Source organism: Gardnerella sp. c11Ua_71 (genome assembly GCF_055818025.1).
The window spans coordinates 57,672-115,342 of record NZ_JARFVR010000002.1 but is presented as its reverse complement, the minus strand read 5'-3'; the positions used below and the strand labels follow the sequence as shown (position 1 = coordinate 115,342).

The 57,671-nt window shown below is 43.2% G+C and carries 41 protein-coding genes, 3 tRNA genes and 1 pseudogene (2 of these 45 cut by a window edge); 7 read left to right on the top strand and 38 right to left on the bottom strand.

From position 1 onward, the window contains the following. From orn to P0106_RS01965, 11 genes are all read right to left on the bottom strand, one after another. Positions 1-147, bottom strand: partial view of an oligoribonuclease gene (gene orn, locus P0106_RS02015; RefSeq protein WP_075038870.1) — the start only. Its footprint begins 561 nt before the window's first position; the window shows 147 of its 708 coding nt (coding positions 1-147); its start codon is at positions 145-147; its stop codon lies off the left edge, out of view. A 71-nt stretch (positions 148-218) separates the two neighbouring features. After that, positions 219-470: a hypothetical protein gene (locus P0106_RS02010; RefSeq protein WP_004130611.1), complete on the bottom strand. Its 252-nt coding sequence runs from the start codon at positions 468-470 to the stop codon at positions 219-221. Between the two features lie 136 nt (positions 471-606). Beyond that, positions 607-846 carry a hypothetical protein gene (locus tag P0106_RS02005; RefSeq protein WP_004114892.1) on the bottom strand — a complete coding sequence of 80 codons (240 nt, stop codon included), beginning with the start codon at positions 844-846 and terminating at the stop codon, positions 607-609. 201 nt (positions 847-1,047) lie between these two features. Then, the gene (gene guaB, locus P0106_RS02000; RefSeq protein WP_004117683.1) at positions 1,048-2,592 is read right to left on the bottom strand and encodes an IMP dehydrogenase; all 1,545 of its coding nucleotides are present in this window, start codon (positions 2,590-2,592) and stop codon (positions 1,048-1,050) included. 81 nt (positions 2,593-2,673) lie between these two features. After that, positions 2,674-3,777 (bottom strand): MraY family glycosyltransferase, encoded by a 1,104-nt coding sequence (locus P0106_RS01995; protein WP_004117681.1) that lies wholly within the window; start codon positions 3,775-3,777, stop codon positions 2,674-2,676. After that, complete coding sequence (locus P0106_RS01990; protein WP_473730373.1) at positions 3,774-4,460, bottom strand: L-threonylcarbamoyladenylate synthase; 687 nt, start codon at positions 4,458-4,460, stop codon at positions 3,774-3,776. The genes P0106_RS01995 and P0106_RS01990 overlap by 4 nt, the downstream gene beginning before the upstream one ends. Further along, complete coding sequence (gene prmC, locus P0106_RS01985; protein WP_410314204.1) at positions 4,453-5,361, bottom strand: peptide chain release factor N(5)-glutamine methyltransferase; 909 nt, start codon at positions 5,359-5,361, stop codon at positions 4,453-4,455. The genes P0106_RS01990 and prmC overlap by 8 nt, the downstream gene beginning before the upstream one ends. 66 nt (positions 5,362-5,427) lie before the next feature. Further along, on the bottom strand, positions 5,428-6,525 hold the full coding sequence (gene prfA, locus P0106_RS01980) for a peptide chain release factor 1 (RefSeq protein ID WP_004114886.1): 1,098 nt from the start codon (positions 6,523-6,525) through the stop codon (positions 5,428-5,430). A gap of 142 nt (positions 6,526-6,667) precedes the next feature. Then, positions 6,668-6,880: a 50S ribosomal protein L31 gene (gene rpmE / locus P0106_RS01975; protein ID WP_004114884.1), complete on the bottom strand. Its 213-nt coding sequence runs from the start codon at positions 6,878-6,880 to the stop codon at positions 6,668-6,670. 102 nt (positions 6,881-6,982) lie between these two features. Beyond that, positions 6,983-16,663: an InlB B-repeat-containing protein gene (locus tag P0106_RS01970; protein WP_473730372.1), complete on the bottom strand. Its 9,681-nt coding sequence runs from the start codon at positions 16,661-16,663 to the stop codon at positions 6,983-6,985. A gap of 716 nt (positions 16,664-17,379) precedes the next feature. Then, positions 17,380-17,997: a 50S ribosomal protein L25/general stress protein Ctc gene (locus tag P0106_RS01965; RefSeq protein ID WP_473730371.1), complete on the bottom strand. Its 618-nt coding sequence runs from the start codon at positions 17,995-17,997 to the stop codon at positions 17,380-17,382. A gap of 389 nt (positions 17,998-18,386) precedes the next feature. Here P0106_RS01965 and P0106_RS01960 point away from each other — a divergent pair, with 389 nt between their 5' ends. After that, a complete protein-coding gene (locus P0106_RS01960; protein ID WP_004113092.1) occupies positions 18,387-20,453 on the top strand; it encodes an AMP-dependent synthetase/ligase in 2,067 nt (688 codons plus the stop codon). A gap of 361 nt (positions 20,454-20,814) precedes the next feature. On the opposite strand, the gene P0106_RS01955 is transcribed toward P0106_RS01960, so the two are convergent. Next, positions 20,815-22,101, bottom strand: a complete 1,287-nt coding sequence (locus P0106_RS01955) for a hypothetical protein (RefSeq protein ID WP_004113096.1) — start codon at positions 22,099-22,101, stop codon at positions 20,815-20,817. Between the two features lie 393 nt (positions 22,102-22,494). Here P0106_RS01955 and P0106_RS01950 point away from each other — a divergent pair, with 393 nt between their 5' ends. After that, a complete protein-coding gene (locus tag P0106_RS01950; protein ID WP_473730370.1) occupies positions 22,495-26,865 on the top strand; it encodes a Tat pathway signal sequence domain protein in 4,371 nt (1,456 codons plus the stop codon). Between the two features lie 343 nt (positions 26,866-27,208). On the opposite strand, the gene era is transcribed toward P0106_RS01950, so the two are convergent. From era to P0106_RS01920, 6 genes are all read right to left on the bottom strand, one after another. Then, positions 27,209-28,273 carry a GTPase Era gene (gene era / locus P0106_RS01945; RefSeq protein WP_473730369.1) on the bottom strand — a complete coding sequence of 355 codons (1,065 nt, stop codon included), beginning with the start codon at positions 28,271-28,273 and terminating at the stop codon, positions 27,209-27,211. A 9-nt stretch (positions 28,274-28,282) separates the two neighbouring features. Continuing rightward, the gene (locus P0106_RS01940; RefSeq protein ID WP_009994156.1) at positions 28,283-29,815 is read right to left on the bottom strand and encodes a hemolysin family protein; all 1,533 of its coding nucleotides are present in this window, start codon (positions 29,813-29,815) and stop codon (positions 28,283-28,285) included. Next, positions 29,805-30,332, bottom strand: a complete 528-nt coding sequence (ybeY, locus tag P0106_RS01935; protein ID WP_004114866.1) for an rRNA maturation RNase YbeY — start codon at positions 30,330-30,332, stop codon at positions 29,805-29,807. The genes P0106_RS01940 and ybeY overlap by 11 nt, the downstream gene beginning before the upstream one ends. A gap of 2 nt (positions 30,333-30,334) precedes the next feature. Next, positions 30,335-31,582, bottom strand: coding sequence for a PhoH family protein (locus P0106_RS01930; RefSeq protein WP_102720724.1), 1,248 nt, complete (start codon positions 31,580-31,582; stop codon positions 30,335-30,337). Between the two features lie 3 nt (positions 31,583-31,585). Beyond that, on the bottom strand, positions 31,586-31,954 hold the full coding sequence (locus tag P0106_RS01925) for a histidine triad nucleotide-binding protein (RefSeq protein ID WP_004114864.1): 369 nt from the start codon (positions 31,952-31,954) through the stop codon (positions 31,586-31,588). Between the two features lie 112 nt (positions 31,955-32,066). Next, complete coding sequence (locus P0106_RS01920) at positions 32,067-32,864, bottom strand: 16S rRNA (uracil(1498)-N(3))-methyltransferase (protein WP_004114863.1); 798 nt, start codon at positions 32,862-32,864, stop codon at positions 32,067-32,069. Positions 32,865-33,008: 144 nt separating this feature from the next. On the opposite strand from P0106_RS01920, the gene P0106_RS01915 reads away from it, so the two are divergent. Beyond that, on the top strand, positions 33,009-34,163 hold the full coding sequence (locus tag P0106_RS01915) for a succinate dehydrogenase/fumarate reductase iron-sulfur subunit (RefSeq protein ID WP_014554524.1): 1,155 nt from the start codon (positions 33,009-33,011) through the stop codon (positions 34,161-34,163). 6 nt (positions 34,164-34,169) lie between these two features. Here P0106_RS01915 and P0106_RS01910 read toward each other — a convergent pair whose 3' ends face one another. The 5 genes from P0106_RS01910 to P0106_RS01890 all read right to left on the bottom strand — a co-directional run bounded on the left by P0106_RS01910 (position 34,170) and on the right by P0106_RS01890 (position 38,974). Next, a complete protein-coding gene (locus P0106_RS01910) occupies positions 34,170-35,039 on the bottom strand; it encodes an LOG family protein (protein WP_014554523.1) in 870 nt (289 codons plus the stop codon). Between the two features lie 69 nt (positions 35,040-35,108). Next, positions 35,109-36,368, bottom strand: coding sequence for a Na+/H+ antiporter NhaA (locus P0106_RS01905; RefSeq protein ID WP_004114860.1), 1,260 nt, complete (start codon positions 36,366-36,368; stop codon positions 35,109-35,111). A gap of 222 nt (positions 36,369-36,590) precedes the next feature. Then, positions 36,591-36,663 (bottom strand) — tRNA-Ala (locus P0106_RS01900). 129 nt (positions 36,664-36,792) lie between these two features. Beyond that, positions 36,793-37,917 carry a hypothetical protein gene (locus P0106_RS01895; RefSeq protein ID WP_004117655.1) on the bottom strand — a complete coding sequence of 375 codons (1,125 nt, stop codon included), beginning with the start codon at positions 37,915-37,917 and terminating at the stop codon, positions 36,793-36,795. 61 nt (positions 37,918-37,978) lie between these two features. Continuing rightward, a complete protein-coding gene (locus P0106_RS01890) occupies positions 37,979-38,974 on the bottom strand; it encodes a DMT family transporter (protein WP_004138359.1) in 996 nt (331 codons plus the stop codon). An 873-nt stretch (positions 38,975-39,847) separates the two neighbouring features. On the opposite strand from P0106_RS01890, the gene P0106_RS01885 reads away from it, so the two are divergent. Next, entirely contained in the window at positions 39,848-40,252 is a 405-nt protein-coding gene (locus tag P0106_RS01885; protein ID WP_004113128.1) for a pyridoxamine 5'-phosphate oxidase family protein, read from the top strand. Between the two features lie 162 nt (positions 40,253-40,414). Here the strand turns inward: P0106_RS01885 and P0106_RS01880 are convergent, their stop codons facing one another. The 6 genes from P0106_RS01880 to P0106_RS01855 form a co-directional block, all read right to left on the bottom strand. Then, the gene (locus tag P0106_RS01880) at positions 40,415-40,864 is read right to left on the bottom strand and encodes a DUF3021 family protein (RefSeq protein ID WP_004114854.1); all 450 of its coding nucleotides are present in this window, start codon (positions 40,862-40,864) and stop codon (positions 40,415-40,417) included. Positions 40,865-40,941: 77 nt separating this feature from the next. Further along, positions 40,942-41,442, bottom strand: a complete 501-nt coding sequence (locus P0106_RS01875; RefSeq protein ID WP_004138033.1) for a LytTR family DNA-binding domain-containing protein — start codon at positions 41,440-41,442, stop codon at positions 40,942-40,944. Between the two features lie 194 nt (positions 41,443-41,636). Next, entirely contained in the window at positions 41,637-42,458 is an 822-nt protein-coding gene (locus tag P0106_RS01870; protein WP_004113134.1) for a histidine phosphatase family protein, read from the bottom strand. Positions 42,459-42,467: 9 nt separating this feature from the next. Beyond that, positions 42,468-42,905 carry a ribosome silencing factor gene (gene rsfS / locus P0106_RS01865; RefSeq protein WP_004137977.1) on the bottom strand — a complete coding sequence of 146 codons (438 nt, stop codon included), beginning with the start codon at positions 42,903-42,905 and terminating at the stop codon, positions 42,468-42,470. A 37-nt stretch (positions 42,906-42,942) separates the two neighbouring features. Further along, positions 42,943-44,358, bottom strand: a complete 1,416-nt coding sequence (gene glmU, locus P0106_RS01860) for a bifunctional UDP-N-acetylglucosamine diphosphorylase/glucosamine-1-phosphate N-acetyltransferase GlmU (protein ID WP_473730368.1) — start codon at positions 44,356-44,358, stop codon at positions 42,943-42,945. Positions 44,359-44,430: 72 nt separating this feature from the next. Continuing rightward, positions 44,431-44,503 (bottom strand) — tRNA-Arg (locus P0106_RS01855). A 238-nt stretch (positions 44,504-44,741) separates the two neighbouring features. Between P0106_RS01855 and P0106_RS01850 the strand changes: the two genes are divergently transcribed. Next, positions 44,742-44,815: transfer RNA gene (locus P0106_RS01850), tRNA-Leu, on the top strand. A gap of 275 nt (positions 44,816-45,090) precedes the next feature. Here P0106_RS01850 and pyk read toward each other — a convergent pair. The 8 genes and pseudogenes from pyk to P0106_RS01810 form a co-directional block, all read right to left on the bottom strand. Next, positions 45,091-46,530 carry a pyruvate kinase gene (gene pyk, locus P0106_RS01845; protein WP_004113139.1) on the bottom strand — a complete coding sequence of 480 codons (1,440 nt, stop codon included), beginning with the start codon at positions 46,528-46,530 and terminating at the stop codon, positions 45,091-45,093. Between the two features lie 486 nt (positions 46,531-47,016). Continuing rightward, the gene (gene uvrB, locus P0106_RS01840) at positions 47,017-49,131 is read right to left on the bottom strand and encodes an excinuclease ABC subunit UvrB (protein ID WP_473730367.1); all 2,115 of its coding nucleotides are present in this window, start codon (positions 49,129-49,131) and stop codon (positions 47,017-47,019) included. 80 nt (positions 49,132-49,211) lie between these two features. After that, the gene (gene coaE / locus P0106_RS01835) at positions 49,212-49,883 is read right to left on the bottom strand and encodes a dephospho-CoA kinase (RefSeq protein WP_473730366.1); all 672 of its coding nucleotides are present in this window, start codon (positions 49,881-49,883) and stop codon (positions 49,212-49,214) included. A gap of 69 nt (positions 49,884-49,952) precedes the next feature. Beyond that, entirely contained in the window at positions 49,953-50,540 is a 588-nt protein-coding gene (locus P0106_RS01830) for a TM2 domain-containing protein (RefSeq protein WP_162860839.1), read from the bottom strand. Between the two features lie 224 nt (positions 50,541-50,764). Continuing rightward, positions 50,765-50,881, bottom strand: a pseudogene (locus P0106_RS01825) (dephospho-CoA kinase); the annotation flags it as partial. A 70-nt stretch (positions 50,882-50,951) separates the two neighbouring features. After that, positions 50,952-51,281, bottom strand: a complete 330-nt coding sequence (locus tag P0106_RS01820; RefSeq protein WP_004117621.1) for a TM2 domain-containing protein — start codon at positions 51,279-51,281, stop codon at positions 50,952-50,954. 220 nt (positions 51,282-51,501) lie between these two features. After that, complete coding sequence (gene rpsA / locus P0106_RS01815; protein WP_004113153.1) at positions 51,502-53,004, bottom strand: 30S ribosomal protein S1; 1,503 nt, start codon at positions 53,002-53,004, stop codon at positions 51,502-51,504. 162 nt (positions 53,005-53,166) lie between these two features. Further along, positions 53,167-54,051 (bottom strand): bifunctional methylenetetrahydrofolate dehydrogenase/methenyltetrahydrofolate cyclohydrolase, encoded by an 885-nt coding sequence (locus tag P0106_RS01810; protein WP_004114841.1) that lies wholly within the window; start codon positions 54,049-54,051, stop codon positions 53,167-53,169. Positions 54,052-54,294: 243 nt separating this feature from the next. Here P0106_RS01810 and P0106_RS01805 point away from each other — a divergent pair, with 243 nt between their 5' ends. Next, positions 54,295-55,368, top strand: a complete 1,074-nt coding sequence (locus tag P0106_RS01805; RefSeq protein ID WP_004114839.1) for a metal ABC transporter solute-binding protein, Zn/Mn family — start codon at positions 54,295-54,297, stop codon at positions 55,366-55,368. Positions 55,369-55,478: 110 nt separating this feature from the next. On the opposite strand, the gene P0106_RS01800 is transcribed toward P0106_RS01805, so the two are convergent. Next, the gene (locus tag P0106_RS01800; protein WP_009994378.1) at positions 55,479-56,075 is read right to left on the bottom strand and encodes a CarD family transcriptional regulator; all 597 of its coding nucleotides are present in this window, start codon (positions 56,073-56,075) and stop codon (positions 55,479-55,481) included. A gap of 146 nt (positions 56,076-56,221) precedes the next feature. On the opposite strand from P0106_RS01800, the gene glgB reads away from it, so the two are divergent. Then, on the top strand, positions 56,222-57,671 hold the 5' portion of the coding sequence (gene glgB / locus P0106_RS01795) for a 1,4-alpha-glucan branching protein GlgB (RefSeq protein ID WP_004117613.1). 824 nt of this gene lie beyond the right edge of the window; the window shows 1,450 of its 2,274 coding nt (coding positions 1-1,450); its start codon is at positions 56,222-56,224; the stop codon falls past the right edge of the window.

Genomic DNA, 57,671 nt, shown 5'->3' with positions numbered 1-57,671 from the left:
TAGAACTTTCAAATTAAAATCAGTTGGAACTACAGATACTTCGCATAATTCGTCGTGGAAAATATCGAGTCCCGTCATCTCGCAATCAATCCAAATTAAGCGCGATTCTTCCGGCGTAAACGTAAGATCTTCCTTAGCTTCAGCCATTTTCGTTCCTTTCCTAATATTTTTTCGAACCCATCAGCCTACATCTTCCCAGCGACGACTAACAGCTAAAATCACATCTCTGGCATATCAGAAAGTGAAATTCTAGAATATGATCCATTTTTCTTATCTTCAGGGTGAGGCTCTAAACCGATAATAGTTATTGACATATGATCTGGACCATAAACCCAATACATTCTCATTGCACTACTTGTTTTATTCTCCAAGTAGGATTGCCAAACTCTAACACCATATCTATTTGTCAATTCTTCAATATCATGAGTATGCAATCCTGGATGCCTTGGATTTTCAGATAAAAGTTTCATAGATTTTCCCCATTTCTTATAAAGAGAAAGATCTTTTTTACTTATACTGCCTTCTAGAAACTCTTTCTTCAATCTCTCCCAAATATTAGACATCTCTGGAATACCCATTCTAATATTGAAGTTCATTCACTTACTCCTAGAAGTCAGAGAGATCAACAGGTTCAGAGACTTTGCCAATCTTAAAATTGCGGATTGCTTCACCCATACTTTTAAGAGTTTTAGAAGAGATACTCTTAGGAATAGTAAGCTCACGTGGCTCTAATAAAATACAACCATTATCACATTCTTTAACATTGTAATAAGGGTATTTAGCTCCGCGCAGAGTTACACGCTTTTTACTATCAAGACGAACGTCATAATCTTTCACTACTTCCACAAAACACCTCATTTTTAGTGGGATATCCCACTAACTATACAATAATTTTATACGAATTGTCAAAACAAAAACGACGAAAAGTTAGAAAGTAGCAAAAAAGACTTAGCTAACTCTTCGCCGTTTATTTCAAAATTACTTGCGATTTATACGCGATTTAATCGCATAATACGCGCGACATACACACCACGCGCACCACGCGATTTAGTTATGGAAACCGCTGTAGTTTGGCGCTTCTGCAGTCATCACAATATCGTGAGGATGCGATTCGCGAAGACCAGCATCCGTAATGCGAATAAAGCGACCGCGCTCTTGCATTTCCTTAATATTGTGCGCACCAACGTAGAACATGGACTGATGCAAGCCGCCAAGCAACTGGTAAAGCACAGCGTTAAGTGGACCGCGATATGGAACTTCTCCTTCCACGCCTTCTGGAACCACCTTGTCGGAGCTAGTAACGTCTGCCTGGAAGTAGCGATCCTTCGAATAAGACTTCTTACCGCGAGGAGCCATTGCGCCAAGCGAACCCATGCCACGATAAAGCTTGTACTGCTTGCCGTGAAGCAAAACCTTCTCTCCAGGAGCTTCCTCACAACCAGCCAAAGTACCGCCGAGCATAACGGTGTCAGCACCAGCGACCAAAGCCTTAGCAATATCGCCAGAATAGTGAATACCACCATCAGCAATGCATGGAACGCCAGCAGCCTTGCAAGCCTGAGCCGCATCATAAACAGCAGTAAGCTGAGGCACACCAACGCCTGCAACAACGCGCGTAGTGCAAATAGAGCCTGGTCCAACGCCAACCTTTACAGCGTCGACACCAGCGTCAATCATAGCCTGAGCGCCTTGGCGAGTAGCAATATTTCCGCCAATAATTTGTACTCCGTCAAACGCCTTATCTGCCTTAATTCTGCGAATCATATCTAAAGCCAAGCGAGCCTCGCCGTTTGCAGTATCAACCACAAGCACGTCAACTCCAGCCTCCATAAGCGCGCACGCACGCTGCCAAGCATCTCCAAGGAAGCCAATTCCAGCAGCCACGCGCAAGCGACCCTGATCATCCTTAGTAGCATCTGGATACTGCTCAGTCTTCACAAAATCCTTAACAGTAATCAAACCAGTAAGCTTGCCTTCTGCATCAACCAAAGGCAATTTTTCAACTTTGTTGTCTGCAAGCAAACGATGCGCGTCTTCTTTAGAAATATTAGAAGGACCAGTGACGAGATTTTCGCGAGTCATCACGTCTTTGACTTTCAAACGATCATAGTCTTCGGAAGCAATGAAACGCATATCGCGATTGGTAATAATACCAACTAGACGATTTTCGCTATCTACCACTGGCAAACCAGAAATATGAAAACGCCCGCACAATTTATCTAAATCTGCGAGCGTTGCATCTGGGTGAACAGTGAGTGGGTCGGTAATCATACCAGACTCGCTGCGCTTAACAATATCGACTTGCGCAGCCTGATCATCTATAGAAAGATTGCGATGAAGAACACCAATTCCACCATTTCGAGCCATTGCAATAGCCATATCGGACTCGGTTACTGTGTCCATTGCTGCAGAAATTGCAGGAACTTTCATAGTGATTTCGCGAGTTAGATGAGTAGTTGTATCCACTTCGGAAGGAATAACATCAGTCTCATTTGGAAGCAACAGCACATCATCATAAGCAAGTCCGAGCTTCTCGAAAATTTGTGGAACAGGAGCATACACGGATTCCGTGTTCATATCAGTTGTAGCCATAGGGTTACTATACGTTTTTGCTATGACGTTTGTAAAAATCGCGTTTCATAAACTATGATTCGCGAGTATTCGAGTATTATTTTACGAATTTCGTAGCTCTGGCAGACGACGGCGCAAATATGGCATCATTGTAAGAACTGTAAGCAGCGCTGCCGCAATAATCATGCCAACAAGCACGTAAACCGCTTTAAAGAACAGAATCATTATTGACCCGAAAGATATAAGCGCCGCCCAACCCCATAAAATAAGCACCGCTCCTTGCACAGAATGCCCAATGCGCAACATTCTGTGATGCAAATGCATGCGGTCTGGATGCATTGGCGACTGCCCTTTTGCAAGCCTTCTGCATATTGCTAAACACATGTCTAACACTGGCAAAAACAGCACTAAAATCGGAAGCAAAATCGGCATAAATACTGGCAAATATATGCTTGTGTGCACTGCAGATGGATCTAAGTGACCCGTCATTATAATAGACGCGCAAGTTATTAAATACCCGATTAGCATGGAGCCAGAATCACCCATAAAAAGCTTTGCAGGATGCCAATTGTGCAAAATAAACCCTAAGCACATTCCAACCATTGCAACGTCTATAAGAGTTGCCATTGAAGCGTAGCTTGGAGATGTGCGCGCAAGAATATAAGAGTATGTCGCGAAGGCGATTCCGCCAATTGCCACAATTCCAGAAGCCAGTCCATCTAGTCCGTCTACAAAGTTGACTGCATTAATTGAAGCCACGATTAGTATTGCGGTTATTGCGATTGAAAGACTTGGAGACGCTGTAACTAGAGAGCCGAGCGGCAATGTTACGATTTGAAGCCCTCCCCATGCTACAAAAACAGCTATTAGCAATTGACCTGCAAGTTTTAGCATCCAATCTAAGTCCCAAATGTCGTCACAAACACCCAAAAGGCATACGAGTACAGCTCCAGCTAAAACTACCCACGGCTGGTGTGTTCCTGTAAAAAGCCCTGAAATAAAAGGCATGGAGCTTGCAAACGCCATTGATACAGCAAAGCCGAATAGCATTCCGACTCCACCCATACGTGGCGTAGGTATTGTGTGCACGTCGCGAGCGCGCACTTTTCCAACGGCTCCTATGCGAATCGCAAGATGACGTACAAGCGGCATTATTAGCCAAGTTGCGCCTCCTGCGATTGCTGCTATAAACAGGTATACCCTCATTTCTTGCGACTTTCTGCTCTTATCTGTTCTTCACTTATTACGCCTTCGCGCAAAATCACAATTCCGTCTTTATCGCTTGCATCCGCGCCAACTACTGTGCTTGCTACGTGTGAGCGAGTTGGACCGGCATTTAAATACAGCGGAATTTCGTCTCCAAAAGCTGCTACTGCCTCTTCTACGCTGTCTGCGCTCTCGTTTCCGCTGCGATTTGCGCTAGACGCAGCCAAAGGGCCCGTAACTCTTAAAATTTGCATTAATTCTGGGCAATCTGGCACGCGCACGCCTTGCGTTGCTTCAGCTTGGATTTTGTTTTTATTATTGTTTTGAACGTCACTACTATCTGCTTTACAAAGCGTAGCAAGCCTTGTAGCTACCGAATCTTTTTTTGCGCGCGCGATTGGTGAGTATCCGCCTGGCAGGAATTTTTCCGCAAGTACGTCTAGTGGGCTTGGCAAGTAAAGCCCAAGTTTTTCTAAGTCACTTACGCTACTCATAAGTATTTGCAAGGCTTTTGTGCGCGGTCTGCGCTTTAGTTGGTAGATTTTCGCTACTGCATCCTCGTTAAATGGGTCGCATGCTACTCCGTAAACTGTGTCTGTTGGCACTACGATTACGCCGCCTGCGTTGATTATTTGCGCTGCAAGTTGCAATGATTCTTCGTTAATCGTGCAAATTTTACTCATTTTTAGCCTCTTTTTTGCATACTACAAATCTTGCTCTGTTTGTTAAGTCGTTTTTGACTTTTGCGCTGCTAAATCCTACGTTTTTTGCATAATCTGCAAGCGCTTCTCCTTGCGTAATATCGTGTTCCATAATCATTATTCCACCCCTACGCAAATATGCAAAACTCGCTTTTACAATTTTTTGCGGTATTAGTAGCCCGTCTTGAGATCCACCATATAGCGCCATTTTAGGGTCGTAGTCGCGAGCTTCAATCTGCTCTACTGGCTGGCTTTCTGGCACATACGGCGGATTTGTGATTACTACATCTACTTTCTCTTTAATCGCAGCTTTTTCAGGCAGATTAACGTTTGTAGCATCGCCTAATATTGCGTGATATCTGTTTGAAATATCATATTTTTCCGCGATTTTGTTGTAGTTTTTTTGCAAATATTCAAAAGCTTTGGGAGACTTTTCCACTGCCCACACTTGCGCATCTGCAACTTCGCTTGCTATCGATAATCCAATCGCTCCCGACCCTGCGCACAAGTCTAAAACAATAGGATTTTTTAGATTATTTGCGCGAATCCAATCTAATCCCTCTTGAACTACGACTTCTGTCTCGGGCCGCGGCACAAAAACACCTTTGCCAACTATTAGGTCTATGTAGCGAAAAGTTGCGCATCCAATAATGTGCTGCAATGGCTCGCGCGAAGCACGTCTAGATATAAAATCGCTATATTTGCTAGCATAATTGGGCAAAAAATCCTTAAAATCGCCAAGTATTAGCGCTTTGTTTAAGTCTGCCAAACTTACGCCACAAGCGTGAGCCAGTAGCAAACGTGCGTCGTATTCTGCCGACTCTACTCCTGCATCTTCAAGTTTTTCGGCAGATGCGCGCAAAATGTGCAAAATTTCTTGCATTTTACAAGCCACGTGGTGATTTTACTTATCTTACTTAATTTACTTGGATAACTTAACTTACTTGGCTTACTTGGCTTTAGCTAAGCGATCGGCTTCATCCGCCTGAATATCGCTGTCGATAACAGGCTGCAAATCGCCGTTAAGCACCTGGTCAAGATTGTATGCCTTGTAGTTTGTGCGATGATCCACGATACGATTTTCTGGGAAGTTGTATGTGCGGATTCGCTCAGAACGGTCCAACGAGCGCACCTGCGAGTGGCGCATATCTGCCGCCTCCGCTGCCTCCTGCTCGTGCTTCATGGCAAGCAAACGCGACTTTAGCACGCGAAGAGCCGCCGCACGGTTTTGAATCTGCGACTTTTCATCTTGCATGCTAACAACAATTCCCGTTGGAATATGTGTCATACGAACAGCGGAATAAGTAGTGTTCACGGACTGTCCGCCAGGACCAGAGCTCATGAAGATGTCGATTTTCAGGTCTTTTGGATCGATTTCGATTTCGTCGTCGTCTTCGTCTGCTTCTGGGAACACGATTACACCAGCCGCGGAAGTTTGAATACGCCCTTGCGATTCAGTTACTGGGATTCGCTGCACGCGATGCACGCCGCCCTCGTATTTCATGCTTGCCCACACGCCGTCTTCTGGAGCAGGCGTACCTTTTGCGCGAATCGCAAGCTGCACGTCTTTTACGCCGCCAAGTTCCGTCGAATTTTCGCTTTGGATTACGGTAGTCCAGCCGCGCTTTTCCGCGTAACGCATATACATGCGCAACAAATCTCCAGCAAACAGAGCCGCTTCTTCGCCGCCCGTACCAGCTTTGATTTCCATAATCATGTCTCGCGCATCGTCTGGATCTCTAGGAATCAGCGCTGTGCGCAACTTTTCTTTTGCTGCTGGAATTTGTTCTTCTAATTGTTTTGCTTCTTTTGCTAAGTCTTCGTCTTCGCTTGCCATTTCGCTAGCTACTTCGTAGTCTTCGCAAAGCTGCTTGTAATTTAGGTACGCGCTTACGATTGACCCGAGTTCTGCGTGTCTACGACCGAGCTTGCGAATTGCGTCTGGATTAGACGCTACTTCTGGCTCTCCCATGCGATTTTCAATATCGCGGTATTCGTTTAGAGCTGTAACCGCTGCTGGGAACTGTTCCTCTACTGACTCAGCCATCATATTCCTTTGTAGTCGCGCATAACGCGGATTTTGAATCGAAAATATTAAATTTAAATATTGTAAGACGCATGTATGTTGCACATAAAACGCCAGCCCCGATTCCGCGAGTTACACGAAAGCAGGGCTGGCGTTTAAAAAGCTACTTAGTCTTCTTACCGTAGCGCTTCTCGAAGCGAGCCACGCGGCCGCCGGTGTCGAGAATCTTCTGCTTGCCGGTATAGAATGGGTGGCACTTTGAGCACACGTCAACCGTCATATGATCGCCATTTGCGGTGGAACGAGTTACGAAAGTGTCTCCGCAGGAGCAGGTAACCTGCACTGCGTGATAGTCGGGATGAATACCCTGCTTCATAATGTCTCCTATGGAATTCGGGCGACCCGGGTCGCAAAGCCCCAATAGCTAAGCGTGAACCGGAACCTTCGTTATTCTAGTCACCACCCTCGACTCAACAAATCAGCTTTCGTTATCTTCGTTCTTACGTCTGCGATGCTTAGCAGCAAATCCAGCTAAACCAACAGACGCTAACAAGCTGGCGATTAACGCGGACTGTGTAACGTCACTACCAGTTTGAGGCAGAGCTTCTGACGGCTGCTTTGCAGAATCCTTCACGGCTTCTGGCTCTGTTGCTTGCTTAGGTTCCGCAGCCTGTTCAGGTACGACTTCAGTCGAAGGAGCTTCAGGCATTGGAATATACGGATATGATTCTGGCATCGGATATTCTTCTTGTCTTGGTTCTTCTTCTGGCTTCGACGGAGCTGGTGCAGGAGCTGGCGGCACAGGCGTTGGAACAGGTGCTGGAGTTGGCACGGGAGCAGGTTTGCTCTCAGAAATCACATCAATTTCAACAGTAATTTCCGCTTCGCGACCGTACTTATCGGTAGTAGTAAACGTTAGCTCAACTTTTGGCTTTCCGTCCACAATCTTCGGAGTGCCGGAAATCGTGCATGCAGTGCCAGCGCAATTTGCGTTAATACCGTTTACAGAATTCTTAACCTGGGAAACTAACTTGTTAATAGTTACTTCCTTGCCGTCTACCGTAACCGTTGTGTTATTAACATCACCTTCAGTCATGTTTTGCAATCTGAAGTTCGTGAAAATACCCTCGCGAGCAGAACCACTAAACTTAAACTTCATAGGAGCCATCTTCTCGAAGTTTGCAGTAATAGTGATTTCATGCTTTGGCTTAGCGGCAGGAATAGCATACAAATCCACACCCGCATCCTTAAAAAGCTTCTTCAAATCTTGCAAAGTCGAGCTATGCAAAAGCCTAATTTTAGCTGCAATATCAGGCCTTTCCTTTTCTTCTGCAATTTGTATAAGAAGCTCGCGCTGTTCTTCCGAAGCGTAATCTTCTTCATTAACCTTATAGGCTGGAATCTTCACATCTGGCTTAGCAGATTTTATAAGATTCTTGAAAGCTTCCAAAGAAGATTTGTGGCTAGCGCGAATAATACTAGCTACATAATGTAAGCCGTTAATATCCGCAAACTGAGCTAACGCTTCTTTCTTCTTATCAAAAGTAAGCTTGTTATATTCAGCTAAGTCTATTCCTGCCTTCTCTAGCTTCTTACTCAAATCGTCCAAGGAATCATTAGACTTACTAATTTCTTCAGCGAGTGTTTCATTTCCAGCTTCTTTAGCAATTTTTGCAAGCAAAGCTTTTTCACGATTATGCTCAACGATTTCATCAACATCAATGCCTTCTTTTATAAGCATATTATTCTTAATATTTTGCAATGAATCGTTAGACTTACGAATTTCAGAAGCTAGATCAATTTTACCCTTACTTTCGGCAATCTTAGCTAATTCTTCACGCTTAGCATTGTAGACTTGCGCAGCATGTTGCTTTTGCGCTTCGTTCAGCAGATTTTGCAAAGCAGCAAGCGTAGAGTTGCGCGAATCACTGATCAGCTTTGCAACATAGTGTATTCCGTCAATCTTAGCCAAACGAGCCAAAGCTTCGCGTTCTTCTTCTGTAGCCTTGCGCTTATCTGCTGGAACTGCTGGAGTCTCAGTCGTAATAGAAGTCCAATTCTTGAACACGTAGCCCTTATCTGCAAGCACATCTGGAACCTGCATAAGGAAACCCTTAGCGTCGTTTCGCACCCAATATACTGAAACTGGCTCACTACCAGCATTCTTAAGAGGCGATTTTTGCAAACTTCCGCCCTTACCGGCTACGTACGTCACCTTCGTGTAGTTCTTTTCTATGAACTTAGCCGCAGCAGTGCCCTTAGCCGGCAAATCGTTATCTGCAATCACGTTAGGCAAAACGTACACGCGCACAGGCAACTTAGTTGTAACAGTTTTTTGTTTACCGACAGAATCAGTTTCATCAATAGGCTTAGTGACATTCACCATAATTGTTGAAATTCCAGGCTTTGAAACATCAACCGTAGAGTTACTATCTATCGATACACTCACTTTAGGGTCAGTGTTATGTACGAGCTTATTAACGTTTGTAATACTCTCACCCACGCCAATAACTGTTTCTGGAATCTTCACATCGTCAACGCCATTTTGCTCAGCAACGAAGATGCGCGGCTTACTAATATCCCAATTGTCATGTAAGAATATGTTCGACTTATCGCCTCTTGCATTATACATTTGCCACTTTGTAAAACCGGAAAGCGTTGCAGCAGTGTCGCTTGCAACCTTCTTAGCAAACTTAATGTTATCTTCTTTATCTTTTCCGTGACGAATATACAGCAGTTTTGGCTTATACGAACCGTCAGCCCACGTTCTGCCAAATCCTGGAAGGAATATGGTTGCAACGTAACCGTCTGGAATCTCGTCTTGCTTGGAAGCGTCGATGACGTTTTCTACGCGCTTATAAACCGCTTGATACGTAGTGTCATCTTTATACGCATTTTTCAATATGCTTGAGCTTTGCAAAATTTCGTTTTGCTTAACTTTATCTGCAGTAAGAGGCTTAGCACTACTGTTATCTTGTGTAAAGTTATCAAGCTTCTTCCAACCGACGAACTCGTAATGGTAGCCATCAGCATCATAATCCTTGCCAATAGCCTGCGGTGCGCGCACACCAGAAGTCTTGCCCGTATGTGCGTAGAACAAAGTGCGAGAACCGCTAGCCATAGTTCCATAACTATTATTCGTAATGAAGTTAACCTTCTTATACTCATTAGCTATTTGGTCATGCTCAGATTGCTCATCTTGAGTTGGCTTATTACCAAGATCCTTTACATTTTCACCGTAAATCAAGTCGTACATTACTTTAAGCTTGCCAACAGTCTTATAGTCAACGGTGTCCGCGTCACTATAAGTCACACTAACTGTTAACGGAACAGTGTAAACGCCAGCTTTATCAATAGTTGGAGCAGTAGATGCATACTTAACTGTTACACTCTTTACATTTGGATTCTTTGTTTTATCAATCAAAGAATCATAATTAGCAATGTAATCTTTTGGCTCTGGAAGAGTCTCTTTATCTCCACGAATTGCAAGCAAAGTATTACTCTTAACTTCTGGAGTAGCTAAAGGCTCCTGATCTGCCACGAACTCTTGGAATGGTTCATTGACTTTCCACTTGTCAGTAGAGTCAGCGACATTTGGAATTGAATCAACCTTCTTACCGTCGTTAAGCATGCTGCTTCGAGACCAAGTTCCCTTAGCGCCAGTTAGCTGATTATTAAGCCAAGCTAATGCGCCACTTCCTTCTTTTGTAATCTTCTCAAGATCAGTACCCTTCTTTACGTAGAACACTTTAGGGCCGCTTGTGCCATCCTTCCACAATCGCCCTGGAGCAGGCTTGAAGATTGCGACTACAGCATCCTTAGGAACTTCACCACCGTCAGAAGTGCTAGAGAAGTATTCAATCTTCTTGTAAACAGCGGTGTAAGTTTTGCCAGAATTATCGTCAACAGTAACATCTTTATAACGACCTTCAGGATCGATATCGTACTTCTGCTCTGGATTTGGATTCTCAGCAGTCGGTTCTACAACCTTCGTCGCCCAGCCCTTGAACACATAGTAGTAATTATCTTGACCGTGATCCTTACCGAAGGCTTGCGGCACGCGGATTCTAACTTCCTTACCCTTATAAACGTACGCAGTAAGAGTAGTTTCTCCGCCAGCAGGATGATTAGCATTATCTCCATCGTGACCAACAATAGTGCCTTCATCATTCTTTCCGGTAAAAGTAATCGGTGCATACTCGTCAATATGAGCTTTGCCGTAGTCGGTAGCTTTGAACTTCTCCCAATCGCTTGCGTACACCAAATCTGGCAGCACGCGGTACAGCACTTCAGCTTCAGCACTGTTATCACCAAGCTTCACTTGCACTTTAATCTTGTGCAAGCCTGGAGTGTTGTCAAACTTTTCACCATCAGCAAAGCTGAACTTAGCACCATCTGGATAATCACCAGCATTCGTTATAAGCTTCTTAGCATCATCACTATTTGCAATACTAATATTCTCAGTTGGCTTAAGCACTTGCGGAGCTGCAGCAACAGGAGCTTTTAGCTTGAATTTAGCAGTGTAAATTACCTCAGGACTGTTCTGCTCTTCGGAGCGAATCGGCAAGCGACTTACGCCATCAGCATACTGAAGCTTCGTAGAGCCAGCATCATACGAACCAATTTGCGAAGTCCAGCCATCAAACTCATAGCCTTGCTTTGCTTTAACTGTTGGAAGCGGCATCTGGTATGCCTTCGTGCCCTTAATTGCGTCGTACACAAGAGCAGAGCCGTCAGCTACATCCTTGTTCTGCCAGTCAACAACGCTACCCATAGAGCTTTGGTTATCAGCCACTTTGAACACGTAGCGCGTGTAGTTGGTTGGGCGAGACTGATTATCGTCCTGGCGCTTAAGCACGCGAACGTCTTTATACTTGAAGGTGATTGTAGGGATACCGTTAGTCTGCTTACCTTCGCTATCAGTAGTATAAGTAATATTCTTCTGCGTAGTTTCCGGCATAAAGCCTTCAATCGGCTTGTAGAATGCTACGTCATAGTTTCTATTTACAGAGCTGACTTCGCTTTCTGGAAGAAGCTCCTTGCCGTTTTGATCAATATACTTTACCTTATACTTGCGCGTATTGTACGTTTGGTAAATAAACTCGCCAGTATTCTGCTTCTCATCACTCGAGGCTTCAAAGCTCGTGAAATGCTTATCCGGGAAGTGCGTTTCGTCACTGTAGACTGCTTCCGCATTGTAGCGCAAATGCTCGCGCAAACCTGAAACCGTTTGAGTAGAAACGTGATCCACCATCGCGGCTTTGGCTGATTCGGAAAGACCAGGCTGCTTATATTCATCAAACGTGTACCCTGGCTTTAAGAATATGTGCTTAAAAGTACCGTTGTAGCGAGTATCCCTAACCCACACTGCATCAAGCTTTATATCTTCTACTACTTTATTGCCAAAAGCGTACGGCAAAGTTTTGCCGTTCTTAGTAATTTCCCAACCGTAGAAGTCGTAGCCCTTACGCGTTGGAACCTTTATATCATTCTTTTCGTCAATAACATTGTAGCGAGCGAACTCTTTTTTCTTAACTACATCTTGGATAGTATTGCCGTTTTCGTCAGTTCCAGGCATATGGTAGTCAAGCGTCACAGTGTGCTTAATATTAGTTGGCTTACCCCAGGCAGCGTAAAGCTTAATGCCGTTGACTGGCATTGTAATATCTTTGTTTTCGCCATTTATAAACTGAGTACCAGCCTGATCAACAGCCCAGCCTTTAAACACATAGTCTTCTGGCAAATCAGCAGGGCGAACGATGGAGTAAGTCTTGCCGTTAAGTGTGAATGTGTACTTGCCATCGAACTGAGTTGCGGTGTTATCACCACCATCTTTAGTTACAGAAGCATCATAAGATGTATCGTTTCCGTATAAATCTTTGTCTTCGCCCGTCAAATCTTTTTTGCCGCGCTTAGTCAAGCTATACTCGAACGGCAGGCTCTCTTTAGCAGAGCCATTGCCGTCCTTTATAGCATTGCCATCCGCATTATAAAACTGCACATCATACGACTTGCGGTCGTATCTAAATTCAATTATTTTGTTTTCTTCAAATTCAGTTGCATCACCAGAATAATCTTCTTGTTCATCTACTGGAACGCCCCTAAATTTTCTAAATTCTAAATGATACTTTTTAGCAAAAGCATTCTTCTCATCATCACTTAAATCATCCCAATTCCCATGACCATGAGATTCGTTATACCACTCTTCCCGTTTATCTTCAAAGTCGTCTGAATCTAACGAATCACTAACTTTTGTCTTATCATAACCATTAGCAGGATTAAAACCTGCAATAGATGGAGCTGTATATTTATAGCTATCGTTGGAAGTATCATCTTTGCTATATGAATCAGTTGAAAGCTCATAATCATTGTCGTCTATATCATCGCCACCGTTTTTAGCAGACGCAATACTTTGCTTCCTAATAATCACCTGTATAGGCGCACTTTTACTACTGGTATCAGCAGTAAGCAGACGCTGATTATCTTTTAGCTCGTACGCAGTTTGGGTATTACTCTCAGGGTCATCGCTAATTTTAGGCACTGTTCCAGCACCATTCTTAAGAGCAACACGCAAACTAGGGTCAGCAAATTCTTTTATAGTAAAACGATACGGAGGAGTGTCACGATACTCTACTTTCCCTGAATATCCAAGCTGCCATCCTAAAGAGCCTATATCTTCTTTATTAAAATCTAATTCATTTATATCAGGCCAAATATCAGTAAGCTTTTGACCGTAACGAACATTTACGCGGTAACCTTTATGGTTAATTACATTGCCATTATCATCTTCGTTATTATTATCATACTCCGTTGAACAATCGCCGCCGCCAGCATAGCAATAAATAGTTGTTTTGCCGTTTTCGTCTTTTCTTTTTATAGCAGCATTGTTTAAGCTATCATTTTTTATACCAGCAGGCTTAGCAAAAATAAGCTCGTAAGTATTGCGGTCGTAAACTAAGTTAAGAGTGTTGTTTAAGTCGTCAGCGCAAAGCTGCGATTTACTACGTTTGCCTAAATCTGGGCGACCCGGCACAAAATCATGTTGCTCAGTATTAAGCTTTTTAGTAAGCTCCTTATTCACATGGAAGTAGCGCGTAAATAAATCCTTGCCTTTATTTTCAGCGGCACCAGGATTCGCGGTATTGTACCCATCTAAGCTTGTTACAGGCGTATCGTTCATCCAGTTGAACTTTGAAATTAAGCCAGTCTTATGGTCAGAATCTTTTCCCTGCAGCTCTTCTTTAGTTAAGCCAAGCTCTGGGGCACTTACATAATCATCCGCGCTTGTTCCATTAAGAGCATTAGCGTCCTTAATAACGCCGGCATCATCCATTTTATCAAGCGCAACGTCGCTATCTGTCTTCACATTCTTGCGCTCAACAAGACCAACAAAGTCGTAGTTTTTAAGCGAATTTGGATTATCTTTGTCAACTAAATCCGCTTTTTGCACCCACACGTTCACGCGGTAGCTAGTAGTATTGTTCGCTTCCCAATTAGCGCGGAATTGCACATTGTGATCCGGCATCTTGTAGTCATCAAGAGAAACAATAGTATTCTCAGCATAAAGCGGATCACTCTCTTTGCTAGGATCTACTAAAGACCATCCTTTAAAAGTGTAACCGCGCCTAGTTGGGTTCGTAACTTGTGGCACAAGTTGCTGGTAATACACTTTTTGAGCAGTAACATCCGTGCCGCCATCAGAATCGTACGTAACTTCATACGCTTTACGGTAGTAGCGAAGGTTCAAAACTAGCTTGTCTTTTTCATCTTCAGAATCCGAAAGCGGCGAGCTAATAAGATTATGCTCCGGTTCGTAGCCTGGGATGTACGTTGAAACAGCTGTTACATCCGAGCCAACTGTGCCAGTAATCTCTGTAACGTGTATTTTCTCAGTAGTGCCATCCTTATGCGTTACAGTAATTACTTTACCTATACCCAAATTAGGAGCATCGATAAACTTATCCTTATTATCGAGATCTTGCACCAAGTGACGCACATAGTACTTAGCTGTTTTAGGAGCGTAGTTGATGTTCAACTCGCCGTAGTACTGAATGCCGTCTTCTGCTGGCATCTGCGTAGAGGATGAAGATTGCGGATTTGTAGTTGTTCGAGATGATGAGGTTTGCGGAGCTTGAGCGACGTTATTTCCCCCAACAGCCTGCCTTTTCTTTACAGCGTATTCTTTAATAAGATTTTTGTCTAGACGCAAGTAGCGAACAGCGTCCGCATTCGTACCGTCGTCAATAACGAACTCGTTTTTATCATTTTTAATGTAGTACTGGTATGTGCCTGAATGATATACAGATGGGCGGTATCCAGCAGACTTTGGAAGCTCAATATATTCGTACTTGCCATCTTTGCCAAGATTATCGAAGCCGGCTTTGTCAATCGTAAGCTCGTACGGCTGCACAAGCTGCTTATTCGCAGCGCCACCAATCGTATAGCGAATTTGCAAATTGTATGTAGCTTTTGGCTTTTTGTCGGTTTGTACCTGTTCGTTGGCTTGCTCTGTGCTCTTCGCCTCTGGATTATCTGTATTCGGCTTAATTACCTGGCTGTTTGGATCAGTTGCTGCGTTATTAGTTGTTGTGCCAGTGTTCTGTGTGCCAGCGGTCGGTGTAGAAGCAGGTGAAGCAGGTGAAGGCGTAGCGCTTTTATCTTTGCCAGTGACGCCTGTACCTGTAACTGCACCTTGCGCATTATCGTGCGAACCTTGTGCAGTGCCTTGTGCAGTGCCTTGTGCAGTTGGATTTTCTGCACTTTGCCCTTGCGCACCTTGCCCCCCTTGAGCATTGCCATTGCCTTCTGCACTTGGGCTCGCTGTATTTCCAGCACCAGCGCTAGATTCTGTACCTGCTGAAGGTGCAGAAGCAGACGGAGTTTCAGGCGCATTATTTGCAGGAGTTACACTACTCCCCTTGTTAGAACCGTTTGCACTTTCATCAACACTCCTACGAGAACGCACTTTTGGCTTATTTGCATCGTTTACTGTATTCGCATTTTCTTCGTGAGTGCTTGAAGGTTGTGCGCTTGTATTCTGCTCTGTAGCAGGCTTCGAGCTTTCAGCATTTCCAGACTGCGCATTTGCAGGCTGCTGATTTTCAGCGTGTTCAGTCTGCGCTGTATTCTGATTTGGTTCAGCCTTTGCCTCTGGTTCCGTCTTCGCAACAGTCTTTGCACTTGCAGGCTGTGAAGTTTCTGGTTGTGCAGATTGCTTCGCTGCAGGAGCAGCAGCCGGCTTTGTGTATGAAGCCTTTGTATCTGAAGCCTTTGTATCTGCTGGCTTTACAGAATTTTCAACTTTAGGTTTTGCAGCAGTTGGCTTTTCAGTCGTTTTATGTGCATGTACAGACGCGTTCGACTTTGGCTTCTCCGCGACTTTACCAGTTTCAGCTGGATTGGTTTTCTCGTCCTTAGTCTGCGTTGCATCTGGCTTCTTCGCAGATTTTACAGGTTTTGCAATCTCAGAACTTGCTGTATCTTGCTCACTCTTAGTCGCAGTCTTAGTAGCACTATTATCGGCACTACTAGTAGCAGATCTATCCTCAAAATTATTAGTATCAAAAGAACGATTTGAAGGCGAAGACGAATCGCCATTTGTAACAAAATATTCGCCAGAATCCTTAACACCTACGGAAGAATCGCCAGCAACCGTTTCCTGATTCTCAACGCCTTCAGCGATAGCATTAGAATCAGTATTTTTAGCTAAATATTTAACAGAATCAAACATATGGCGCGTAGTGCGATCAGAAGGAGCACCCGTGTTAAGCAATCCATTCTTATATAAGCCGTTTCCATCGCCATCGCCCTTGCCATTACCAGAGCCTTTGCCGGCGCCATTCCCAGCACCTTTGCCAGAAGTCTTAGCAACACTATTTACATAAGACGGATCAAAAGAATCAGGGTTAAAAGAAGTCCTAGCTAAAGCCGCTGCGCCAGGCAACACCATAGACAATGTAGACGCTAAAGCTACAGCTGCAACGCCAAGGCGATGACCAGAAGCACTAGTAGCAGTAGACGAGGAAGAACGCTTAGCAGCCTTAGCATTTTTCTTAGCGCTCTTAACGTTATTAGCGTTCTTAGCGTCGCCAGAAACACTCTTATGCTTAGCAGATTTAATGCTTAAAACGTCACTACCACTATTTTTAGTTCTAGCCAATTCGACTCCCAAACTCCGTTACATCTAGCACATAGAATCAACATGCACGTTTAGTATTCAACAATCAAAATACACAACATACGGCAATGTTTAGTAACCAGTGCACTCCAAAAAAAATACTTAACCTTTGTTATTTAAGCACAAGCTATGGATACCCCCCCCCCATAACTATTGCAATATCTGTGTTTTTGCGTGATATCTTTAGACATTTTTGGCGATTTCAACACACCAAACATCGTTTTTAGCTTAATCGCCTAAACATTTGTATATGAACAAATCACAGTTTAGACTCTCTGTAGTGCGATTGTATGGCGACACGCCGTAAATCAGGTACAAACGCACTACATGATTACATCAAGCACGGTAGAGATTCGAGATTTTTCGCCGCAAGCGAGGCGAGCCTCAGCGCCGAAGGTGGTGACTCGCCGAGAGAGCAAGAAAAATCGAGAATCTCGGTGATGAAAGATACGCAAAAGTTTTAGATATTCAGAAGGTTTGATGTATTTCTATACGAGCAATAAAAGAGGAGCGTAGCGACGGGAGTTGCGAGGAGAGAAATACTCAAACCTCGCGCAACACTAAATAGGAAAGCGCGCTACGCTTTAAGCGAAAAGGCAGGTCGATCCGCGTTGTGCAGAAATAACAAAAACCGCGCAAGCCAAGAAAATCTTGACTACGCGCGGCTTGTAAAATCTTAGAAAATCCTAAGCAAAACCTTACTCGGCTGCAGGAGCTTCGGCTGCAGGAGCAGCAGCATCGGAAGCAGGAGCGGCAGCTGGCTCTTCTGTAGCAGCATCTTCTGGAACAGTGACGCTAACAACAGACTCTTCGCCATCCATGTCGAGCACAACGCCCTCAGGAAGCTTAACATCTTTAGCAAACACCTTGGTGCCATCGGTCAAGCCGTCAACATTAACCACCAAGCGCTCTGGCAAGTTGGCAACGTCTGCGCGAACCTTAAGCTCCTGAACGTCTACGAATGCAACAGCAGCACCCTTTGGAGTACCTTCAACAAACACTGGCACCTCAACGTCAATCTTTTCGCCAGCCTTAACCTCGTAGAAGTCAATGTGCTCAACGATGCGCTTAACAGGGTTGCGCTGAACGTCCTTAACAACTGCGATTCGTGACTCATTGCCAAACTTAATGGTAAATAAAGCATTTGCGTGACGAAGAGAAAGAGTAGTCTCCCTCATTGGAAGAGTCACGTGTACAGGCTCAGCACCACCAGCGTAAATGCTGGCTGGAATCAAATTGGCAACACGCAAACGGCGAGCAACGCCCTTACCGAATTCATTGCGAACTTCGCCTTCAAGTGTAATCTTTGTAGCCATATCGGTCTCCTTATGGTCTGGATTATGCGGATAATCTTATTTAAATCCAGCTTCAGGCGCACCGACGCGCCGAAAACCACCATAAGTTGGCTATCAGCCCAGTCGATAACGGAACTTACACAACAATCGCAAGCAACCAACGAATCGCAAAGCGCCTGCTACAAGTATCGCAGTGTTATTCCCTCGCCAAAGCAACTTATCTAGTCTACAAAAGAACATAGACAGCCAAAGTCTAAAGTCAAATCCAACACCAAAAGGTGACTTGAATCACACCAACGATTATCATGTATATATAGTCAAAGGCGCATAACAAATATGTGCTCGAAACAAGCTGATTTAACCAAAACAAATTAGCAAATTTAAGCATTTAGCAAAATTAAGGAGCAGATGTGTCCGTCCTAAATACACTCCAGCAGCAAGCTTTCAATCTTGCTCGCAAGGCTTTGCAAATTGGCAGCAACTTCGCGCACCCAGTAAGCGACGACATCGCAGGAGAACCAGACTATTCTATTCCACAAGATCAGCAAGACGGATCACAGAATAAACAGAATAATCTGCTTCAGCAAAATCAGTATCTTCCACGAGTAGACGAATGGGGTTCTCAACTACAAACCACCACTTTCCTAGACCCACAAACTGGCTTGCTAACCACAAAAACGGACGGAAATCCGCCATTAGACGAAGGCACAAGCATCTACGACTTGTATGCAGACAGGGCAGCTAGAATGGGAGATGATCCGCTTTACACATACAAAGAAAACGATGAATGGGTTACAAAAACAGCCAACCAGTTCCTTACAGAAGTTAGAAAAGCCGCAAAAGGCTTGATTCACTATGGATTGCGCAAAGGCGATGCTGTTGCACTAATGTGCAAAACCTCGTATGAGTGGGATGTTGTTGACGCTGCGGTTATGGCTTGCGGAGGCGTTCTGGCTACAATTTACGACACGGACTCCGCTGAGCAAATTCGCAACATTGTAAATAACTCCGATTCGCGCTTTTTGATTGTTGGCACAACTGAAATGAAAGACAAGGCAGATGGAGCTATTGAAGAATGCCCGAGCCTTGAGCGCATTATTTGCATAGAAACAGGCGGATTGGCGGAACTACAAGCCTTTGAATACTCCGTTAGCGATGAAGAACTAGACGAGCGAATTGACTCGGTTAAAAAAACCGACTTGTGCTCTATTGTGTACACTTCTGGCTCTACGGCTGCGCCAAAAGGCGTGGAAATGACGCATGAGCATTACTGCACAACCGCGTTAAACTTGCCAACTTACTTGCCGGACTTGCTTAGCGAGCCTAACGGTTCTGTGCTTCTATTCTTACCTCAAGCCCATTCGTTTGCGCGCGCAATCAACTATATTGTTGTTGCTAGCACGCTTAGAATCTACATTGCGCAAGGCATTACAACGCTTATATCTGACCTTCAAGTCGCAAAACCAACAGTTATGATTGTTGTTCCTCGTGTGCTCGAAAAAGTGTATAACGCAGCTTCGCAAAAGGCAGGTCATGGTGCTAAGGGACTTGCTTTCCAGGGGGCTGTTGTTACGGCTCAGCAATACATGAAGGAAGTTCAGGATTCTGGAGATGCTAAGGCGCTAACAAAGGCTCGCCGCGCTGCTTACGATCCACTGGTTTACCGCCCGATTCGCCAAGCGCTTGGTGGGCGTGCGCGCTGGATTGTTGCTGGCGGTGCACCACTGGATCCAGAGCTGCTAGCGTTCTTCCGCGGCGCAGGCGTGCCAGTTTACGAGGGCTATGGTCTTACGGAAACCACTGCCCCGTGCGCGTTTACTCCTATTGGCGTTCCATTCCGTGAAGGCTCTGTTGGCATTGCTTTCCCAGCTTTCACTTTGCGAATTGCTAAAGATGGCGAAGTGCAAATTAAGGGCACTTGCGTGTTTAAGAAGTATCACAAGAATGAAGAGGCGACCGAAACTTCGTTTACAGAAGACGGATGGTATGCTACTGGCGATTTGGGCAGAATTGACGACGATGGCATGCTTTACATTACTGGTCGCAAGAAGGACTTGATCATTACTGCTGGCGGCAAGAATGTGGCTCCTGGTCCTATTGAAGAAGTGATTAAGCGTTGCGAGCTTGTGTCTCAAGCTCTTGTTCTTGGAGATAAGAGGCCATTCATATCTGCTCTTGTGACTTTAGACGAGGAGATTTTACGCAATTGGCTTAAGACCAAGGGTTTGGACGAGACTATGAGCATGGAAGACGCCGTAAATAACGCGGTTGTGCGTGCGGAAGTCCAAAAGTTTGTGGATATTGCAAACGAGGGCGTATCGCGCGCGGAATCTGTGCGAAAGTTCATTATTCTGCCAGAAGAGTTTACTCAAGAAAACGGCTTAATGACGGCTTCTATGAAGATTATTCGCCCGCGCGTTATTAAGAAGTATTCTGCATTGCTCAACGCGCAAATGTACACGATTCGCAAGAAGTAGCGTCTAAAGCGTAACTCGCAAATCGCCCAAAACCGCGGTTGACTGGTCTTATAACTGACTAGTCTTCCGCGGTTTTTTGTATCTACACACGATCCCGCTTTTTGCATCTACCCCATGCTTCATGCGTTATATTTGTCGCACCTCCGAGACAAATATAACGAAAATCAGCCAAAAGGCGTTACAAATGTCTCATCAGTGATGCAAATCTAACGAAATTAGGGCAAAAAGCGTTACAAATGTCGCACCTCCGAGACATATATAACGAATCCAGCCATCTCGCAACAGAAAACAAAGAACGTCGCTCACTCGAGACAAATCTAACTTCACAAAATCAGCGCACATACACCATCGCTCGCATAAATCACAGCATTTTAATAATCCTAGGAACTCCTGCATCAATCAGCTTACTCTCAACCCTTTTAGGATTAACAATATCCGAAATGGTAAAACGCACAATCCTGCTTACTCCACACTCCTTCATAAGCAACGCTTCACGCTCAGCCTGCCGGTCAATATTGCGATTAATAACACTAGGATTATACGATTTACGCAACATTCGATTATCGCATGACGAATTAAAATCGACGTTAGTATGACTAGGATTATCGAAATCAACGTAATACTTTGAATGCCCGTCAAACTCGCCAACAATCAACTCAGCATTGGGAAGCCGCCACAAAAAATCACACCTATACTTGCCACCTGAGTGCGGCAATATAAACTCGCGTTGCAATTCTGGCACCATAAATCCGAGCGAAATCATCGTTCCTCGCGCGAACGATTCACCGCCGTTTTCACTTAATCTATTTGCAAAACAACAAAGGCGTCTAAGCGAGAGAAACTTGTCTATTCTAGTTTCACAGCAACTTCCAAAAAATGTGCTTTCAAATAAATCAGAGGTTGTTGCAGCAGAAACACTTTTATAATTATTAATATCCGAAGTCGAATATCTACTTTCACAAATAGAGATGACTTTAGCAAAATCAACATTATCGCGAGCAGCAGAATCGAAAATCGACAATGCTGATCTAAAATTCATGCTATTTGCAACATCGAAAAGCATTGTGCTCTTATCTACAATATGACTTCGAACTCCGTAATCTATATTGTCGCTTAAATGCGAAAGAACAACGAAGCGACCGCCACTTCCCTCCCTTCCACGCACAATTCGAACATCATCACTAGTGCCATCCATCTCTCTGCCTGTTGCATTAATTCTACGCAACAACGGATTATCATTTGCAGACTTTCTGGTTATAGTGCGAACGTAAATTGGAATTGACTGAGACGGCAGCATTTTGACGCAATCACTATTTTTATCAGTTTTATAATCAGTTTTATAATCATATGTTATGTGATCATAATCATTCACAACATCGTAGCCGATTAGCGCAGCAGCAGTAACCCCTGTAAATTTCCAGTCTGGATGAATATCCATCAAAGAAAACGCTATATGTCGAATTTGCTCAGCTGTATACAGATTTTGCCAATATTCTGTTCTTGCGTAAAGACCTGGGAATACTCTCACAAGCGATCCTGCCCTAGTGTACCTATACACACACTGCCTTTGCGAATTGCTGATTGGATGAAAACAACGATGCTCAAACTCAGCTTTTTCGAGCATGCTTTTAACGTTAGACTTTTTCATAAGCCTGAGATTATGAGATAAGCAATGAATGCGCAATAGATTTTAAGGAATGTGGATAAAGGATAGCTTGTAAGTATTAGACTAGACTGAGTTGACTTACGACAAGCGTTAGATTTGCCTCACCGATGATGCAAATCTAACGGATTTGACCCAAAAAGCGTTACAAATGTCTCACCTCCGAGACATATATAACAAATCTGAGGCAAACAGAGAATGTCGCTCGCGCAGATTTAATCCATAGGTATTTGATAAAATCGCGTTGAAAACTTGATACCCCCCCCCGGTAGAAAATATGTTTTCCAAAACAAGACGAACGGCAAGAAATTGCTAAAAATCTTGTTCAAAAACACGAAAACTAGCGATTTCCTATTATCAAACATGAGGAGAGGTTTTATGAATGCTAAAATCGCAGCCGCTATATCTTTAGGCGCAAGTTCACTGGCATTATTCGCAATGGCAAATGTGGCAAATGCCGATGTTGTAAATCAAAACTCAGATAATGCAAATGTTGAAATTAATGCTAATCATGAGAATCCTGATCCACAGGAAGCTAAAGCAAATGAACTCGCAAGAGAAGCTGAAAAGCTTGAGTTAGAAACCAAAACAGAAGTAGGCAAAGCCGATGAAGCTGTTAAAAACGCAAATAGCAATCTTGCAAAAGTAAATAAAAAAGTAGAAGACGCATCCAAAAAAGCATCCGAAGCTATAGAAGCGAAAAATCAAGCAGAAAAAGATGCAGAGGATGCAAAGAAGCAAGATGCAGAAGCTAAAGAAAAAGTAGATGCAGCTCAAAAGATAGTTGACGAAGCCGAAAAAATTAAAGAAAATGCACAATTAGCGGCAAGTAACGCCGAAAATGCAAAGAAGCAAGCAGAAAACACTGAAGCACAAGCTATAGATGCAAAGAAGCAAGCAGAAACACAACTTGAACAAAATCAAAACGAACTACAAAATGCCCAAAAAGCTGTAGATGAAGCAAAAACAAATCTGAATGAAGAAAACAAGAATCTAAACGCAGCTAAAGAAAATCTTGAAAAAGAAAAGTCATCTTATACCTCTTTAGTTGAAAGCGCAAAATCTCTTGAAGAAGCAAAGAAGAAAACAGATAATGAGCTTAAAGACAAAGAAACAGAATTAAAAGAAAAACAAGCACAGTTAGAGCAACTTAAAAAGTCTGATTCTGCTTTAAGCAATACGGATTTGGAAAAAGTAAAACAAATTGCTAAAGAGAAAGAATCCGTTTATAAGCAAGCTCAAGAAAAAGTAACAAAAATTAAAGAAACGCTTGCTACAAGTACCCAGAAAATTAACAAAACAAGTGAAGAACTAGAATCTAAAGAAAAAGAACTAGAAAAAATCGGTGATTACAAAAAGCTAGTTGAATCTTACAAAAACTTAGACAATCTTAGAGGAAAAGCAGATGCAGCAGAAAAAGTCTACGATGCTGAAAGCAAAAATGATTCTAATACAGAAAATTCATTAGAGAAGAAGTCTGACTTCTACAAGTTCTTGCAATATGTGATTAACACTGAAAAAGCTAAGGAAAATAACAAAAACGAAGATCTTATTGCAGACGCTGAGCGCGCGCAGAAAATTCTTAAAGGCGAATCATATGTGATTCCAGGGCAAGAATTCCAAGATGGATCGTATAAAGAAGCACAAACAATAGAAGCTCCAACGTGGTATGAAGATATTGTAAAACCTGGGCTTGGTAGAGTTGGCAGCGCTGACTCTTTGCAAAACATGAAGGAAGCCGCTGAGTATTATGATGCTTTAAATGAGTACAGAAGAAACGATAACAACGCGTTGCAAAATGTAAACGTGCGTTTAAGCTTGATTGCCGAAAGCATTGTGCATTCCTTCTACTCTGCTGCTATTAATAATCATGCAGTAAACCATGAAAAGTATGATAACGCTAGTGTTATGGACACTACACCGTACAAAACTGCAGAAAATCTTGCGTGGGGAGATTACGACGGGCATAAAAATGGTCGAATGAAATATTCAAATAACGATTGCAAAGTTCTAGACGACGGTAAAACTTCATGCTCAAAGCAAATTAAAACGCAAAGCACGGAACCTAAACCTACAGATAATAAGTGGAATGCCTTAGACGGCTGGTATACGATTGAAAAGAATCGCTATGAAGAGGCTAGAGATACAGGAATCTTCTATACATTCAATGGCGATACAAAGATTGAAAACAAGCTTTCTGAAGCTGGTAAGCAATTCCTTAGGGACAATCAATATGATTTTGGAATGAAATTAAGCCAAAATCCAAACACAAGATTATTCGAAGAAAATGACGAAAATGGCAAGCTAACTAATTTATTTAGTCTTTCCGTAGGTCATTACACTACTTTTGCTAGAAAAGATATAAGTGCTGGCGGTTTCGCAGAAGGCGATTTATATATTCAAGAAATGACTAGACCTTCTGGCGGGAAACAAGAAACTGTTACAAAAAATGAAGATGTTGCTGTGTGGCACGGAAGCAATGAATATTCGATTAGCGTTGCCAAATATAAAGAGCTTCTTGATGGTTATGAGAACAGTCTAAAACAAGAAAAAGCTGCTGGAAGCGCCTCTGAAGATGCAGATGAAATCGTTAAATTGCAAAAGCTGAATGCTGAAGCAAATAAAGCAAATGCAAATTTGTTTGAAGCTAAGTACAATCTTCGAAAAGTACAATACGATTTGAATTTGCCAGACAAAAAGAGCGCTAAGGGGCTAAAAGAACAAGAATTAGAACATGTAAAAGCCGAGAAAGAAAAAGCAAATAATGAAGCTAAAAAATATGGCGACCCTAACGCAGACTGGGGAATCGAAGAAAATGCAGCTATTGCAAAAAAGCTTGCTCAGCAGTGGCAAACAAAGTACACGCATCTAAATGGAAAGGTTAAAACTCTTAGTAGCTCAATAGATGCTGCGAATGCTAAGAACTTACCAAATAAAATCGCCTTGGATGCTTTCACAAATGCTGCATACGATTTTGATAGCGCTAAGAACGAGTTAAAAAAATCTCAAGAAGAATTTGCAAAGCTCACTATTGAAGCAAAGAAATACGAGAATGAGTATAAAGTTGCAAGCACAAATGTAGAAGAAGCCGAGAAACAATCTCAGTTAACTGGTGAAGCAAAGCAAGCTAAAATCAGGGAGTTTGAAGAATCTGTAAAGCAACTCAAATCTACTAAAGACGATTTGCAAATCAAAGCTAATGATGCTGCTAAAAACTTGGCAGAAGCCAACGAGAAGGTCACGAAACAAGATGAAACTGTTGATAGTGTCACACGGTTGCTTGATTCTGCTCGTAACAGAGTTAGTGAAGCAGAGAAACAATTCAATCTTGCAAACAAAACTAAGGAAAAAGCTGAACAGAAAGTTGCGGAAACTCAAAGCCAAGTTAACAAAGCACAGAAGCAAATTGAAGATGCAAGCCAACAAATTGATTCTGCTAACAGAAAAGTTACAGAAGCTCAAAAGCAAGTTCAAGATGCTGAACAGCAGGTAGCTGCAGCAACCGAAGTTAAGAATAAAGCTGATGCTACTAAGTCGAATACAACTAAGTTAGTATCTGATGCTGCTGCTAAAGCCGCTCAAGCTAAGCAAAAAGCTAATGAAGCAAAGTCTGCTATTGAGCAAGCACAACGCATTACAAAAGAAGCTCAAAGCCAATTTGAATCAGCAAAGAAAAAGGCTGAAAACGTTAAAATGCAAGTTTTGCAAGCAAAGCAAAAAGTTGCTGAATTGCATGAGAAAGTTAAGACGCTTTTGGCTGGAGCTAAAAATAACGTAATTGAAAGGTACAACGCTACTTTTGCTGCCGTAAATCAAAGCTTCAATAATTTTGAGAATACGCTTATTCTTCGTTTTACAACGCTTGATGCAGTGGAACAGTCTCTTAATGAATCTACTAGTACTTTAGATAAGACTTTAAAGGACGTAAATTCGCTGGTGACTTCAGATAATGAGAATAATGGTGATGGTGGCAATAATGGTGGTAATAATGAATCTCCAACAGTGCCACAAACAAATCCGTCTCATGACGCAAGCACAGATTTAACGCCTGCTCCTACCCCATCTAAAGAAGTAGAATCGGGCAACGCTAATCAGAATACTGGTTCAACTAGCGCAACGCAGAATAACACGAGCAACAGTACGAGTTCTAGCGAATCCTTCGAGAACTACTACAACCAGTATCTTGCAGGATACGCAAACAACTTGTTCGGAAATGAGCAACTCGGATTCCACGCTGCTATTCCAGCTGCACAATCGCAAAGCGCAAACGATGCTAACGGTGCTAACGGTGCAAATGCTCAAAATGATAATGGCGTTGCAGCGAATAATGTTGCAGGAGCTGCGCACACTAACACTCTTAGCGCAAGCAGCGCTAACCGCATAGCAGCTGCTCTTGCATCTGGCTCTAAAGCTGCAGCTAAGGATCTTGCTAAAGATCTTGCTAAAGCACAAGATGCTGCTAAGGATTCTACTGCTAAGAGCGAGTCCAATAAGGATAATGCAAAGAACGACGCAAAGGATTCTGCAAAGAGCAAGTCTAAGAGCGAATCCAAGAATGATTCCAAGAGTGAATCTAGTGAATCCAAGGATGAGTCTAAGAACGCTCAAGCTTCTGGCGGCGCACAAGACGGAGCGCAAAGCGCATCCAACAACACTACGCTTAAGGTTGTTGCAGCTCTAGCGGCTGTTGTTGCAGGAATCGCAGCAATCGGAGGCGGCACTTACTTCGCTCGCCATCGTCGCCCATAATCAAAACTAAAAAACAAAAATAAAACCGCGGTTAACTAGTCTTATAACTGACTAGTCTTCCGCGGTTTTTCGTATCTACACACGATCCCGCTTTTTGTAGCTCTACACACGAAAATCAGCAACAAAATGCGGAAAAAACGACGCTTCATGTAGTGCGTTTGTATGACGACACGCCGTATTTTAGGTACAAACACACTACAAGGCAGGTCCTCGTTCGCACGGATTAGCCGTGCGAACGTCTTCGCTTGCGTTGAAAGCACACCGTGCTTTCAACCTTAAGCAAGCTCAGCGCTCCGAATTGCCTTTTCGCGCTACGCTCTAAGCGAAAAGACAGGTCGTCGCGCTAGAAACCCAAGCGCTCAAGCTTCTTAGGATCGCTCTGCCACCCCTTTGCAACCTTCACATGCAAATCGAGCACAGCTTTAGCGCCCGTAATACGATTCACCGCAGTGCGCAAACGCTTCTTAACGCGCACAAGATGCTCCGCACCGCGCCCAATAATAATCGGCTTTTGCGAATCGCGCTCAACATACACCGACACAATCACATGCGCTTTATTATCGTCATATTGTGCATAGTCCTCATCTCCTGGTTGCACAATGCTATCTACAACAACCGCAAGCGAATGTGGCAACTCGTCGTCAAGTTCCTCAAGAAAAGCCCCACGAATCAGCTCCGCAATCATGCTAGAAGGACTCTCCTCGCTAAGCTGATCGTCTGGATACATCTTCGGGCCTTCTGGAAGATTGTCAATCAAAACCTTCTTAACTTCGTCAACATTGTCGCGTTCCAAAGCGCTAACTGGCACAATATCAGTAAAATCAGCAAACTGTTGAATCTCAATCAAATGAGACACCAACTCATCGCGGCTTATAGAATCAATTTTAGTTACGATTCCAATAAGAGGAACCTTCCACACCCAGTTTCCAGACGCGTCTTTTTTGGCAAAGTCGGAGCGAAGTCGGCTCAAGATTCTTCTATCTCCAGGCCCAATCTCTTGATCTGCTGGAAGCAAGAAAGCGATAGCATCCACATCCGCAAGCGACTCGTCTACAATATCGTTCAAACGTTGGCCTAGCAAAGTGCGCGGCCGGTGGATTCCTGGCGTATCAACTAACACCATTTGCGCGTTTGGAGTTGTTAAGATTCCGCGAATCGCCTTGCGCGTTGTTTCTGGGCGAGAAGACGCGATTGCGATTTGCGTTCCGATTAGCGCGTTCATAAGCGTTGATTTTCCAACGTTTGGTCTGCCTACTACAGCAACAAATCCCGATTTATAGCCGTTAAAATCAGGCACTTCTACGCTCGCTTTTAGAGAAGGATCTAAATTAGCAAACATTTCGTCATTCATATCGTCCATATCTTCCATATCGTCACTCATATCATTAACATCTTTCATATCATTCATAATTCAACACTATTTATCGCCATCAACTTGCGATGATTCGCTATCTTTACTACTATCTTTATCGCCATTCTTGCCATTATTCTTGGCATCAGCCTTGCTGTCACTCTTTCCGCCGCTCTTTCCAGCACTATCGTCTTCTTTAAGACCTTGAATATCTTTAAATCCTTGAATATCTCGCTCAACAAGAATCGTGGAGACTTTTTTGCGTCGCCCAGCAGAATCAACCGCGGTTAGCTTAAGACCTCTCGTCACAGCACTTGACCCAACAATCGGCACGTTTCCAAGCAACTTGGTAAGCAACCCAAACACAGTGTCTACATCGTCTTCGTCTATATGAACTTCAAAAATATCTTCCAAATCGGCGATAGGCGTGCGCGCAGGCATTTTCCACACACCCTTACTCACCTCTTGCGGATCCGCGTGCTGAGTGCGATCGTGCTCGTCTTCTAGCTCTCCAACAATTTGCTCAATCGCGTCTTCAATCGTAACAAGCCCTGCAATTCCGCCATATTCGTCTACAACAACGGCAACATGTTGTCGGATTCGCTGCATTTCGTGGAATAAATCATCCACTGGCTTGGACTCTGGTACAAGCATTGGGCTTCGACTAATCGTAGAAACTGCGCGCTCAGATGCTGCTGGATTAAACACGGTTGCGCGCACAGCATCCTTTAAATACGCGATTCCTTCCAAATCGTCAACCGACTCGCCAATTATAGGCACGCGAGAAAATCCAGATCTTGAGCACAATTTTAGGAAATTTTCCAGCGTTTCGTCGTTTTTAACACAAATCATATCGGTTCGCGGAACCATGATTTCGCGCGTTAACGTGTCGGAAAGCGTAAGCACGTTGCGCATCATCTCTGAAACTTCTGGGTCAAAATCGTTTGCTTCCACAAGCCTATCGATACTCGCTTTAGCTTGATCTAATTGAATATTTTCCAACTCTTCATCGTCGGAAAGAGCAGCATTCTTCTTATGATTTTGGCTTTGATTTTGCGAATCTCCACGACTTGCGATTTTTGCAAACGGATTCATAAAAACAGCAATCGAAATTATTCTAGACAAGCGCATCAGCTTAAAAACTGGCTGAGCCGCTCCCACTGCTCTTGGCCGCACAAGAACAGAAACAATTGCAACAATCATTGCAACTATTAGCCCGATTAATAGCGTTAACCAAAGAGGCGCACCAAGAGTCGCCGCGATTGCAGAAAAAGCCACGCCGTCCAACACGTTACACACGATTCGCACAAATGCGCACGCTCCGCTCGTAGCATACCTATCTGCTATAAGCTTTTTTGCTCTGCGAATTCTAGCAAGCTTCCTCAAGCGAACGACTTGACTTTCGTTATCGTTCGTTTGCTCTTCAATCATAAGATTATTAAGACTAGACCTTGTAACTCTTGGCACAGCCCCTTCCGCCGCCGCCATTGCAAGCGAAAGCCACACAAGCAAAACTGCGACTATTGCAATTGCACACAAGCAAGCCCACATATGTGCAGGCAAATCGGGAATCGGCGGAATTGTAATGTTATTTAGCATGATTTTTCTCGTATTCTTCCAGCTCATTTACGGCACCAGCTGGCAAAGTGGCATCGTAAAGCTCGCCAGATCTAGCCGCAAAGAACGTTAGCAAAAGCTGCCTTTGCAAGCCAAACATTTGCTTTTCTTCTTGAGGCGTAGTGTGATCGTATCCAAGCAAATGCAACATTCCGTGAATCGTGAGCAATAGCATCTCTTCCATTGTGCTATGCCCTGCCGCTGCTGCCTGTTGAGCCGCCACCCACGGGCAAATCACAAGGTCTCCAAGCATTCCTTCACTCACTTTGTCGTCGCTTCCAGGAGTCAGCTCGTCCATTGGAAAGCTCATAACGTCTGTAGGACCTTCTAAGTCCATCCACTTTTCGTGAAGACTAGCGATTGGCTCTGGGTCCACAAAAGTAATTGACAAATCGGATTGAACGCTTACTCGCATTTGTTGCAAAACCCACATTCCAAGGTCGGAGAATATTTTTGGGTCGATTTGCCAAACGGTTTCGTTCATCACTTCAACACTCATTATTACTTGATATTCCTCTCAAGATTTTGCGATTCGTTGGCTGCTTGCGACTCAAGACTTTTCCTATTTCTAGCCTTCTCGCGCCTAAAATCAGCCTCGCGATTTTCCCACGCTTCATACGCTTCTACGATTCGCCCAACAAGCTCGGCCCTAACAACGTCTTGCGCATTTAAGTGAACAAACGCAATACTCTTAACGTCTTTCAGCACGTTCTCAATCGAAGCTAATCCAGATTTTGGAACCGCTAAATCAACTTGCGTTCTATCCCCTGTAATCACCATTGTGGTGTTAAATCCAAGACGCGTCAAAAACATCTTAAGCTGCTGAACAGTAGCATTTTGCGCTTCGTCTAAAATAACAAAAGCGTCATTAAGCGTGCGACCTCTCATGTATGCAAGCGGCGCCACTTCCACAACGTTCTCGTCCATATACCTCTTAAGTTGCGGCGCTCCCAACATGTCGGAAAGCGCGTCATAAAGCGGCCTTAAATATGGGTCTACTTTGTCGTTTAGCGTTCCAGGCAAGAATCCAAGATTTTCCCCAGCTTCTACAGCAGGGCGCGTCAACACTATTCTTCGCACTCGCCCATCTTCTAAAGCTCTAACCGCCTTAGCAACCGCTAAATACGTTTTTCCAGTACCAGCAGGCCCAATTCCAAACGTTACAGTATTTGATTCCATTGCTTGAACATAAGCTGTTTGACCCGCTGTTTTTGCGCGAACAGGATTTCCACCCGCAAACGTTATAACACCTTTAGCCATTCGCGCTTTTCTGCTCATTGCACGCCTTTTAGCATCTTCACTAGATGGCATTAAATCGGCAGAACCGCGCGCAAAATCGCTTTCCATTGCGCCAGTTCCAAAGCCAGATTCAGCTCCAGTACCAAAAGACTTTAATCCGCTAAACGCTCCGCCTAAAACTCCGCCATTGTGCCCAATTCTATCGATTCGCACATTATGCTTGCTACCTTTAAGCACATCTCTTTCTAGCATGCGTTTTACAGCATAAGAATCAACAGGAGCTTCGTAAGCGCAATCAACTATTTTGCGCAACGCGTGTTCGGCTTTGCAAGCGTCTTCCTCACTTCTTGCGCTTCTAGATACGATTTTCACACAATCCGCGTGAACGGAAATATCTATGCTTGGAAAAGCCTTCTCCAACTCTCTTAAGTTTGAATCTGCTGCTCCCAAAACAGCAACTGGGCTTAATTCGCTTGGAATTTGAACAATACGCGTTGTACTATTTGACACGATTTATAAACTACCTTCTTCAAGTTTTTCGCCTGTTAAAACATGAGCATGAACATGGAACACGGTTTGACCAGCTCCCAAACCAGTGTTGAAAACAAGACGATAATCGCCATTATAAAAGTCGTTTGCAATTTTTTGCGCAACGCATGCAATATGAGCCAAAACATCAGAATCATTTTGAGCAAGATCTGCAACATTCTTGTAATGATTGCGCGGAACAATCAAAACATGCACCTTGGCTTGCGGATTAATATCTTTAAAAGCCACTACTTCATCGTCTTCATACACTTTGCTGCTTGGGATTTGCCCATCAATTATCTTGCAAAAAATGCAATCGTCGTCAGTTTTGTATGTTTTGCATGCTTTATCCATTATTTTGCCCACTTTTCAATAATTCTTATTGCAATTCTTGTTGCAATTCTTATTGCCGAACACCATTTACTATTTTACACAAAACACGCACAAAGCTTGCAAAAATTGCTTACTACTCATACCTGCCAAGTGCTCTAGAAAGCAACGATAAACATACTGGCCCTGCTGTAGATGCGCGTAAAATATTGCTTCCTAAAACGCAACTTTTGGCGCCAGCGTCTATAAAACTTTGCACTTCTTCTTCGCTAATTCCGCCTTCTGGCCCCACAACTACATAAACAGTGCGCGTTTTGCCATCTTTTAAGCATTTTTCCGTTAAGTCGTTTACGTAGTTTTCGATTTGACTAAAAGAATCCGTTGCGTCTTGATGCAAAACAACTACAAGGCTTCCATAAACGCATGCACGCCTACAAATCGCTAGAATCTGCTTGCTTGTAACTGGTTCTAAAAGCTGTGGAATCCACGCTCTGCGCGATTGCTCCGTTGCAGCCTCAAGCACTTGATTCCATCGCTTATCTGTGCGCCCTGGCTTCCATTTTGAAATCGACCTATTTGCGCACCAAGGAATTACTTCGTCTACACCAATTTGGGTAGCCATGTCTATTGCTTGCTCGTCGTGACCCGTTTTTGCGAGAGCCTGAATAAGCGTTAATCGGGTTGTTGGCGCTGGTTCTTTTATGAACGAATCTACTCTAACTAAGCCGTTTTCGCTGTCTGTAATCGTTGCGTGAATTCGCACTCCTTTGCCGTCCGAAAGGTCTAGCGAATCGCCATCCGAAAGTCGCATTGCGCTTATTGCGTGCCTTTTAACGTGTTGAGGCAAGCTAAGAGTCCACCCTTCTTCAATCCCATTTGCAAGAACGGGCGCATCGTCTTTATTCGTATCCAGCAAAAACAAAGCATCTGTCATAATTTAAGCCTAACGTTAGGCGCAGCCAACATTTTTGCTACTTCTGTGATTCGCTCAAGTATTTCTGTTTCTGCATTTTCGCTCAAGTATTTCTGTGCAAGTATTATGGCAAACTAGAATTATATGAATTGGAGGTATGCGCAAATGGTTGACGATTTTAGACGCAACTTTGCGCATTCTAATAATCAAGATTGCACTACAAGCGATGAAGCTTTTGTGACTTTTCGCGTATCTCGTTTTACGCCAAATGACGATTCTTGCGATTCGTCGGTTACTTGCGACTCCGCGGTTGCTGGCGATTCATCCACCGATTCAGCACCAATCTCCTCCACTAACTCCCCTGGTTTAGTTAGAAGGCACCGAGAAAGCCCTTTTGCAAAAAAGCGCAAAAGTAGCCCATTTTCAACGCAAAATTCTGGCGATTTACCAGCTAAACCATTAAGCGGAAAGCATTGGATTCAAGATTATACGATTCGTGTGCGCAAAAATGACACGATTTTAGAATGCTTGCTTAAAATTAAGCGCACAATAGACCCCACTTTGGCATTTAGATACTCTTGCGGTCACGGCGTTTGCGGATCGGATGCTGCAAACGTAAACGGCATGCCCACTTTACTTTGCACAGCTACAATCGCCCAAAACGCTAGGCAAAATACACAAACTCAAGGTGTTAGATCAAGCGGTTTTAGAAAAACTGGTAGCGTAAAGTCGCAAGCAACCGCAACACCAACTACAACATCATCAGTCGATGAAAATCACAATCTGCAAGTGAAATCTCAAGAAATATCTTCACTAATCCAAAATGGAAGCTTTGGCATTATTGAGATTGCGCCACTTTCAGGCTTTGCTATTCAAAGAGATCTTATTTGCGATCTTTCCCCAATGATTGCACAGCTTAAAAGACTTGAGCCATATTTGCAAGCGCAAGATGTTCAAACAAGAAACAGCAGCGGAAAGCTTGCGATTATTGAGTTTTTGCAGCACCCAGAGCAGCTTGCAAAGTTTGAGCTTTTAAGCAATTGCATAATGTGCGGAGTGTGTGAAGGAATTTGCCCAGTTTATGCAGGCGGAGAAGCGTTTATTGGGCCTGCAGCGCTTATAAATGCTGCGCGATTTATTAACGATTCTAGAGATAACGCCACTAATCGAAGATTAGACTTGGCGGATTCTAGCGACGGCATAAGCGCGTGCCAATCCGTGCGAGCATGCTCCAGGCAATGCCCACGCGGAATCGACGTTGGAGAAGAAATTTGGCAACTTACAACGCTTATAAATGAGCGAAAAATGAAGGAAAACTAGCCAAAACTAATTAATAAACTTGTCTCCGCTAGCGATTCGCACAGCTTCTAGAGGGTCGTCTGTAATCGCAAGCAAATTAGGGTCAAAAGACGATATAAGTCCTCTTTCTTTAACTGTAGTTTCAATCCAATTCATAAGGCCTTTCCAATATTCGCTGCCGAAAAGAACAACAGGAATTTTAGAAACCTTATGCGTTTGAACAAGCGTAAGCGACTCAAAAAGCTCGTCCATTGTGCCAAAACCGCCTGGGCACACAATAATTCCCGAAGAATATTTTAGGAACATTGTTTTGCGAACAAAAAAGTAACGAAATTGCATTCCAAGATTCACCCACTGATTTAGGCCCTGCTCGTGAGGCAATTCGATTCCTAACCCCACGCTTGTTCCGCCAGCTTCTGCCGCTCCGCGATTTGCCGCTTCCATAATTCCAGGTCCGCCGCCCGTAATCACCGCAAAACCGCGTTTTACAAGCTCTTTGCCCATTATGCGAGCGCTACTGTATTCTGGCGCATCTGGCTTTATTCGTGCAGAGCCAAACACGCTAACAGCTAATCCAAGTTTTGCCAAAGCGTCGAAACCATCAATAAATTCGGCTTGTATTCTAAGAACTCTCCAAGGGTCAAGTCCTTGCCACGCATGATTATCTTGCAAATCTCCGTTAGGCAAATCGTGTTGCAATAGCGTTTCCGTTGTGCTTTCCTTAGGAATCATTGGTCCGCGCATCATTACGGCGCCGCTGTAATAAGTGTCTTTCCAAGGTGAATTCTGTTCGCTTTGCGCGCGCAAGTCGCAAGCATTATCTGGATTATCAGATTTACCAGAATTATCTAAACTATCTAAATTACCTAAATTATCTAAATTATTATTAGAAACCATAAGTCACCTTTAGAACTTTCTAGTCACTTTCTAGTCGTCTTGTAATCGCGTTAAATAAACGCATTAAAGTCACTCTTCAATATCGTCTAATTCTTCTTCCATATGATTCGATTGCTTTGCAAGCATAAATCCCGAAACAGCAGCCGCAATAATAGACGCCACTAGCACGCCGAATCGCGCTTCTCCCGAAAGATCCGCATCGCTGTATGCAAGCGAAGCGATTAGCAAAGACACAGTAAAACCAATTCCGCACGCGCATGCTGTAGGCAAAAGGTCGCGAACGCGCAAATCGTCTGGAACGCGCAAGCCAATAACTTTCTTAGCAAACCAAGCAGTAATCATAATTCCAAGTGGCTTTCCAACAACTAGCGCAATCGTAATCGCAATTAGTATTGGAGACAAGAACAGCTGCCAAGTCAATGTTTCAAAATGAACTCCAGTTGCAAAAAGCGCAAAAACTGGCAGCGCAAACAAAGAAGACAAAGGCTGAATTTTCTGTCGATACCTTTCGGCTCTAAGCGACTTTTCGCCGTGAACAAGATGCGCAGGAGTTAGCAAACCAACCATTACGCCTGCAAGAGTTGGGTGAACGCCAGCTTGATACATCATAACCCACGCAAGCAAGCCAACAAGAGCCACAACAGGCCATGGAACGCGCTTTAATCGCACAAGCATAGTCCATACTAATCCGCATAAAACAACGCCCACAAACCAATACCATGCGTTAAGCGAAGAGAAGAACAATGCGATTAATGCGATTCCAAGAAGATCGTCTACTGTAGCCAGAGTCATTAAAAATGCGCGCAAGGCTTTAGGAAGCGTTTTAGCAAAAAGCGCAAGAACAGCCAGCGAGAATGCTATATCTGTTGCCGTAGGAATAGCCCAGCCAGCGCGAACCATGTCTAAAGACGGAAGCGCTCCAGAAGTAAGTCGCATAATCTCTTGACCAGCGTGCAACTCCGAGAATATTGTAACAGTTCCCGCAAAAAGAATAGGAGGAACAACCATACCTCCAATCGCGCAAATCATTGGCATTGCTGCCGCGCGAGGGTCTCTAAGCGATCCTGCAATAAGCTCGTGTTTTAAGTCTAAACCAACTGTAAGAAAGAAAATAGTTAACAAGCCGTCTTGAACCCAGTGGCTAATCGACATGTGAATATTTGTGTACGGAATTCCTATTTGAGTGTGAGAAACAGCTTCAAAAATCGGAGACGTAAATGGCAAATTTGCAAGCATTAATCCAGCTAAAGCAAATCCGAGCATAATTAACCCAGATGTACGCTCATTATTGGCTATTTTGCATACTGTTTTCCAAGAGCGTCTTAGCATGATGTAAATCTTCCCTCCGATTTTCTATCTTTTATTTTCTATTTTCTATTTTTGACTTTTAGTTTTTAGTTTCGACTTTTTACTTTCGACTTTTGTTTAACAATTTACGGCATATAAATTTTATGCGATAAAGTTTATGCACCTAGGACTTATAAGTATATAGGATACGTATCGAAATATAACAAAAAACGCCACCTCGCTTAGAAGTGACGTTTCAAATTGTGGAGCTAGGGGGATTCGAACCCCCGACCCCCTCCATGCCATGGAGATGCGCTACCAGCTGCGCCATAGCCCCGTTTTTAATTGTGCGGCTCAAACGAACCTTTGATAGAATACAACAGATTTTGCTACCAACCAAACTCGGCGTGTCGTAAACTCCTCAATTTTTGTTGTAAAAATATGGATTTCTTGCCGCATAAAACTATTATTCGCCACTACCCGATGATTGTTGCGATCCAGATTCTCCCTGCTGTACAGAAGTACCACCATCTGCACCATTAGGTGAAGAATAAGAAGGAGATGAAGGAGACGAAGCCGATCCAGAATCTGTGTTTTGTGAAGAATCACCCTTAGATCCGCTAGATTTTGAGTCAGATCCAGAATTGTTTAATCCATCCGCACCCTTTGAATCACCACTATTCGAAGAGTTTTTATCATCTAAAGAGTTTCCTTCATGATTATTCGCATCTTTTTTATCAGACGGTTTTTTATCCGAACCATTCTCATCATTCTTATTGTCTTCATTAGATTTAGAATAGTTGCCTGAATCTTGATTCTGATTTTGAATACGATTATTCTCACCATTTTCAGGAGTCTGATTTCCCCTATTAGTCTGATTGTTATTTTGCGCAGGATTCTGCGGTAAATTGTTTAAATTATCAGTGCCTTTTCCTTGCGTAAACAACAGAACCATGCCAGCAGTAATAATCACCGCAGCAAGAGCGCTAAGAACAGCAACTAAAATAGTAAGTCGTTTGTACCTTGACTCATCATCCACGTATTTTTTCTGCTTTGCATAGTCATAATCACTATTGTTGCCTAATCTACGCTTTGCGTCGGTTAGCGTAAGCAGAGAATCCGAATCTCCTTCCGAAAGCGAATTATCTTCTTCTTTCATCTTTCTTAATGAAGACAATTCCATAATGCTTGTGTTATCAACGCTATTATCAGTATTTTGCCCAGAGGCAGTAGCCATAACTTTTCTAACTGTTTTTATTCTGCGAGGTTCGTTCGCTTCATGAACCTCATATTCTTCTGGCATATCATCCTCTAATGCAATAAATCGTGCATTATTTACAACTTTAGTGTCATCATCTGCATAATGGCTTGAAACTGATTTTAATGCAGAAGAAGACTGGATCTTTTTTGAAGACGCGTGAATAACATTTTGATAAAGTTGCGATGCTACAGCAGACACAATCGAACCTATTGCAACACCAATTACTGATCCTGCTATACCGATTTTTGACGATAGAAGGAATGCTGTAACAGCTGCTAAAGAACCAGCCAGCACTTGCGTAAACGATATTCCTTTGAAGAAGTTCTTCACAAGTACCACCTTACAAAATTATTATTTACTACTATTCAAATTGACAATTATTGACAACTATTTAAATTGTAGATGCTGCTGCAGATGCAACTTTAGACTCTGTTTCAGAAATTTTCTGCTTATTTTTGATTTTTATAAGCTCAATATGTTCTGCCAAACTTGCAAGCAGAATCGCAGCAAAAATCAATGCAAAGCCAATAAAAGCAACGCTTGTTACGCGCTCGTTGTATAGAATGCTAGAAAATAGCAATGTAAATAAGCATTCTGTGCACATAATCACGGAAGCGTTAGCTGTTGAAAGATAAATCAGAGTATAGTTTTGAATGATTTGCGCAAGAACAGTTACTATCACTATAAGATAGAACATGTTCGTAATAGTTATCCAATTATCTTCGGCATTAAAATTAGGCAAAGGCTCACTTATTGCAGCTCCGCACAAAAATAGAACTCCAGAAACACTAAACTGACCGAATGTTAAAGCAACGGGATTGTATTGTCTAGAATAATACGCTAAGTATGTTAAGTTAAACGCAAAAACAGCCGCGCAAATAAGAGTTAAAACATCTCCGTGAGAAAGTGTAAGAACAAGAGATCCTGGCTTTAATGCAACTAATCCAACGCCCACAACGCATGTTAGAGCTGCAATAATTCCTAAAAGCGTTGGCTTTTTTCTAATAATCATCCAAGCTGAAAATGGCGCTATAACACAGTAGGCGGCTGTAAGAAAAGCACTTCTACCTGGGTCTATCCACCTTAATCCTTCTGTTTGAGTAACTAAAGATGCGTAGTATGTAACACCTGTTAAAAGCGAAGGAATTATTAGCTTTTTAGTAAAATTTTTGCGGATTGTTTTAAAGAAGACTGCGCCCATTATTATGCACGCTCCAAGCATGCGAACTCCCATAAGCCATTGAGGTGGGAATACCTCTAGAGCGTATTTAGATGAGACGTAGCTTCCGCCCCAAATTGCGGCGCATAAGAGCAACATGATTCGCGCGAAGTTTACGTTAATTCGATTGTTCTGTCTTGGTTGAACCGCGCTATTTATTTCACTCATGTCACTCCCCTCAATTTCTTGCAAATCACAAGTCTATAACATTAAATTTTTCTTTAAGGTAGCTAAATTGCCTTATAAACTTTATAGAATAGCCACAAAAACAAGAAAAGTACAACCTATCGGCGTTCCTTCGGAAAATTTCCTAATTGACAACTGAATTGGTTGTACACACTGCGACTTTACCTTAATATTTACGATTAATGATTGATGCGCGACGACCTGCCTTTTCGCTTAAAGCGTAGCGCGAAAAGGTAATTCGGAGCGCTGAGCTTGCTTAAGGTTGAAAGCACAGTGTGCTTTCAACGCAAGCGAAGACGTGAGCGCGCTTAGACCGCGCGAACGGTATTCTCTGTTTACTATTGTGAGAGGGCTGGCTAATCCTTGTCTCACAACGCTCCGCCTATTACGTGTAGTCTAGAGTTGCGGTTGTTCCGTTTTGTCTTTGATTTTGTTTTTGTGTTGAGGTTTGTTTGTAGTGGTTGATCATTGGATTATTTGGTATCGGCTGCCGCTCTTATATTGTTCGACCAAGAATCACCCAGCCCTCTTACATGCTAGGACTTTTGCGTGGTTTTTATCACCGAGATTCGAGATTTTTCTTGCGCGACGACCTGCCTTTTCGCTTAAAGCGTAGCGCGTTAGCGATTTTCCGCTTTTTGTACGTGATTTAGGTCAAATATGGTACAAAGTGCGGAAAATTACGTTTGCACTTTGTGCAATTGGTGATTTATGTCACAAGTTTAGGCGTTTTTGCAAAAACTTGTCGAATTTTAAGCCTTTATATGCAGGATTGCGCGTAATCTTAGATGTGATTGAATCATAATCATATGATTGCGCGATTGAAAAAATAATCAGTTGAAGAAAGGACTCAACATGGCAACTCTTAGTGAAGATATGAAGACTTTTATTGAGAACAATTTGGCTTGGATTGCAACGATTAGCAAAGATGGCGAGCTTGATCTTGGACCAAAGATGTCAATGTTTGTTCTAGACGATAATCACCTTGCTTACCATGAGCGCACTGCAGGTCAGCATTTTAAGAACTTGCAAGATGGCAGCCAGTTGGTTGTAGCAGTTGCAAATTTGGCAGAAAAGAAGGGCTATCGCTTCCGCGGAACTGTTACGCTTCACACGGATGACGCGATTTACAATGAGCAAGTTCGCGTTGCCGAAGAAAAGGGCACAAAGAAGCCTGCTGCCGTTCCTGTTATGGAGATTAATGAGATTCAGGATTTGACTTCTGGAGCTAATGCTGGAAAGACAATTACTAAAGATTAGTCAAAATACTAATTTTTAGTAAAAATCTAACAAAACGCCGAATTTTTAGGTCTCTAATACGCGGAATACAATATCGAGTGGCGTTCGTCCTCAATGGCGAAGATGAACACCACTCAATTTTTATTTGATTAATTTTTATTTGATTATTTAATTGTCACTAATTTACTTGTTTTCTTTACGCAATGCTTGCAACCTAGCGTTCATTTCTTCCGCTTTCTTCTTCTCGAAGTAATAAATTATTGCAGCAATCGCAATCGGGAAAATAACAGTGAATACAATCCATCCGCAAATCACAGCTGGCCCATCTTTGAATGAAATCCACCCAACAATCACCGATACAATAAATTGAATAGCAATTGGTGGAACTAGCGCAAAAACGAATTTTGCGAGATTTGACATACGCTCATTCGACCAAAAAATAGCGAACACTCCATAGCCTATGCCTATAACAAACGATGCTACAGCATAAGATGCAATTCTGTTTCCAACTGCGCTATGCGCTAACAGGCTAGATACAAAACTGATTGCAGTAAAAATAGTGCACCCTATGCCAATGCCTATAACAATGTTTTTTGCCATTGTTTTGCCTAAAGTTGTAACTTGCTTTTCCATAATAATCATTTCCTTTTTAAGTATTAAAAAATTAGTATTAAAATTTTTGATAGTTTTATATTTGACTACGCTTAAAACTACATTCCTAAGCGCTTTTTGAATCCTGCTAAGCATCTGCGACTAATCCACTCAACGCTTCCGTCGTCCATTTTTACGCTCATACTTCCGCCGAATCCTGGATCTACTCGAACAATGCGATTCAAGTTCACGATTGCGGATTTAGATATGCGCACAAACGACGCGAATTGCGGATTGTCAAAATCCATTAGGCGCTTGTAAGAAACGCACTCGCCTTTATCACTGTGGATGATTACGCGCGAATTTTCTACGCAAATCATAATCACATCTGGCTCGTGCATAACAATAATCGAATCGTTAATATAACCATATATAAATGAATTATTGTTGCTATTTTCCGCATTTACAGTATTATTTTCAGTGTTACTTGCTTTTGCATTTTTAGAATCAATGCCTTGCAAATTGGCTATAATGCGTTTAAGATTGTCGTCAATATTGTGAACTGACAATTGAGCGTGCTGCTCCTCTTCTGGCGGCACAATAGCAATCGTTACTTTCATCAAGCCTCCCTTCCGTATACTACCGTTAGCGTTTACTAGCTTTTGCTAACTTTTCTTAGCTTTTGCTAGCTTTTGCTAGCTTTTTGTTTTGTAATTTTGACTATACGGCACTGTAAATAGTCTGTCTTTACAAAACCGCTAAACGGTAGCTTTTGGAACATAAGCGGCGAAAAATGAAAAGATTACACAACTACTTAAGCCGCTCCCCAAATGCGAATAAGACGCTGACTTGTAGGGTCGGCTGCAGGGCCTTGATCGTAAGCATCCAAACGCCAATGAATCGAGCCGTCCGCATTAAGGCTTGGAATTAAACGCGCCCAACGACCGTTTCCCATTCCGCCAATCGTCTTATAAGAAGAATCTACCTTGTCTAATCCAAGCAGCTTATGAACAGTTTGCGAAAGACAGGAACCATGCGAAAATACTAGCAAATCGCGATCCGAGCCAGTTTTGCGCGCCCAATCCTCAACAGCTTTCGCCGCGCGCTCGCCAACTTCTTGCTTTGTTTCTGCACCGTGGTTGAGTTCCCCACCTTTGCCATCAACCCATGACTTAAAATCTTCAGGCCATTTTTCGCTAATTTGCTGGCGATTAAGACCTTCCCACTCTCCAAAAAAGCGCTCACGCACACCATTTTCAACGTGAACATTAAGCTCAATCTTATCTGCAAAAGCATGAGCTGTCTGTTGTGCGCGAATAAGCGGAGAAGCAATTGCAACAAAACTCGCGTCTGCTTCTTCTGGAGTAATGCGCACGTGCTCCTCGCTATTTGGATTCTTTGGGTCTTCTAAGTCGGAAGCTCCAAAAAGAACACGCAAAGCCTTACCAGAGCGAGTCACCTGGTCTATTCCAGACTCATCTAAAGCAATATCAATCATGCCTTGAAGTCTAAATTGAGCATTATAAGGCGTCTGACCGTGGCGAACAAGCATTACAGAACGCGCAATACCCTCGTGAGAGCTGTTTTTATTTGCATTATGAGCAATTTGCGTCGCGCTTTCAACAAAATCCACCATTATCTTGCGCTACCTTTCAGACTCTTGATCGCCATTTTGCACATCATCGCCATCATCGCCATGTGCATCGCTCTCATCATGCTCTGGAAGTTGCAAATCAATTGTAGGGCAATCATTCCACAAGCGCTCAAGGCGATAAAACTCGCGCGCTTCCTCGTGCATAATATGAACCACAAAGTCGCCAAAATCAAGCAAAATCCACTGCGCTAGTTCTAAGCCTTCTCGAGATAAAGCTTTACGCTTATTGTCTTTTAAGTACAAGTCTTTTTCGATTTCTTCGCTAACAGCTAAGACTTGACGCTCGTTAGATGCAGAAACAACCAGCATTGCGTCTGTAATTCCAAGCAGATTGCTAACGTCAAAAGCTTGGATATTAGTGGCTTTTAACCTATCGGCTGCAGCCGCAGCAATCCTAATCGCGTTAACAGAGCTTTCTAAAGCTGCCATTGTTTCTCCTTAACTATCGAACTAGCGAACTATCGAACTAACGCTCCCAAGCTGGCTTCCAGCCTTCTACAACGTGCTGCGTATTTTCTGAATACACCATGGAATCCGCTGGAACATCGTGACGCACAACAGATCCTGCACCCGTTGTAACTCCATCTCCAACAGTAACGGGAGCTACAAACAGGTTTCCTGCACCAACATGCGCGTTAGAGCCAATAGTCGTGTGATTCTTATGCACACCGTCGTAGTTTGCTGTAATTGTGCCACCGCCGATATTCGTGTGCTCTCCCAAATCAGCGTCGCCCATGTAGCTTAAGTGTGGAACCTTAGTTCCGTTTCCAATATGCGCTTTCTTCATCTCCACAAACGCGCCCGCTTTGCTCTCCTCGCCAAGCACATTTCCTGGTCGCAAATACGCCCACGGACCAATGTTTGCAGCGCGGCAAATATGTGATTCCTGCACACGCGAGCGCTCCACAACCGCGTCTTCATCTACTTGCGCATCGACAAGCGTAGTGTATGGTCCTACAACCGCACCGCTTTTAACAATCGTTTGCCCTTGCAAGAAGCACCCTGGAAGTACCGTAACGTCTTCTTGCAAAACAACATCGTCTTCAATCCACGTGTTTTCTGGGTCTAGAATCGTTACGCCTTCAAGCATCCACTTTTCGCAAACGCGCTTGTTGTATGCTTTTGCAAGCGCAGCTAATTGAACGCGTGTATTTACGCCTTCTACTCTCAACGAATCTGATGCTGCCATTGCTCCAACTCGACCCATTGTGCGAGCGTGCTCTAGCGCATCTGTTAAATAGAATTCGCCTTGAGCGTTCTTGGAATTAAGGTTAGATATTGCGTCTGTAAGCACTTCCGCATCGAACACGTACACAGATGTGTTCACTTCCTTAATTGCAAGCTCTCCTGCATTAGCATCTTTGTGTTCAACAATTCTTAGCACATCACCATTTGCTTCTCGCACAATTCGCCCGTAGCCAGTGGCATTGTCTAAAACAGCGGTTAAAACAGTTGCTACATTGCCTTGACTATTGTGAAAATCAATTAATGATTGCAATGTTTGCGTGTCTAAAAGTGGCATATCACTTGCCGCAATTACCACAGAACCTTTAAGCGCACTACCACATTCTTGTTTTGAAGCTTCATTAAGATCTCGCATTGCGCACTGCACTGCCCTGCCCGTTCCAGGCTTATCATCCTGGTTCACAATACGCACGGCGTTATTGTAGCTTTGCGCAGCTGCCGACACTCGTTGCGCTTGAGCGTGCACTACAACAGCAAGCTCCTTAGGGTTTACGCCTGCCATTGCGTTCATTACGCGATTTAAGAACGTTTTTCCAGCGAACGGATGCAATACTTTCGGCGTTGTTGAACGCATGCGCGTCCCATCACCTGCTGCCAGAATTATCGCTGCGGCTACATTATCATTATGCTTTTCCACGCGCGCTCCTTGTTTTTATGAGATATTGTCGAAATGCTTTCGAAATAATACAAGAGCAGAAAATCAAACAAGTGCCCCCGACGCGATTCGAACGCGCAACCAACGGATTAGAAGGCCGTTGCTCTATCCATTGAGCTACAGAGGCGCAAGTCGCAATTATACCAAAATTCTTACATCAACACACCCAGTCTTAAATAATTTGCAAATTAATATTTCTGTTTTGACTCTGTTTTGATTTATATTTATTTATTTTGATTTTACTTTGGGTTTTTGGTGCTCGGCTGCTAGCGACTTTTCAGCACGCGCAACACGCGGTATATTTGATTACTCTACAAAATGTGGTATAGTCATCAAGTCGCGTTAAAACGCGGATAATTTAAGATGCCCCTGTATCCCAATTGGTAGAGGAAACAGCCTCAAAATCTGTGCAGTGTGAGTTCGAGTCTCACCGGGGGCACGTGCACAACGCCGCTTACATTCTAAGCGGCGTTTTTGTTATCTTCTCTCTCACGCGATTTTGTACGATACACAAACGACACACTTAATCCTCGTAGCGTTTTCATTACTGCGTTTGTTCCCTTTTTGGCTCAAATGGTAAACAAACGCGGGAATAGACGACTTCGAGTTTAAATCGTAGCGTGAGAAATCACCAGATTCATGCTAAACGAAAACGCGCACCCAAAAGGATGCGCGTTTAAAAAAACTAACGATTAACTAGCAATCAACTAGAGATTAATCGCAAGCACCAACGGTGTGAACGTAAATAGAGTCGGTACGACCAGCCTGGCGCTCACCCTGAGCAGTGCTCAAAACAACAATCTTGTCGCCGTCTTCAACCTTACCAGCTTCACGAAGAACCTTGTCGGTGAAGATCATAAGATCGTGACGGTTCATATCGTGGTAGTCCTCGCTAATCAAGAAGCCTTCAGTGCCCCAGCTCAAAGCCAACCAGTGATAAGTGTGCTCATTGTTGGTCAAGCCGTAGATTGGAGCAGCTGGGCGTTCGCGAGAAATGCGATGCACAGTGCGACCAGTCTGAGTGTAAGCAACAATCGCCTTAGCGTTAAGCTTGTCCGCCAAGTCAACAGCTGCAGAAGAAACTGCACCCGTGCTAGACATGTCAAGCTCCACAGATGGAATGCGATCATAGCCATTTTCAGTCGCGTATTGAGAAATACGAGACATGGTCTGAACGGTAACTGCTGGATACTTGCCGACTGCGGTCTCGTTAGATGTCATAGTTGCATCGGCGCCGTCAAGAACAGCGTTAGCGCAATCAGAAGCCTCTGCACGAGTTGGAACTGGAGAGTTAACCATTGATCCAAGAACTTCAGTAGCAACGATTACTGGCTTTGCGTATTGGCGAGAAAGCTCAATGCAGCGCTTGGTAACGAGTGGAACCTGCTCAAGTGGCATCTCCACTGCCATATCTCCACGAGCAACCATAATGCCATCAAAGGTCTTAACAATCTCTTCCAAGTTTGCAACAGCCTGTGGCTTCTCAATCTTTGCAACGATTGGAATGCGGCGGCCTTCTTCGTCCATGATTTCGTGAGCGCGATCAATATCGGTAGCAAAACGCACGAACGACATTGCAATAATGTCTGCACCCGTGCGAATAGCCCAACGAAGATCAGACTCATCCTTTTCGGTCAATGCTGGAAGAGAAACGGCAACGCCTGGAAGGTTAATGCCCTTGTGGCTAGAAACTGGGCCAGCAACAACAACCTTAGTGTGTACGTCGTTGCCTTCTACCTTGGTAACCTCAAGACGAACCTTGCCGTCATCAATCAAAATTGGATCGCCTGCGTGGCAATCTCCTGGCAAACCCTTGAAGGTTGTGGAAGTGCGATGCTCATCACCCTCAATATCGTCTGTGGTAATAACGAACTCTTGGCCCTCTTCCAAATAAACCTTGTCTTCGCCGTCAGCGTTCTTCTTGAACCAGCCGCAACGAATCTTTGGACCTTGCAAATCAACAAGAGCAGCAACATTACGACCAGTGGTCTTTGAAGCTTCGCGCACATTGTTGTAAACGCGCAAATGATCTTCAGGAGTGCCATGCGAACGGTTTAAGCGAGCAACATCCATGCCAGCTTCAACAAGCTTGGTAATACCCTCTAACGATTCGGTAGCTGGTCCAATAGTATCAACAATTTTGGCTTTTCTCATAATGCCTGCCTGTTTCCTTTGTTTATTTTTAAATGGGAAAATACCCACTTTCCGAGTAATAGTGTACCAGCAAATTGTGACCTATAGACAAAACTCGCGCTTATTTATTTATCGCGTCTATTTATTAGGCACACTTATCACTTAGCAACACTCATTTATTAAAACATGATTACCTTGCGACTAGCTACGACTAACTTTCCTAGTTGTTTTCTTTCAGCGCAAGTTCTATAAGCTTATCCGTGTAATCAGCCTTTGTTATATTTTGCGCTATCTTTTATCGTGTATCACATAGTTATACGTATTTTAGTGTTTTTTATCACACGATTATAGGCATTGAGTAATGCTCAGCATAGAACATGTATTGATAGGCTTTACGAGTATATCTACACTTTTTTGAGTGTCTATCCACGGATATTGAGCTCACCTTTTAACGATAAAAGCGAGCAATAGCAAACAATTATTTATTAGCAACGCTCACTTACCAGCTCACTTATTAGCCGCATCCATTTGACGCAACTCTTTCTTTAGATCGCGTATCTCGTCGCGCAATCGCGCTGCAAGCTCGAATTGCAACTGTTCTGCAGCAACATGCATCTGCTCGCTCAAATTCTTAATTAAAGAAATAATATCGTCTTGCGGCAACTCAGAAATATTCGCCATACGCTTTTCTTTGCTTTGCTGCCCAAGATTCGGCTCTTTTGGCACGCCATAATGCGAGTTCCCAGCCTTATTAGCATTCCTGTAACCACCTACTAGCAAAGTTTGAGTATCAACATCCTCTTTAGCAAGCATATCGTTCACATCGCTAATCTTCTTTCGCAAAGGCTTAGGGTCAATTCCATGCGCCTTGTTATACGCGATTTGCTTTTCGCGACGCCTCTCCGTCTCACTAATCGCCTTGCTCATAGCATCCGTAACGCTATCTGCATACATAAGCACAGTTCCAGAAACGTTACGAGCAGCGCGTCCAATCGTCTGAATAAGCGAGCGGTAAGATCTTAAGAAGCCTTCTTTATCTGCATCTAAAATCGCAACAAGCGAAACTTCCGGCAGATCCAAGCCTTCACGAAGCAAATTAATGCCAACAATCACATCAATTTTTCCTTCGCGAAGCTCGCGCAAAAGCTCCACTCTGCGCAAAGTATCAACATCCGAATGCAAGTACTCAACTTTAATACCAAGCTCCAAAAAGTAATCAGTTAAGTCTTCCGCCATTTTCTTAGTAAGCGTAGTAACAAGCACGCGCTCATCTTTTGCAACACGCGCCTTGATTTCCGCAAGCAAATCATCAACCTGCCCTTCCACAGGTCGAACCTCAATCTTAGGGTCAAGCAAGCCAGTTGGGCGAATAATCTGCTCAACTACGCCATCCGAAAGCCCCAACTCGTAATCTCCAGGTGTTGCCGAAAGATACACAGTTTGACCAACATGCTCCAAAAATTCTTTCCACTTTAACGGGCGATTATCCATTGCAGAAGGCAGTCTAAAACCATGCTCCACAAGCGTTCTTTTGCGCGAAGCATCGCCTTCATACATAGCTCCGATTTGCGGCACAGTTACATGCGACTCGTCCAAAACCAGCAAAAAGTCGTCTGGGAAAAAGTCAAGCAAAGTATGCGGAGGCGTGCCTGCAGCGCGACCGTCAAAATGCCTCGAATAATTTTCCACTCCTGGACATACTCCAACTTGGCGAAGCATCTCCAAATCATACGTAGTTCGCATTTCCAAACGCTGAGCTTCCAGCAATTTATTCTGCTTTTTAAGCTGCGCAACTCTTTCGTCACGCTCTTTTTCAATCGCCTTCAGCGCGCGCTCCATGCGCTCCGGCCCTGCAATGTAGTGAGATGCAGGGAAAATATGAACACTACTCTCTTGGCGAATCACTTCCCCCGTAAGCGGATGCAACATTGTAATTCTGTCGATTTCGTCACCAAAGAACTCAATTCGCACAGCTAATTCTTCGTAAACTGGAATAATCTCAACCGTATCTCCACGCACTCTAAAAGTTCCACGCGTAAAAGCAATGTCATTGCGCTTGTATTGCATACTCACGAATTGACGTAATAAATCGTCTCGCTCAAGCTGCTCCCCAACGCTCAGCATAAGCATTCGCTCGGCATACTCCTCTGGGGTACCAAGTCCATAAATGCAAGAAACGGTAGCTACAACAACGCAATCTCTGCGCGTAAGCAAATTCGCTGTAGCTGCGTGACGAAGACGCTCAACATCGTCGTTAATATTCGAATCTTTTTCAATATACGTATCTGTTTGCGGAATATACGCTTCCGGCTGATAGTAATCGTAGTAAGACACAAAATAGCTCACAGCATTATCTGGCATAAGCTCGCGAAACTCTGCGCAAAGCTGAGCTGCCAATGTTTTATTCGGCTCAATAATAAGTGTAGGCCTTTGCAAACGCTCAATTAGCCAAGCGGTTGTAGCAGTTTTACCAGTGCCAGTTGCGCCCATTAAAACAACGTCGTTTTCGCCGTTTTCAATACGATTAGCCAGCTCTTCGATTGCTTGCGGCTGGTCGCCCGAAGGATTGTATGGCGCTTTTACTACAAAAGGCTTGTTTGTGCGCTGAATTTTATTCGACATTATTTTTCCCCAAGAGCATTTTATTTATTTTACTAAAACCCAACAATCGCGCGGTTGCTTGCGATTTTTCCTTTGAGTCTCTAATGCTCCTTACCCATCCACGTTTTAATTTTTGAATCAACGCTTTTAAGCATAACTTCCATAGGCTTTGTAGAATCAACCACAAAATCCGCGATTTTTTTGCGCTCAATCTCTTCAACTTGATTACTTATGCGCTGCTCCGCCTGATTCTGGCTCATTTTGCGCTCGCTTATCATTCTCGCAATGCGAACATCTTTAGGTGCTTCAACTGTAATAATATGATCAAAACTAAATGGAATGCTGTCAATTACTTGCGCGAGAAGCGGAATATCGTGCACAATAACAGATCTTAAAGATGCTCGTTCACTGCAATCTTCTTTAGAAATTTTCCTAGAATACTCGCTTATATACTCACCTTCTAAAGTCTTTGCTAAACCATAAATAGCAGGATGAATAAGCGACTCAATCCTGCTTAACGCTTGCTTATGATTTACATCATCGCCAAAAATATGCTCCGCAATAAACTCGCGATTTAAAGAGCCATCATTCTTAACAGCATTTTCCCCAAAAATGCTTACGATTTTCTGCAAGACTGCGCTTCCCGGTTCCACCACTTTACGCGCTAAAACATCGTAATCTATAACAAACGCGCCAAGCGAACGCAAATGGTTTACTACAGTAGATTTTCCAGCAGCGATTCCGCCCGTTACAGCAATCCGCATCATTGTCATATTTTGATTATAATTAATGCCCCAGTAACTAATTACCGGGGCATTATATGCTAAATAGTAATTGTAAAATTAGTCTTGAAGTTCAGCACCATCGGCATCCTTATGCCACTTAGAACCAGGCTGAGAGCAAAGAATGCAAATTCCTTCAATAAATGCCCAAATTCCAGAAACAAAAGCCAGCAAGCCGAAAGAAAGAATAGAAATAAGAAGCTGGGCAATAGCCTTGCCTTTAAAACCAAGATAGAAATTGTGCACACCCAAAGCGCCCAAGAAAATCGCTAACAGGCCTGCAGCAATCTTGTTACGAGAGCTTCTGTATGTGTTTGATGAATAATTAGACCCATAGTTAGAGTATGAAGATGCTTGATTGTACTGAGGAGTAGACTGAGAGTACTGACCATATTGCGGCTGAGCATTGTACTGAGGCTGAGCATATGAATTCTGATTATACTGAGTCTGACCATACTGAGTCTGACCATACTGCGGCTGAGCATTGTACTGAGGCTGAGCACCATACTGGGATTGGTTGTTATATTGTGGCTGAGCCTGGTTATACTGCTGGGACTGATCATTGTACTGTGGTTGTCCGTACTGAGTCTGTCCGTCAGAGCCTGAGTAATCTCCAGTTTGCTTATCTAAATCACTCACAATAATCACACTTTCTCTCGTAAGAAATTTATTTTCTTAAAAACTGTATAATAAAAAATTAATAAATCAAAGCGTTATTACTAAAGATATTAAAAGATGCCCCGATGATTACTCACCGAGGGCATCTTATTTATAAGATTTTAGTAGAAAACTACTTCTTTTCGCTCAAAAGCTGTTCACGCAAAGCTGCGAGCTGATCGGAATCAGCTAAAGCACCTTCGGTAGAAGCCTCATTCACGCGCTAAAACATCGTAATCTATAGCAAACGCGCCAAGCGAACGCAAATGATTTGCTACTGTAGATTTTCCAGCTGCAATTCCGCCCTTTACCGCAATCCGCATCATTGTCATACATAAATTATAAGTAATGCCCCAGTAACTAATTACCAGGGCATTGTTTATTAACAATAATTATAAAACATTAATCCTTTAACTCGGCACCATTAGCATCTTTGTGCCACTTACTTCCAGGCTTTGAGCAAAGAATCAAAATACCCTCAACCAATGCCCATATTCCCGTAATAATCAACAGGAAACCAAAAGAAAGAACAGAAATAAGCAGCTGTGCAATCGCCTTTCCTTTAAAACCAAGATAAAAATTGTGCACACCTAAAAATCCTAAGAAAATCGCTAGCAAACCTGCAACAATTTTATTGCGCGAGCTTACTAAAGTTGCTTTAGCGTTTTCCTCATTATTACCATCATACGAAGGGAACTGAGGATTTTTCTGATTGTTATCAAACGTGCTCATAATCTTCACCAATCCTTTTAAGAATTATGATTAATGTTTAAAAGCATCATATAATCATTATTCTTAAAAGAAAATTAATTGTACCTATATTTAATTACAAAACTTGAGTCACAAAAATACTCGTAAAACATACTCAAAATAGTAGCCAAACATAAACAAAATTGCCCCGATGGTAACTCATCAGGGCAATTGTTAATAAACTTCTAGTAGAAAGTAGAAACTACTTCTTTTCGCTCAAAAGCTGTTCGCGCAAAGCTGCGAGCTGATCGGAATCAGCTAAAGCACCTTCGCTAGCTGCTTCAGAAGAATAGTTGGAAGCAACTTCTTCCTTCTTTTCTTCCTTAGCTGGCTTCTTTTCAGCTTCTTCGTTCTGACCATCAGCGGCTGCGGATTCTGCTGCAGCTGCGAGTTCCTTAGCGGCAAACACCTTGTGCTGCTCCCACAATTCGTGAGCTGCTGCATACTGTGCTTCCCACTCTTCGCGCTGCTGCTCGTAACCAGCAATCCACTCGTTAGTGTTTGGATCGAAGCCTTCTGGGTACTTGTAGTTTCCTTCTTCGTCATACTCAGCTGGCATGCCGTAGAGAGCTGGATCGAAATCTTCAGAATTTGGATCAACAGCCTCGTTAGCCTGCTTCAAGGAGAGCGAGATACGACGACGATCGAGGTCTACGTCAATAACCTTAACGAATACTTCTTCGCCACCCTTAACAACAGTTTCTGGGTTCTCTACATGACGGTTAGCAAGCTCGGAAATGTGAACCAAGCCTTCGATGCCGTCTTCAACGGAGATGAACACACCGAACTGAACAATCTTGGTGACCTTACCCTTAACAACCTGTCCAGGAACATGGGTACGAGCGAAGCGCTGCCATGGATCTTCCTGAGTTGCCTTAAGGGAGAGGGAGATGCGTTCGCGATCGAGATCAACGTCGAGAACCTCAACAGTGACCTTATCGCCAACCTTAACAACCTCGGATGGGTGATCGATATGCTTCCAAGAAAGCTCGGAAACGTGAATGAGACCGTCAACACCGCCGAGATCAACGAATGCGCCGAAGTTCACGATAGAAGACACAACGCCTTCACGAATCTGACCCTTCTTAAGCTGCGAAAGGAAGGTCTCGCGAACTTCGGACTGGGTTTCCTCGAGGAATTGACGACGAGAAAGTACAACATTGTTGCGATTCTTATCGAGCTCAAGAATCTTAGCCTTAATCTTCTGACCAATGTATGGGGAAAGATCGCGAACGCGACGCATTTCAACGAGGGAAGCTGGCAAGAAGCCGCGCAAACCGATGTCTACAATCAAGCCGCCCTTAACAGCCTCAATAACGGTACCTTCAACAATACCGTCTGCATCCTTGATCTTCTCAATATCACCCCAAGCACGCTCATACTGTGCACGCTTCTTGGAGAGAATAAGACGTCCTTCCTTGTCTTCCTTAGTTACAACAAGGGCTTCGATGGTGTCGCCAACTTCAACAACATCATCTGGATCAACGTCTTTCTTGATGGAAAGTTCACGGGAAGGGATTACACCTTCAGTTTTGTAGCCGATGTCCAACAATACTTCGTCGTGATCAATCTTTACGACTGTACCTTCAACTAAATCACCATCGTCAAAATTCTTGATGGTTGAATCGACTGCCTTGATGAAGTCTTCTTCGGTGCCAATATCATTAATCGCAACCTTGGCGACTTCGTTATTATTCTCTGCCATTACTTATTAGTGGTTTCTTCTTGGGGTGGATATTACTCGATATTAAATTATGACTTTTGCACGCGCACTATGCACGCACTCTGTCAATGTTATATATAGGCATAGCCAAAATCGCCGTTTTACTTCGGGCGTGTCGCGCTACTTGATATTTGCTACTTAACACTACTCGCCGCTTGCTGCTCGCTCAGCCATGTCAACAACATTAGCCAATAGCATTGCGCGAGTCATTGGACCCACTCCACCAGGATTTGGCGAATACGCTCCCGCGACTTCTCTACAAGCAACATCAACATCGCCTTTTACACGATACCTTCCCACTTCTTCATCAAAAACGCGCGATACACCAACATCAACCAACACACATCCAGGCTTAACATCGCAAGGCTTTACAAATCCAGCGCTGCCCATTGCCGCAATAATAACGTCAGATCGCATCATAATATCATGCAAATCGCGCGTGCGCGTGTGGCATAATGTTACAGTTGCATCTACTCCCCTGCGCGTAAGAAGCAGCCCGATTGTTCGTCCAACAGTAATTCCTCGTCCAAGTACGCACACATTTTTGCCTTCAAGATCAATGTTATAAGCATCTAGCAGTGCCAAAATTCCTCGCGGCGTGCATGGAAGAGGTGTAACAATATCTCCCGAAATATGCATAACCAGCTCGCCTAAATTGTACGGATGCATTCCGTCGCAATCTTTTGCAGGGTCTATTGCCTCAATAATCTTCTTAGAATCCACGCCTTTTGGCAAAGGTAATTGCACTATAAAACCTGTGCAGGAAGGGTCATTATTTAATTTTTCGACAGCAGTAAGAATTTCGTATTCGCTAGCGTCTTCTGGCAAATCGCATCGGATTGAGCGAATCCCCACTTCTTCGCAATCCTTGTGTTTTCCAGCAACATACTTCAACGAACCAGGGTCGCTTCCAACTAAAAGCGTTCCAAGCCCTGGATTAATGCCCTTTTCTTTAAGCTTTTCTACTCTATTTTTTAAGTCGCTTTTAATACTTGCAGCTAGCGCTTTCCCATCTAATACAACAACCATGATTCACTTCCCAGCTCGCATGTTAATTCTTATGTTCAACTTACAAATCATCTAATACAATTCGTACACGTAGTATATTCGTATGGATAGGCTATCGTGAGGTATAGAGGTGCGCGACACAACTACTAATAACAGGATATTAATAATAGAATGGTATTTATTATTAGTAATACAACTTATTAGCTGTACCACAGCAGTACCACACTTTTGTACGTGCACGCTGTTTACGGAAGGGGCGCAAAGATGTGTGAAAATACTTTTCATTTAAGTCGCGCAAAGAAAATATGCAAAGCGATTTTAGCTTGCGCAATTGTGCCATCAATGTTGATTGGCATGGCTGGGTGCGGTGCAAATTCACAATCTTCTGAAAAAACAACACATACAAAAAAAGAAATTAAACAAATTAAAGTTGTTTCCACACTTGAATCTTGGGCAAGCTTAGCCAGAGAGATCGGAGGCAACGATGTTGTTGTTAAGTCAATAATAAACAAGCCAGATGTTGATTCCTCCTCATTTAAACCATCCAGTAAGGATTTGCAAAAACTTTATGATGCACAAGTTGTGATTTCTAACGGGGCTGGATATGACAGTTGGATTGCAAAATACTTATCTAAAAAGAGCGAAACAGTAAATGCTGCTTCTACAGTTGGCGCTTTAAATGGTGATAATCCTTACTTATGGTTGTCCAAAGATGCGAGAAGTGCTATGGCGTCTAATATTTGCGACGTTTTCTCTAAGATTCTTCCGTCAAAGAAGAAGATTTTTACTAAAAGACTTAATACTGTTAAATCTCAAGAAAAGAATCTTGACGAGTATATTGAAAAGTTTGGTAAAGATCACAAAAACTTAAAGTATGCGTCGACTAATCCTATTCTTTTCTGGCTTATGTCAGATATGAATATAGAGGATTCTACTCCTAAAGAATATGCTACTCAGGCTGCTCAAGACGATGCTATTGATAAGACTAATGTGGACAAATTCCAGAAATTAATAGAAGAAAGAAAATTTGACGTAATAATCAACAACAGTCAACGCAATAATACTGACATAAGCATTTTGACTGGAACAGCTGGAAGAAGCTACACGTCTGTAATGTGGGTTAACGAGCTCATGCCAACGTATGCAACCGATTTAAGAAAATGGGTTATGAAAATTTGCGAAGACATTGACAATGCCGGTAAAGCTACGATTAACATGAGAAAAGAGTTGGGAAAGCACGAAGCCTCTCAGCAAAATAAGCCTATTACAGAAAAGCCTACAGTTTCTAAGCCAGATCCAAGTAGGTCTAACAAAGGTCAGCAGGATCCTGGAAAGTAAATCTGAAAAATAAAAATAAGTAGAAGATATAGGAAGATATAAAAAAATATAAATAAAGAATAAAATTCACCTCCTAAATTTTTATAACTTAGGAGGTGAATTTTTATGTCCTACTTCTTTTTAGATTTTTTAGACCTCTCGGCAAGCAATCTAAGAGTATCTGCAGCAGCTTCTTCTGGAGCTTGAGTATGGTGTTGCTCATCTCCAGGCAGAGGATCAGCATATCCAAGATTCACATTTAACAAGCGCTCTGCCTGCTCTTCGTCAATCTTTTCAGATAATGCAATTTCCGAAATAAGAATACTGCGAGCGCGAGCAAGCATACGCTTTTCTCCTGCAGACAAACCATGTTCGTCTACATCTCGCTGTGATAAATCTCGAACAACTTCTGCAATCTTGTTAACATCGCCAGTAGCGATTTTCTCAACATTAAGCTTGTATCTACGAGACCAATTCATTTCTTTTTCGAGAATAGGAGTGCGTAAAATTTCAAAAACTTTAGCAACTTCTTTTGCGCCTACAATATCTCGAACGCCAACTTTTTTGACATTGTCTACTGGGACATTAATCTCTAAACCATCTGAAGACAATACAACTAAGCGTAAGTATTGCCTAGTAATACCTTTGACAGTGCGTTCACTAATTTCCTCGACTCGAGCCGCACCATGACGAGGATAGACGACCATATCGCCGACTTGATAACCCACAGAACCCTCCGTATGCACAGAAAAACTCATTTCAGTTTTCCATAAGGCAAAGACTTGAGGCTCGAAAAGATATTTTTTTGACTGATTAGTCAAACTTTGCTCAAAACACACAAGACATACGCAAATAATGTTGTATGATAGACAACATGAGTACAGTATCTAACATCAATGAAGATGCAATCGCAATGGCTGTCCGTCAGGACGTGCTTGCTGCGGTCAGCAACGCAGAATACTACAATCCACACGAGGTCCTTGGTGGACATCTCGGAACTGGCAAAGGCGCTGGTACTGCCACGGTTCGCGTATTGCGACCAATGGCCAAGAAGGTAACAATTCTTACTAAGGGCGGAGAATACGAAGCCAAACACGAATACAACGGTATTTTTACTGCTGTTGTTCCTGCCACAAAGCATTCTAAGAGCAAAGAGTGGTCTGTTCCTAGCTATCGTATCCGCACTGTGGAAGTGGATGGAACTGAGTCTGTAGATGATGATCCGTACCGTTACTTGCCTCAGATTGGCGATATGGACATGTATCTGTTTGGCGAAGGCAGACACGAAAGACTTTGGGAAGCACTGGGTGCTCATGTTAAAAGCATTACCGATTCTTGGGGTCTTGTTAGCCCAGAAACAGGAAAGATGGTTAAAAAAGTTACTGGAACTGCTTTTACGGTGTGGGCGCCAAACGCACGCGCTGTAAGAGTTGTTGGCAACTTTAACTATTGGAATGGTCGACGCCACGCAATGCGTTCTCTTGGATCTAGCGGTATTTGGGAGCTTTTCATTCCAGGAGTAGGTGCAGGCGAAGTTTATAAGTTTGAGATTATGACTCAAGCTGGAAACTGGATTATGAAGGCAGATCCTATGGAGCGCTCTCATGAGCTTCCACCTAATACTGGATCTGTTGTTGTTGATTCCGAATTTAAATGGCACGATAGCGAATGGCTTGAACATCGCGCAAAGACTAATGCTCACGATGGTCCTGTAAGCATCTACGAAGTTCAGGCAAATAGCTGGAATCGCGATTACGATAATTATCGCGAACTTGCAGATCACCTGGTTGATTACGTTCAGCAAGAAGGCTTTACTCACGTTGAGTTTATGCCTCTTACCCAATACCCGTTCTCAGGTTCTTGGGGTTATCAGGTGACTGGTTATTACGCTGTTGACTCTAGGCTTGGAAGCCCAGACGACTTTAAGTACTTAGTAAACAAGCTCCACAAGGCTGGAATTGGTGTGATTATGGATTGGGTTCCAGCACACTTCCCTAAGGATGACTTTGCTTTGGGTAGATTCGACGGCACTGCGCTTTATGAAGACCCAGATCCACTCCGCGGCGAGCACCCAGATTGGGGAACGTACATATTTAACTTTGGCAGACACGAGGTTCGTAACTTCTTGGTTGCTAACGCCTGCTTCTGGCTTAGCGAGTATCACGTTGATGCTTTGCGTGTAGACGCTGTGTCTTCTATGCTCTACTTGGATTACAGCCGTGAAGCTGGCCAATGGCGTCCAAACATGTATGGCGGACGCGAAAACCTTGAGGCTATTGACTTTATTAAGGAAGCAAACGCTACTGCATACAAGAATAATCCTG

Excerpts from the sequence above, each read along its gene's own strand:
- P0106_RS01925 (WP_004114864.1), bottom strand. The coding sequence starts at position 31,954 with ATGGATAAAGCATGCAAAACATACAAAACTGACGACGATTGCATTTTT.
- P0106_RS01870 (WP_004113134.1), bottom strand. The coding sequence starts at position 42,458 with ATGGTGGATTTTGTTGAAAGCGCGACGCAAATTGCTCATAATGCAAAT.
- coaE (WP_473730366.1), bottom strand. The coding sequence starts at position 49,883 with ATGACAATGATGCGGATTGCTGTAACGGGCGGAATCGCTGCTGGAAAA.
- pyk (WP_004113139.1), bottom strand. The coding sequence starts at position 46,530 with ATGAGAAAAGCCAAAATTGTTGATACTATTGGACCAGCTACCGAATCG.
- P0106_RS01880 (WP_004114854.1), bottom strand. The coding sequence starts at position 40,864 with ATGGAAAAGCAAGTTACAACTTTAGGCAAAACAATGGCAAAAAACATT.
- rpmE (WP_004114884.1), bottom strand. The coding sequence starts at position 6,880 with ATGAAGCAGGGTATTCATCCCGACTATCACGCAGTGCAGGTTACCTGC.
- P0106_RS01965 (WP_473730371.1), bottom strand. The coding sequence starts at position 17,997 with ATGGCTACAAAGATTACACTTGAAGGCGAAGTTCGCAATGAATTCGGT.
- P0106_RS01990 (WP_473730373.1), bottom strand. The coding sequence starts at position 4,460 with ATGAGTAAAATTTGCACGATTAACGAAGAATCATTGCAACTTGCAGCG.
- P0106_RS01915 (WP_014554524.1), top strand. The coding sequence starts at position 33,009 with ATGGTTGACGATTTTAGACGCAACTTTGCGCATTCTAATAATCAAGAT.
- prmC (WP_410314204.1), bottom strand. The coding sequence starts at position 5,361 with ATGCAAGAAATTTTGCACATTTTGCGCGCATCTGCCGAAAAACTTGAA.
- guaB (WP_004117683.1), bottom strand. The coding sequence starts at position 2,592 with ATGGCTACAACTGATATGAACACGGAATCCGTGTATGCTCCTGTTCCA.
- P0106_RS01890 (WP_004138359.1), bottom strand. The coding sequence starts at position 38,974 with ATGAGTGAAATAAATAGCGCGGTTCAACCAAGACAGAACAATCGAATT.
- P0106_RS01875 (WP_004138033.1), bottom strand. The coding sequence starts at position 41,442 with ATGAAAGTAACGATTGCTATTGTGCCGCCAGAAGAGGAGCAGCACGCT.
- P0106_RS01940 (WP_009994156.1), bottom strand. The coding sequence starts at position 29,815 with ATGCTAAATAACATTACAATTCCGCCGATTCCCGATTTGCCTGCACAT.
- P0106_RS01995 (WP_004117681.1), bottom strand. The coding sequence starts at position 3,777 with ATGAGGGTATACCTGTTTATAGCAGCAATCGCAGGAGGCGCAACTTGG.
- uvrB (WP_473730367.1), bottom strand. The coding sequence starts at position 49,131 with ATGTCGAATAAAATTCAGCGCACAAACAAGCCTTTTGTAGTAAAAGCG.
- P0106_RS01955 (WP_004113096.1), bottom strand. The coding sequence starts at position 22,101 with ATGAAAAAGTCTAACGTTAAAAGCATGCTCGAAAAAGCTGAGTTTGAG.
- ybeY (WP_004114866.1), bottom strand. The coding sequence starts at position 30,332 with ATGAGTGTTGAAGTGATGAACGAAACCGTTTGGCAAATCGACCCAAAA.
- rpsA (WP_004113153.1), bottom strand. The coding sequence starts at position 53,004 with ATGGCAGAGAATAATAACGAAGTCGCCAAGGTTGCGATTAATGATATT.
- P0106_RS02010 (WP_004130611.1), bottom strand. The coding sequence starts at position 470 with ATGAAACTTTTATCTGAAAATCCAAGGCATCCAGGATTGCATACTCAT.
- P0106_RS01920 (WP_004114863.1), bottom strand. The coding sequence starts at position 32,864 with ATGACAGATGCTTTGTTTTTGCTGGATACGAATAAAGACGATGCGCCC.
- rsfS (WP_004137977.1), bottom strand. The coding sequence starts at position 42,905 with ATGGCAGCTTTAGAAAGCTCTGTTAACGCGATTAGGATTGCTGCGGCT.
- P0106_RS01805 (WP_004114839.1), top strand. The coding sequence starts at position 54,295 with ATGTGTGAAAATACTTTTCATTTAAGTCGCGCAAAGAAAATATGCAAA.
- era (WP_473730369.1), bottom strand. The coding sequence starts at position 28,273 with ATGAATGATATGAAAGATGTTAATGATATGAGTGACGATATGGAAGAT.
- P0106_RS01950 (WP_473730370.1), top strand. The coding sequence starts at position 22,495 with ATGAATGCTAAAATCGCAGCCGCTATATCTTTAGGCGCAAGTTCACTG.
- prfA (WP_004114886.1), bottom strand. The coding sequence starts at position 6,525 with ATGGCTGAGTCAGTAGAGGAACAGTTCCCAGCAGCGGTTACAGCTCTA.
- P0106_RS01905 (WP_004114860.1), bottom strand. The coding sequence starts at position 36,368 with ATGCTAAGACGCTCTTGGAAAACAGTATGCAAAATAGCCAATAATGAG.
- P0106_RS01885 (WP_004113128.1), top strand. The coding sequence starts at position 39,848 with ATGGCAACTCTTAGTGAAGATATGAAGACTTTTATTGAGAACAATTTG.
- P0106_RS01910 (WP_014554523.1), bottom strand. The coding sequence starts at position 35,039 with ATGGTTTCTAATAATAATTTAGATAATTTAGGTAATTTAGATAGTTTA.
- P0106_RS01810 (WP_004114841.1), bottom strand. The coding sequence starts at position 54,051 with ATGGTTGTTGTATTAGATGGGAAAGCGCTAGCTGCAAGTATTAAAAGC.
- P0106_RS01820 (WP_004117621.1), bottom strand. The coding sequence starts at position 51,281 with ATGAGCACGTTTGATAACAATCAGAAAAATCCTCAGTTCCCTTCGTAT.